The organism is Defluviitalea raffinosedens (assembly GCF_016908775.1).
Lineage (GTDB): Bacteria > Bacillota > Clostridia > Lachnospirales > Defluviitaleaceae > Defluviitalea > Defluviitalea raffinosedens.
Genome location: NZ_JAFBEP010000016.1, coordinates 1 through 57,671 on the forward strand (window position 1 = coordinate 1; position 57,671 = coordinate 57,671).

57 protein-coding genes and 1 riboswitch (1 of these 58 running past the window's edge) are annotated in these 57,671 nt (G+C 36.7%); of the genes, 49 read left to right on the forward strand and 8 right to left on the reverse strand.

What is annotated here, in order from left to right; all coding sequences use genetic code 11:
* Positions 1–126 precede the first annotated feature (126 nt).
* The 13 genes from JOD07_RS15480 (at position 127) to JOD07_RS10985 (ending at position 9,708) form a co-directional block, all read left to right on the forward strand.
* Positions 127–582, forward strand: a complete 456-nt coding sequence (locus JOD07_RS15480) for a class II aldolase/adducin family protein (RefSeq protein WP_416387174.1) — start codon at positions 127–129, stop codon at positions 580–582.
* 4 nt (positions 583–586) lie between these two features.
* Positions 587–2,083 carry an aldehyde dehydrogenase family protein gene (locus JOD07_RS10930; protein WP_158741230.1) on the forward strand — a complete coding sequence of 499 codons (1,497 nt, stop codon included), beginning with the start codon at positions 587–589 and terminating at the stop codon, positions 2,081–2,083.
* A gap of 15 nt (positions 2,084–2,098) precedes the next feature.
* Positions 2,099–2,407, forward strand: a complete 309-nt coding sequence (locus JOD07_RS10935; RefSeq protein ID WP_204613992.1) for a BMC domain-containing protein — start codon at positions 2,099–2,101, stop codon at positions 2,405–2,407.
* 15 nt (positions 2,408–2,422) lie between these two features.
* Positions 2,423–2,695, forward strand: a complete 273-nt coding sequence (locus tag JOD07_RS10940; protein ID WP_158741228.1) for a BMC domain-containing protein — start codon at positions 2,423–2,425, stop codon at positions 2,693–2,695.
* Positions 2,696–2,707: 12 nt separating this feature from the next.
* Positions 2,708–3,217, forward strand: coding sequence for a BMC domain-containing protein (locus JOD07_RS15865; RefSeq protein WP_330576584.1), 510 nt, complete (start codon positions 2,708–2,710; stop codon positions 3,215–3,217).
* On the forward strand, positions 3,189–3,464 hold the full coding sequence (locus JOD07_RS10950; protein ID WP_158741227.1) for a BMC domain-containing protein: 276 nt from the start codon (positions 3,189–3,191) through the stop codon (positions 3,462–3,464). The genes JOD07_RS15865 and JOD07_RS10950 overlap by 29 nt, the downstream gene beginning before the upstream one ends.
* Before the next feature lie 44 nt (positions 3,465–3,508).
* Positions 3,509–4,156 (forward strand): phosphate propanoyltransferase, encoded by a 648-nt coding sequence (pduL, locus tag JOD07_RS10955; protein WP_158741226.1) that lies wholly within the window; start codon positions 3,509–3,511, stop codon positions 4,154–4,156.
* Positions 4,157–4,173: 17 nt separating this feature from the next.
* The gene (locus JOD07_RS10960) at positions 4,174–4,434 is read left to right on the forward strand and encodes a EutN/CcmL family microcompartment protein (RefSeq protein WP_158741225.1); all 261 of its coding nucleotides are present in this window, start codon (positions 4,174–4,176) and stop codon (positions 4,432–4,434) included.
* 10 nt (positions 4,435–4,444) lie between these two features.
* Positions 4,445–5,599 (forward strand): ABC transporter substrate-binding protein, encoded by a 1,155-nt coding sequence (locus JOD07_RS10965; RefSeq protein WP_204613998.1) that lies wholly within the window; start codon positions 4,445–4,447, stop codon positions 5,597–5,599.
* Positions 5,596–6,927, forward strand: a complete 1,332-nt coding sequence (locus JOD07_RS10970) for a CoA-disulfide reductase (RefSeq protein ID WP_158741223.1) — start codon at positions 5,596–5,598, stop codon at positions 6,925–6,927. The genes JOD07_RS10965 and JOD07_RS10970 overlap by 4 nt, the downstream gene beginning before the upstream one ends.
* Before the next feature lie 62 nt (positions 6,928–6,989).
* Positions 6,990–7,811: a CoA transferase subunit A gene (locus JOD07_RS10975; protein ID WP_158741222.1), complete on the forward strand. Its 822-nt coding sequence runs from the start codon at positions 6,990–6,992 to the stop codon at positions 7,809–7,811.
* Positions 7,804–8,526, forward strand: a complete 723-nt coding sequence (locus tag JOD07_RS10980; protein ID WP_158741221.1) for a CoA-transferase subunit beta — start codon at positions 7,804–7,806, stop codon at positions 8,524–8,526. Before JOD07_RS10975 ends, JOD07_RS10980 begins: the two co-directional genes overlap by 8 nt.
* Before the next feature lie 15 nt (positions 8,527–8,541).
* Entirely contained in the window at positions 8,542–9,708 is a 1,167-nt protein-coding gene (locus JOD07_RS10985) for an iron-containing alcohol dehydrogenase (protein WP_180322467.1), read from the forward strand.
* A gap of 137 nt (positions 9,709–9,845) precedes the next feature.
* Here JOD07_RS10985 and JOD07_RS10990 read toward each other — a convergent pair whose 3' ends face one another.
* Positions 9,846–10,148, reverse strand: coding sequence for an AzlD domain-containing protein (locus tag JOD07_RS10990; RefSeq protein WP_180322466.1), 303 nt, complete (start codon positions 10,146–10,148; stop codon positions 9,846–9,848).
* A 2-nt stretch (positions 10,149–10,150) separates the two neighbouring features.
* On the reverse strand, positions 10,151–10,903 hold the full coding sequence (locus tag JOD07_RS10995) for an AzlC family ABC transporter permease (protein WP_158741220.1): 753 nt from the start codon (positions 10,901–10,903) through the stop codon (positions 10,151–10,153).
* 161 nt (positions 10,904–11,064) lie between these two features.
* Here JOD07_RS10995 and JOD07_RS11000 point away from each other — a divergent pair, with 161 nt between their 5' ends.
* From JOD07_RS11000 to nagB, 4 genes are all read left to right on the forward strand, one after another.
* On the forward strand, positions 11,065–11,799 hold the full coding sequence (locus JOD07_RS11000; RefSeq protein WP_158741219.1) for an ATP-binding protein: 735 nt from the start codon (positions 11,065–11,067) through the stop codon (positions 11,797–11,799).
* 230 nt (positions 11,800–12,029) lie between these two features.
* Positions 12,030–13,676 carry a glutamine--tRNA ligase/YqeY domain fusion protein gene (locus tag JOD07_RS11005; protein ID WP_158741218.1) on the forward strand — a complete coding sequence of 549 codons (1,647 nt, stop codon included), beginning with the start codon at positions 12,030–12,032 and terminating at the stop codon, positions 13,674–13,676.
* A 315-nt stretch (positions 13,677–13,991) separates the two neighbouring features.
* Entirely contained in the window at positions 13,992–15,134 is a 1,143-nt protein-coding gene (gene nagA, locus JOD07_RS11010; protein ID WP_158741217.1) for an N-acetylglucosamine-6-phosphate deacetylase, read from the forward strand.
* A gap of 10 nt (positions 15,135–15,144) precedes the next feature.
* The gene (gene nagB, locus JOD07_RS11015) at positions 15,145–15,882 is read left to right on the forward strand and encodes a glucosamine-6-phosphate deaminase (protein WP_204614024.1); all 738 of its coding nucleotides are present in this window, start codon (positions 15,145–15,147) and stop codon (positions 15,880–15,882) included.
* A 26-nt stretch (positions 15,883–15,908) separates the two neighbouring features.
* Here nagB and JOD07_RS11020 read toward each other — a convergent pair whose 3' ends face one another.
* Both JOD07_RS11020 and JOD07_RS11025 read right to left on the reverse strand, forming a co-directional pair.
* Positions 15,909–16,856: a magnesium transporter CorA family protein gene (locus JOD07_RS11020; protein WP_204614000.1), complete on the reverse strand. Its 948-nt coding sequence runs from the start codon at positions 16,854–16,856 to the stop codon at positions 15,909–15,911.
* Between the two features lie 105 nt (positions 16,857–16,961).
* Positions 16,962–17,480 carry an amidase domain-containing protein gene (locus tag JOD07_RS11025; RefSeq protein ID WP_204614001.1) on the reverse strand — a complete coding sequence of 173 codons (519 nt, stop codon included), beginning with the start codon at positions 17,478–17,480 and terminating at the stop codon, positions 16,962–16,964.
* Between the two features lie 231 nt (positions 17,481–17,711).
* On the opposite strand from JOD07_RS11025, the gene JOD07_RS11030 reads away from it, so the two are divergent.
* The 10 genes from JOD07_RS11030 (at position 17,712) to JOD07_RS11075 (ending at position 27,012) form a co-directional block, all read left to right on the forward strand.
* Complete coding sequence (locus JOD07_RS11030; protein ID WP_204614002.1) at positions 17,712–18,596, forward strand: hypothetical protein; 885 nt, start codon at positions 17,712–17,714, stop codon at positions 18,594–18,596.
* A 1-nt stretch (position 18,597) separates the two neighbouring features.
* A complete protein-coding gene (locus JOD07_RS11035) occupies positions 18,598–18,729 on the forward strand; it encodes a cyclic lactone autoinducer peptide (RefSeq protein ID WP_158741213.1) in 132 nt (43 codons plus the stop codon).
* Positions 18,730–18,784: 55 nt separating this feature from the next.
* Positions 18,785–19,192: a hypothetical protein gene (locus JOD07_RS11040; RefSeq protein WP_158741212.1), complete on the forward strand. Its 408-nt coding sequence runs from the start codon at positions 18,785–18,787 to the stop codon at positions 19,190–19,192.
* A 4-nt stretch (positions 19,193–19,196) separates the two neighbouring features.
* Complete coding sequence (locus JOD07_RS11045; protein ID WP_204614008.1) at positions 19,197–19,766, forward strand: accessory gene regulator B family protein; 570 nt, start codon at positions 19,197–19,199, stop codon at positions 19,764–19,766.
* A gap of 11 nt (positions 19,767–19,777) precedes the next feature.
* Positions 19,778–20,017: a hypothetical protein gene (locus JOD07_RS11050; RefSeq protein WP_158741210.1), complete on the forward strand. Its 240-nt coding sequence runs from the start codon at positions 19,778–19,780 to the stop codon at positions 20,015–20,017.
* 110 nt (positions 20,018–20,127) lie between these two features.
* Positions 20,128–21,642 carry an FAD-dependent oxidoreductase gene (locus JOD07_RS11055; protein WP_243429310.1) on the forward strand — a complete coding sequence of 505 codons (1,515 nt, stop codon included), beginning with the start codon at positions 20,128–20,130 and terminating at the stop codon, positions 21,640–21,642.
* 94 nt (positions 21,643–21,736) lie between these two features.
* Positions 21,737–22,759 carry an aspartate--ammonia ligase gene (asnA, locus tag JOD07_RS11060; protein WP_158741208.1) on the forward strand — a complete coding sequence of 341 codons (1,023 nt, stop codon included), beginning with the start codon at positions 21,737–21,739 and terminating at the stop codon, positions 22,757–22,759.
* A gap of 48 nt (positions 22,760–22,807) precedes the next feature.
* On the forward strand, positions 22,808–24,190 hold the full coding sequence (asnS, locus tag JOD07_RS11065; protein ID WP_408609351.1) for an asparagine--tRNA ligase: 1,383 nt from the start codon (positions 22,808–22,810) through the stop codon (positions 24,188–24,190).
* Positions 24,191–24,217: 27 nt separating this feature from the next.
* Positions 24,218–26,197, forward strand: a complete 1,980-nt coding sequence (gene tkt, locus JOD07_RS11070; protein ID WP_158741206.1) for a transketolase — start codon at positions 24,218–24,220, stop codon at positions 26,195–26,197.
* Positions 26,198–26,301: 104 nt separating this feature from the next.
* Positions 26,302–27,012, forward strand: coding sequence for an N-acetylmuramoyl-L-alanine amidase (locus JOD07_RS11075; protein WP_158741205.1), 711 nt, complete (start codon positions 26,302–26,304; stop codon positions 27,010–27,012).
* A gap of 89 nt (positions 27,013–27,101) precedes the next feature.
* Here JOD07_RS11075 and JOD07_RS15485 read toward each other — a convergent pair whose 3' ends face one another.
* From JOD07_RS15485 to JOD07_RS11095, 4 genes are all read right to left on the reverse strand, one after another.
* Entirely contained in the window at positions 27,102–28,427 is a 1,326-nt protein-coding gene (locus JOD07_RS15485) for a hypothetical protein (RefSeq protein ID WP_243144615.1), read from the reverse strand.
* A gap of 179 nt (positions 28,428–28,606) precedes the next feature.
* Positions 28,607–29,227: a TrkA C-terminal domain-containing protein gene (locus tag JOD07_RS11085; protein WP_158741204.1), complete on the reverse strand. Its 621-nt coding sequence runs from the start codon at positions 29,225–29,227 to the stop codon at positions 28,607–28,609.
* A gap of 710 nt (positions 29,228–29,937) precedes the next feature.
* The gene (locus JOD07_RS11090) at positions 29,938–32,007 is read right to left on the reverse strand and encodes a methyl-accepting chemotaxis protein (protein ID WP_158741203.1); all 2,070 of its coding nucleotides are present in this window, start codon (positions 32,005–32,007) and stop codon (positions 29,938–29,940) included.
* Between the two features lie 112 nt (positions 32,008–32,119).
* Entirely contained in the window at positions 32,120–33,334 is a 1,215-nt protein-coding gene (locus JOD07_RS11095; RefSeq protein WP_158741202.1) for an AraC family transcriptional regulator, read from the reverse strand.
* 197 nt (positions 33,335–33,531) lie between these two features.
* Between JOD07_RS11095 and JOD07_RS11100 the strand changes: the two genes are divergently transcribed.
* The 22 genes from JOD07_RS11100 to JOD07_RS11205 all read left to right on the forward strand — a co-directional run.
* Positions 33,532–34,797, forward strand: a complete 1,266-nt coding sequence (locus tag JOD07_RS11100) for an extracellular solute-binding protein (RefSeq protein ID WP_158741201.1) — start codon at positions 33,532–33,534, stop codon at positions 34,795–34,797.
* Between the two features lie 115 nt (positions 34,798–34,912).
* On the forward strand, positions 34,913–36,139 hold the full coding sequence (locus tag JOD07_RS11105; RefSeq protein ID WP_158741200.1) for a carbohydrate ABC transporter permease: 1,227 nt from the start codon (positions 34,913–34,915) through the stop codon (positions 36,137–36,139).
* Positions 36,140–36,150: 11 nt separating this feature from the next.
* Positions 36,151–37,050, forward strand: coding sequence for a carbohydrate ABC transporter permease (locus JOD07_RS11110; RefSeq protein ID WP_243429311.1), 900 nt, complete (start codon positions 36,151–36,153; stop codon positions 37,048–37,050).
* Positions 37,051–37,060: 10 nt separating this feature from the next.
* Positions 37,061–39,337, forward strand: a complete 2,277-nt coding sequence (locus tag JOD07_RS11115; RefSeq protein WP_158741199.1) for a glycoside hydrolase family 65 protein — start codon at positions 37,061–37,063, stop codon at positions 39,335–39,337.
* Between the two features lie 130 nt (positions 39,338–39,467).
* On the forward strand, positions 39,468–40,280 hold the full coding sequence (locus JOD07_RS11120) for a basic amino acid ABC transporter substrate-binding protein (protein ID WP_158741198.1): 813 nt from the start codon (positions 39,468–39,470) through the stop codon (positions 40,278–40,280).
* A gap of 142 nt (positions 40,281–40,422) precedes the next feature.
* Positions 40,423–41,130, forward strand: coding sequence for an amino acid ABC transporter permease (locus tag JOD07_RS11125; protein WP_180322465.1), 708 nt, complete (start codon positions 40,423–40,425; stop codon positions 41,128–41,130).
* Positions 41,123–41,845, forward strand: a complete 723-nt coding sequence (locus JOD07_RS11130) for an amino acid ABC transporter ATP-binding protein (protein WP_158741196.1) — start codon at positions 41,123–41,125, stop codon at positions 41,843–41,845. Before JOD07_RS11125 ends, JOD07_RS11130 begins: the two co-directional genes overlap by 8 nt.
* 161 nt (positions 41,846–42,006) lie before the next feature.
* Positions 42,007–42,540: a ribosome hibernation-promoting factor, HPF/YfiA family gene (gene hpf, locus JOD07_RS11135; RefSeq protein ID WP_158741195.1), complete on the forward strand. Its 534-nt coding sequence runs from the start codon at positions 42,007–42,009 to the stop codon at positions 42,538–42,540.
* Between the two features lie 148 nt (positions 42,541–42,688).
* Entirely contained in the window at positions 42,689–45,265 is a 2,577-nt protein-coding gene (gene secA / locus JOD07_RS11140) for a preprotein translocase subunit SecA (protein WP_158741194.1), read from the forward strand.
* A gap of 26 nt (positions 45,266–45,291) precedes the next feature.
* Positions 45,292–46,393, forward strand: a protein-coding gene (prfB, locus tag JOD07_RS11145) for a peptide chain release factor 2 (RefSeq protein WP_204614011.1) whose coding sequence is annotated in 2 segments (ribosomal slippage) — positions 45,292–45,366 and positions 45,368–46,393 — 1,101 coding nt in all. Because the reading frame shifts where the segments join, the coding sequence is not laid out codon by codon here.
* Between the two features lie 21 nt (positions 46,394–46,414).
* Positions 46,415–46,882: a chemotaxis protein CheW gene (locus JOD07_RS11150; RefSeq protein WP_158741192.1), complete on the forward strand. Its 468-nt coding sequence runs from the start codon at positions 46,415–46,417 to the stop codon at positions 46,880–46,882.
* Positions 46,883–47,026: 144 nt separating this feature from the next.
* Positions 47,027–47,470 (forward strand): ACT domain-containing protein, encoded by a 444-nt coding sequence (locus JOD07_RS11155; RefSeq protein ID WP_204614012.1) that lies wholly within the window; start codon positions 47,027–47,029, stop codon positions 47,468–47,470.
* 5 nt (positions 47,471–47,475) lie between these two features.
* Positions 47,476–48,714 carry a homoserine dehydrogenase gene (locus JOD07_RS11160; protein ID WP_158741190.1) on the forward strand — a complete coding sequence of 413 codons (1,239 nt, stop codon included), beginning with the start codon at positions 47,476–47,478 and terminating at the stop codon, positions 48,712–48,714.
* Positions 48,715–48,730: 16 nt separating this feature from the next.
* A complete protein-coding gene (locus tag JOD07_RS11165; RefSeq protein WP_158741189.1) occupies positions 48,731–49,942 on the forward strand; it encodes a cofactor-independent phosphoglycerate mutase in 1,212 nt (403 codons plus the stop codon).
* 12 nt (positions 49,943–49,954) lie between these two features.
* Positions 49,955–51,169, forward strand: coding sequence for an aspartate kinase (locus tag JOD07_RS11170; protein ID WP_204614014.1), 1,215 nt, complete (start codon positions 49,955–49,957; stop codon positions 51,167–51,169).
* Positions 51,170–51,490: 321 nt separating this feature from the next.
* Positions 51,491–53,635: a Tex family protein gene (locus tag JOD07_RS11175; protein ID WP_158741187.1), complete on the forward strand. Its 2,145-nt coding sequence runs from the start codon at positions 51,491–51,493 to the stop codon at positions 53,633–53,635.
* Between the two features lie 15 nt (positions 53,636–53,650).
* Positions 53,651–54,568: a GNAT family N-acetyltransferase gene (locus JOD07_RS11180; RefSeq protein ID WP_204614020.1), complete on the forward strand. Its 918-nt coding sequence runs from the start codon at positions 53,651–53,653 to the stop codon at positions 54,566–54,568.
* Between the two features lie 67 nt (positions 54,569–54,635).
* Positions 54,636–54,757, forward strand: a riboswitch (FMN riboswitch).
* 83 nt (positions 54,758–54,840) lie between these two features.
* Entirely contained in the window at positions 54,841–55,467 is a 627-nt protein-coding gene (locus JOD07_RS11185) for an ECF transporter S component (RefSeq protein WP_158741185.1), read from the forward strand.
* 112 nt (positions 55,468–55,579) lie between these two features.
* The gene (gene tsaE, locus JOD07_RS11190) at positions 55,580–56,008 is read left to right on the forward strand and encodes a tRNA (adenosine(37)-N6)-threonylcarbamoyltransferase complex ATPase subunit type 1 TsaE (protein WP_158741184.1); all 429 of its coding nucleotides are present in this window, start codon (positions 55,580–55,582) and stop codon (positions 56,006–56,008) included.
* Complete coding sequence (gene tsaB / locus JOD07_RS11195; protein WP_330576582.1) at positions 56,005–56,727, forward strand: tRNA (adenosine(37)-N6)-threonylcarbamoyltransferase complex dimerization subunit type 1 TsaB; 723 nt, start codon at positions 56,005–56,007, stop codon at positions 56,725–56,727. Before tsaE ends, tsaB begins: the two co-directional genes overlap by 4 nt.
* Positions 56,724–57,170: a ribosomal protein S18-alanine N-acetyltransferase gene (rimI, locus tag JOD07_RS11200; protein ID WP_158741183.1), complete on the forward strand. Its 447-nt coding sequence runs from the start codon at positions 56,724–56,726 to the stop codon at positions 57,168–57,170. The genes tsaB and rimI overlap by 4 nt, the downstream gene beginning before the upstream one ends.
* 131 nt (positions 57,171–57,301) lie before the next feature.
* Positions 57,302–57,671, forward strand: the 5' end (the start) of a protein-coding gene (locus JOD07_RS11205) for a Lon protease family protein (protein WP_204614021.1). 2,057 nt of this gene lie beyond the right edge of the window; only the first 370 of its 2,427 coding nucleotides appear in the window; it begins with the start codon at positions 57,302–57,304; the stop codon falls past the right edge of the window.

The following is a 57,671-nucleotide window of genomic DNA, read 5'->3' on the forward strand; positions in this document are numbered from 1 at the left end:
ATACTTTTGCCCTTTTGCCATTGTAGACACTTCCTTCCCTTTTTATATTTTAAGGTGTTCGGCTTTTTGTGTCTACACTAATATACTAACACCACTACACCGGGAAGTACAGGCGTACCAGATTCTATTGCACCTTATTGCAAAAGCCACAATGCAGTATTGCTTGCGAACCATGGTGCTTTATCATGGGGAAAAGATGTATTTGAAGCATATCATAGACTGGAGTCTTTAGAATATTATGCGACAGTACTGATGTATACAGGAAACATTATTGGGAAGGCAAATGAATTAAGCTGCAGTCAAGTAAGTGAGCTCATTTCCATAAGAGAAAAGCTGGGAATTAAAACAGGAGGAATTCCACCTTGCTCAACAATTGTAACGAATGACAAAGACGTAGTATCGTCTTCAAATACGGAAGATCTGAAAGTAAAGAGCAATTCAAAACCCAATTATCCTACATATATTGACTCCAATTCCGGCTGTGAAATTTCGATCAGGCCTAAACCACAATCCAAAGAAGAAGTTATGGAAGAGCTTATAAACAAGATCACTGCTAAGGTTTTAGAAAGTTTAAAGGGGTGACAACATGGAAATCCAACAAAAAGATATAGAACTTATTGTTCAGCAAGTTCTAAAAAATGTTTTAGCGCATCAACCGGTGCAGGAAGAACCGGAGATTAAAACTTATCAGCCGACAAAGACACCAGCAATGGTTTCATCTCCATCATCGCAAGTTTGGTCAAAAGGTGAATATGGTGTATTTGATCGAATAGAAGATGCTATAGATGCAGCTTATGAAGCACAAAAAATCTATATTAAAAACTTTCAATTAAAAGACAGAGAACGTCTTATTTCTAAAATAAGGGAAGTTGCCAAAGCCAATGTTGAAACCCTTGCAAAAATGACCAGAGAAGAAACCAATATAGGACGCTATGAGGATAAAGTGTTAAAAAACCTTCTTGTTATTGAAAAAACCCCAGGAACAGAGTGCCTAGAGACAAAGGCTGTTTCCGGAGATGACGGCTTAACAATCATAGAGCAGGCGCCTTTTGGTTTGATCGGAGCGATCACTCCTGTTACCAATCCAACAGAGACAATTATTAATAATGTTATTTCCATGATTGCAGGAGGGAATACGGTTGTCTTTAATGTGCACCCTTCAGCGAAAAAGAGTTGTGCTTTCTGCTTACAAATGATTAACAAGGCAATTGAAGAAGCAGGGGGCCCCAGTAATCTGGCAACGATGGTCAAAGAACCTACTATGGATACAGTCAAAGCTTTGTGTGAAAGTGAAAAAGTAAGATTGCTGGTAGGGACTGGGGGAACCCAGATGGTAAAAGCACTTCTTAAATCAGGGAAAAAAGTAATCGGGGCAGGAGCAGGAAATCCTCCGGTGATTGTAGATGCCACAGCGGATATTCAACATGCAGCTAAAGAGATTTACAAAGGTGCTTCTTTTGATAATAATTTGCTGTGTTTAGCTGAAAAAGAAGTATTTGTAGATGAAACAGTAGCTTCTGACTTAATCTATTACATGATCAAAGAAGGGGCATTCCTTTTGAATCATGAGCAATTACAAAAGATTATGGATCTGGTACTCACCCATGAAGACACACCAAAAGGAAGAGTATATCATGTCAACAAGAAGTGGGTGGGACAGGATGCAGGCAAAATGCTTGAAGCTATAGGGTTACAAGATAAGGCACATATAAGATTGCTGATCTGTGAGGTAGAGCATGACCATCCTTTTGTCATGCTGGAACAACTCATGCCTGTACTGCCTATTGTTAAATTTAAGACCCTGGATGAAGGTATAGAATATGCGTTATTGGCAGAGCACGGGAATAGACATACAGCGTCTATGTTTTCAAAGAATGTAGACAATCTTACAAAGTTTGCAAGAGCAGTTCAGACAACAATTTTTGTAAAGAATGCATGTACTCTTGCAGGAGTTGGCTTTGGAGGAGAAGGTCATACGACGATGACGATTGCAGGGCCAACCGGTGAGGGTATTACCAATGCAGTATCATTTACAAGACAAAGGAGATGTGTTCTGGCAGAAGGCGGCTTTAGAATCATATAGTAAGGAGGTATGTGTATGGCAATAGGTTTTTTAGAAGTAGCAGGGTATGCAGTTGCCTTATATGCGATGAATAAAGCGTGTAAAGCGGTCGATATCGAAATTCTGGGGATTGACACGATCAATTCAAAGGATTCCAGTGCCCATATACCTCTTACGGTTCAGGTAAAGTTTCAGGGAAGTATTTCTGATGTAAAGATTGCAGCAGAGGTAGCCAGAGAAGCTGCACTGCAATTTAATAACGAAAAAGAAGTGATTACCAGTGTTATAGAAAACCCTTATGAAGGGACGAAAAAACTGGCAAAAATTTCGAAGGTAAAATTTTAATAGGAGGTTGATCATATGTCAGCAATAGGATTAATTGAAACAAGAGGATTAACAGCATCTATTGAAGCAGCAGATGCTATGCTTAAGGCGGCGGGAGTTGAATTGGTAGGAACAGAAAAAATAGGTTCAGGATTGGTTACAGTTATAGTAAAAGGTGAAGTAGGTGCAGTTAAAGCTGCTGTAGAAGCAGGAGAAGCTGCGGCAGCAAGGCTTGGAGAACTAGTAGCAGTTCACGTAATTGCAAGACCACATGATGATGTTGCTAAAATTCTTCCAAATTTAAAGTAAGAGTTGAAGTCTATGGCTAAATATAATTTTAGTGCAATAGGGATAGTCGAGATCAGCTTTTATGTCAATGCACTTACTGTATTGGATGAAATGTTAAAAACTGCAGAAGTACATCTCATACATTGGGAAAAAAAACTTGGTGGAAGATTGGTAACCATAATCGTTGGAGGCGATACTTCTGCGGTTCAATCTGCTATTGATGTAGCAAAATCCATGGGGCAAGTGGTAGGAGAAAAAAATATTAAAGTAGCAATTACGATTCCAAGCCCTCATCCAGAAATAATTAAACTTATTTATAAAGAGAGAGAAAAAAGATACGGGGAAAATCAAGGTGAAATAAAACAAGAGGAAGAAGAACGACAAAATTGCTTACAAGAAAATAATGATAAAGCAATAGAGACAGAAGTAAGACAGAAAAGAATGGATCAAGAAAAAGAATCGAATGTTGAAACAATAGAAGAAAAACCCAAAAAGAGATCAAGGAGGAAAAAAGATGAAGGCAATAGGAATGATCGAAACTAGAGGATTTGTGGCGGCAATTGAAGCGGGAGATGCTATGTTAAAGGCAGCAGAAGTAAAATTAATTGGAACAGAAAAAATAGGTTCAGGCTTGGTAACTGTTATTGTTCAGGGAGATGTTGGAGCAGTTAAAGCTGCAACAGAAAGTGGTGCAGAAGCAGCGTCAAGACTTGGAGAAGTAGTGGCTGTTCATGTTATTCCAAGACCACATTCAGATGTTTCAAATATTTTATTACCTTCCGCAGAGTAGTAATTAAATAAAACTTAATTACCAAGATATCTGAGGTGCTCTAAATGGATCAGGAGAAATTAATAGAGTATATAACAGAGTTAGTAATAGAAGAAGTTAAAAAAATAAGCAGCAATGCCTATATTGTTCCGGTAGGAATATCAGCACGACATGTCCATTTATCACAGGAGCATTTAGAAATATTATTTGGGAAAGGATATCAACTTACTCATTATAAAGATTTAAGTCAACCTGGACAATTTGCAGCTCATGAAAAAGTAGAAGTGATCGGACCTAAAGGAAGTATTAAAAATGTACGAATCTTAGGTCCGATTCGTTCTAATACCCAGGTAGAAGTAGCTCTTTCAGATGCGAGAAAGTTAGGAATCAATGCCCCAGTACGAAGTTCCGGTGATATAAAAGGGACTCCCGGTGTTATTTTAAGGGGCCCTGCAGGACAAGTTGAAATTCCTTGTGGTGTCATTATAGCGGAAAGACATCTGCATATGTCAGAAGAAGAAGCCAGGCGATTTAACCTTAAAGATAAGGATATTGTAACTGCTGTCGTCGAAGGGTCTAAGGGCGGTAAAATGAGCAATATTGTGGTAAGAGTAAATAAGGATTACAGACTTGATTTACATATTGATACGGATGATGCCAATGCTTTTAATTTAACTCAGGGACAATATCTGAAATTAGAAAAATGTGAGTGATTTTTAGGGGTGAAACGATGATTATAGGCAAGGTAGTCGGGAATGTTTTTTCTACAAGAAAGTGCCAAAGCCTAGTAGGCTACAAGTTATTGGTAATCAAACCTCTGTTTGGGAATAAAGACGATTTCTTTGTTGCAGCAGATACCTTAGGTGCCGGAATTGGGGAGTGTGTTCTGGTAACCACGGACAATACCACCCAATATGCCTTAGACAGGCAGGCACCTATAGATGCAATTGTTGTGGGTATTATTGATGAAGAACCTCAACTGGAAGGGTAGGACGATCACTATGAATGAAAAAGTAAAGATAAAATTGAAGGTCCTGGCAGTCAATGATCCAGCAGTAGATGTATACATTGATAAAAATTACAAAGTGGTAGAAAATTATGACGATGATACAGTAGATATTCAATTTGACATTGTACCATGGGATAGTTACTTTCCCACAATGTTGAAGGTATTTAATGGTGAAACTTCTTATGACATTATTATGGTGGCTGGGCATCTTTGGCTTGCAGACTTTGTTACAAAGCAATATCTGGAGCCAATGGACTATGAGTTTGAAGATATACTTCCAGTCATTGCTCAGGAGATGCAGTATCAAGGGAAGACATATCTTTCACCCTCCTTTTGTGATGGACATGTAATTGTCTATAGAAAAAGTACTATAGAAAAAGTTTTAGGAAAACCATTAGATCCAGTAATTACAGTAGATCAATTTATAGAAGTAGCTAAGAAATTGAAAGAGAATGGAATAGATTCTCCGATTGCTCTTAAAGCCCATCAGTCAGAGATATTAACAGATGCTCTGCCTTATTTAAGAAGTACGGGATTAGATCTTTATGAAATAAAGGATAATAAGGTAGTTTGCAATATTAAAAAAATGGAAGAAGGGCTTAATAAATACTTAAGCTTAAAATCCTATGCACCTGATGATACTTATACTTTTGGCAACAACGAAATAAAAGAAGTTTTGGCCCATAATAAAGTAGCAATGGCAGTAACATGGTCAGGTCAATTAGGAGTAGTAACAAAGGAATGTGATGATTTAGAGGATTTAGGATTCTCTACTTTTGATACAGCATGGAATGTAACCTGGTCTTTTGCAATTACAAAGAACAGTCAGAATAAAGAAAAAGCTAAGGCATTTTTGGCTTATCTGCGTTCAAAAGAAGTAGATCGTTTAGTAGGGGCATATTGCGGGGCACCTGTAAGAAAAAATAGTTATATTGAAGGAATGAATAAATATCCCTGGTATAAAGTTCAGCTTGAAATGATAGAAAATCAAGCTACTCCACTTATAGATTTGCTTCAGGCAGGAGACAAGAACAATGTTTTGTATGAAGAAATTTATAATGTTTTTACCGGTCAAAAGGAAGTAAGAGAAGCACTTAAAGATGCGGAGTCAAGAATAGAAGCTGTCGATGAAAGGAGAACTTTATGAAAGTCATAATAATCGGTGGAGTTGCTGCTGGAATGTCTGCAGCTTCTAAAATAAAAAGGGTAGATAAAAACGCTGAAGTTATTGTTTATGAAAAGGGCGATTTTTTGTCCTATGGTGCATGTGGTCTACCTTATTATGTTGGTGGATTCAACGATGACTATACTAAGATGATCGCAAGAACAAAAGAGCAATTTGAAAGTATAGGAATTCATGCGCACACCAATCATGAAGTGATCAAGGTTGTGCCAGGAGAAAAAAAAGTTCTTGTAAGAAATCATATTACAGGCGATATTTTTATAGATACTTATGACAAGTTAATGATTGCCACAGGGGCGAAAGCGGTTAAACCACCGATTGAAGGAATTCATTTAAAGGGGGTTTATCAGCTTAAGACATTAGAAGATGGTATTTGGCTTAAGAAGGCAGCACAGGATGAAAGTATAAAGAAAGTAGTAATCGTTGGCGGAGGATATATAGGGATTGAAACTGCAGACGCATTTTTAAATCTTGGCAAAGAAGTAACGATTATCGAATTTGCCAATAGAATTCTGATGCCTTTTGATGAAGAAATAGTAAAGATTGCATTAGAAGAATTAATGCATCATGGAGTAAATATTAGAACGGGCGAAAAGGTTGTTGGATTAAAAGGAACAGATCGTGTCAGAACCGTCGTTACCGATCAAGGTGAGTATGAAGCAGATCTTGTAGTTTTATCCATAGGTGTTAGGCCGGCCACAGATTTTCTACGGGATACAGGAATTAATATGGCACCTAATGGGGCCATTATAGTGGACAGGGAAATGAGAACTTCCCTTCCTGATGTATGGGCTGCCGGGGACTGTGCTTTGGTTTATCATAAACAGTTCAAAGATAATGTATATTTACCGCTTGGTACAGTGGCCAATAAATGTGGTAGAATTGCTGGAGCAAATATTTTAGGCGCCCACCAGAAGTTTACAGGAGCCCTAGGCTCAACAGCAATTAAAGTATGCAATATCGAAATGGGAAGAACTGGATTTTCGGAAAATGACGCCAAAAAACTGGGAATGAATTATAAAACCGTCATTGTCAATGCCTATGACCATCCGGGCTACTATCCAGGACAAACACCGATTACAATCAAACTGATTTATGAGACAGGCACTAAAAAACTTTTGGGTGCTCAGGCTGCAGGGCAAAAAGGAGCAGTTTTACGTATCGACAGTTTTGCCATAGCGATTCATAATCAAATGACTACGGATGAATTAGGGATGCTGGACTTAGTCTATGCACCACCTTTTGCAGGGGTATGGGATCCTATCCACATTGCTTGTAATGCTGCAAAATAGTGTATTTTCACAGTTGTAAAGAGCATTTTGTCTTTTTACAAGTAAGAGGAAGAGGGATATAAATGAGCAAATTGATGACAATTAAAGATGCAGTAAATCTGATTAAAGACGGAGATATCTTGGGGATTGGCGGAAATGTCCTGCACAGAGCACCCATGGCATTAGTAAGAGAGATCATAAGAGCACAGAAGAAGCATCTTAAGATCGTTAAAACTGCAGGAGCCATGGATATAGATATGCTTTGTTTAGGAGAATGTGTTGACAGTGTAGATGCAGGCTTTGTGAGCTACGAAAGTGAGTTTGCTCTGGCAAACCATTACAGAAAAGCGGTTCAAAATGGAATCGTTAAGGCCAATGAACATGCCTGTTATACAGTCATTTCCGCTTTGAGGGCATCATCCTATGGGATCCCTTTTATGCCGGTAAGAGGCTTGGTTGCCGGAGATCTTATAGAAGTTAATGATTATTTTACAAGGATCAATAATCCTTTTGGGGATGAAAAAGTAACAGTAGTAAAAGCGATTACCCCAGATGTTGCAATCATTCATGCCCAGGAAGCAGATGAAGAAGGGAATGTAAGAATACTGGGACCGCAATTTGAGGATATATTGCTTGCCAAAGCATCTAAAAAAGTGATTGCATCGGTAGAAAGAATTGTGCCTGGTTCAAAGTTTGCCCAGCCAGGGGAAAATGCGGATATTCCATATTTCCTTGTGTCCGGGATTGTACATATCCCACAGGGAGCAAGTCCCTGTTCCTGTCATGGCTGTTATGATATAGACAGAAACTCTATAAAAGCGTTTAAAGACCTAACAGACAAATCTAAGCTGGCAGACTATCTATTTTCTTATGAAAGCAAAGACAGGGGGCATTACAATGGATAATATTCGTGCATGTGATATTATGGTTTGTGCCATGGCAAGAGAAATAAAAAATCATAACACAGTATTCCATGGAGTCTCTTCTCATATGCCTATGATTGCCATTCTTCTTGCTAAAGCCCTTCATGCTCCTCAGGCAGTACATCTTAATATTCCCGGCGGCGTAAATCCTGAAATGAAAGAATTGCAAAAGTATACCAGTGCAGGCAGTGCACTGATGACAAAGTCAAAAACATATCTTCCGTTGGCAGAGGTTTTTGATCTTTCCATGAGAGGTGGACTGGATATCGCATTTTTAAGTGGTATTCAGTTTGATAACAGAGGAAATGTCAATGCATCAGTGATAGGAGACTACAATAAACCTAAGGTGAGGATGCCAGGGGGAGCAGGTAGTGCTGTACTGATCCCAACTGCAAAAAGGGCCATCATCTGGAGAACGAAACATGACAGACGCACTTTTGTGGAAAAAGTGGATTTTGTGACAACGAGAGGGAATGTAGATAAGATCATCACACCTTTATGCATATTTAAAATGTACAAAGGAGAACTGATCCTGGAAAGTATTCATCCAACATCCAGTATAGAAGAAGTTGCGGAAAATACAGGTTTTCCGATCCGATATATAGAAATCAAAACCACACCTCTTCCAACTGAAGAAGAACTAAGGTTATTGAATATTATAGATCCCCAGGACTACAGAAACATTGAATTTGCATAAAAATGAGGTGGTTAGATGGGACAAGTGCATAGAGTAAATATGGTCAAAACGAATTTTTTTGGTTCAGGATCCATCAATCAGTTGCCGGAAGAAGTAAAAAAAAGAGGTTACAAAAGAGCGCTTCTTATAACTGATCAATTTTTATATGAAAATTCCATAGCACAACAGGTATGTGACAAATTAAAAGAGGTAAATATTCATAGTTATATTTTTTACAAAGTAGAGCCAAATCCAACAGTAGAGTTAGTAGATCAATGTTTAGCTGTCGCTAAGGAGGTTAATCCTGATTTTTTAATTGCCCTTGGAGGTGGCTCTCCCATTGATACTTGTAAAGCAGTCAGTATTTTATTCACCAATGGAGGAAATATCGTTGAATATGAAGGGGTTAATAAATCCCGTCAAAAGGGATTACCTATTGTAGCCATCAACACGACAGCGGGAACAGGCTCAGAAGTTACAAGTTTTTATGTGATTACAGATAAAAAAAGAAATTCAAAGATGGTTATGGTAGATACGAACTGTATGGTGGATATAGCAATAAATGATGCAGATTTTATGGTATCCATGCCAAAATCCTTAACAGCTGCAACAGGAATGGATGCTATGACCCATGCCATAGAAGCGGTGTTATCAAAAGAAGCAACCCCTTTCACAGATAAAGATGCCCTTTGGGCAATTACTACGATTTATAAATATTTGCCAAAAGCAGTTCAGGACGGCAGTAATTTGGAAGTCAGAGAAATGATGGCGTATGCAGCTTATACGGCAGGAATTGCTTTTTCTAATTCAGGTCTTGGAATGGTGCATGCAATGGCCCATTCTCTGGGCGGATTCTATAATCTTCCTCATGGAGTATGTAATGCAGTTTTACTGCCTTATGTGATGAAATTTAACGGCAAAGATCCAGGAGCCCAGGAGCCTTTTAGAAAAATAGCAAATGCTTTAGGTATAAAAGGCATGGATTGGGGAGGAGCCCAACGGGCAGTAAATGAAAGTATAAAAGAAATTCAGAAACTGAGCAGAACTGTGGGTATTCCTCAAAAATTAAGAGATCTCCAAAGAGTAGATCCAAAAGACTTCCCTGTTTTGGCAGAATTGGCTCTAAATGATACCTGTATGCCAAGCAACAGAATAACGCCTACGCTTGAGCAAGTCATAGAAGTATATAAGGAAGCATATTAAGTTCATAAGAGTTCCAACTTTATATAGAAAGTGATAAAAAACAAGTCGGTTAGGGGAGACCGACTTGTTTTTTATGTATTGTATATAAATAGGGAGGTAGTTGTAGCATTGTCAAATTAAATACTGATTATACATCCCTATATAAAAAATTCCAATAAATATACTAAAATGATTGAACTTACGGCTACTGTCATCAGCCCTTTTTCGAAATAAGCCAGAATAAGCGCAATAACAAGTCCGGCAGCTGCTGAATAGATATGGCTGGTGGAATACAGAATATCTGGAAAAGTCATAGCCCCCAATACAGCAAAAGGAACATAGAATAAAAACGAACGAATAAATTTTGACTGTAATTTTCTTTTAAATACTGCAATGGGTAAAACCCTTGGGATATACGTTACAATTGCCATAATGACCACGGCAGTAAAAGCATAGCTCATGACTAGACCTCCTCTTTTGGGAAGAATATGGCGCCGACGGTTGAAGCCACAATGGTTGCAGCGATGATTCTAAAACCATCGGATATTTGACTGATGTAAGGGATCCATTTAAGGCACGAACTGATTAAGATGCCAGTGAGTACAACCATAAGAGCCGCCCTTGATTTTTTAGCCGTGGGAACCACTAAAGCTATGAACATGGCATATAGCGCGACCCCCATGGCGCTTTGAAGCTGTTCCGGAAGAATGGAGCATGCTATGGCTCCAACAGCAGTACCTAAAACCCATCCTAAAAATGGTCCGACAATCAGCCCCGACATAAACGGAAAAGTAAGTTCTTTTTCTTCCAGCGAGGCGACAGCAAAGGTCTCATCTGTGATGCCAAAAGCAATTATGCATCTTTGCAGCAGGGACATGCAGGGGGTAATTCTTTGAGATAAAGACAGAGACATCAGCATATATCTGATGTTTATAATAAAGGTCGTTAAACCAATTTCAAATAAAGAAGCATTGGAAATAATTAAAGAAGTTCCTGCAAACTGTCCGGCGGAAGTCAGGTTTGATAAAGAAATAAAAATAGCCAGCCATACGGGGATACCTCCGTTAACAGCCATTAATCCAAAGGTAAAGGACACAGGAAAATATCCGAGGGCAATAGGAATACCCAGTTTGAATCCACGGGAAAAGTCATTGACCTGTTTGCTTTTATATTTTAAAGGCTGATCGATTTGACAGAACTGTTCTGCTGAATCCATTTCTTTACCTCTTTTCTTTAAGTTTCTAATGATTTATTATAGCTTATAAAACTCAATAGTCAATCACAGATTCATCCTAAAAAGTGTAACATTTATCACAGATTTTTATTTAATAACTGATATAATGTAATTATTAAAGAACTTAAAGAGGAGGTTTTGTAATGATTAGAAAGATTATAAGCATAGATGAAGAAAAATGTAATGGCTGCGGATTATGTGTCAATGCCTGCCATGAAGGGGCTATTGAATTGGTAGATGGCAAAGCAAAGCTGATTTCTGATGAATATTGTGACGGATTCGGAGATTGTCTGCCCCAATGTCCTACCAATGCCATTACAATTATTGAGAGAGAAAGTAAACCCTATGATGAAGAACTGGTAAAGCAAAAAATGGAGGAAAAGAAAGCTAAAGTTAGCCCTAACCCCATGCCTTGTGGTTGTCCGGGTACAATGGCCAAGACCATTGAAAGGAAACAACTTTCAGTTAACAAAAAAGTTGAAGTTAAAGATGAAGTTCAGGTTAAACCTCAATCTGAATTAATGCAATGGCCAGTGCAATTAAAGTTAATTAATCCGGATGCAGCTTATTTGGATCATCCTCATTTGCTCATTGCAGCAGACTGTACAGCTTATGCCTATGCGAATTTTCATCAGGACTTTATCAAAGACCATATTACAATGATTGGCTGTCCTAAATTGGATGACAACGAGTATTATACACAAAAACTTACAGAGATCTTTGGTAAGCATCAGCCTAAAAGCATTACAGTCGTAAGAATGGAAGTGCCTTGCTGCGGAGGAATTGTCGCTGCTGTCAAAAAGGCTATGCTGCAATCTGAAACTATAGTAAACTACAGAGAAATTATAATTACCACAAACGGCGAAATAAAAGAATAATAAGTTCTAAGATGAATACTTCCGGGACAGAACCTTTCATTTTTATGAAATGGTTTATCAGGGAGTATTTTTTATATCATATGAGTGATTAAGTATAGTAAAAAGTGGCATAATAATAATAAGTTCGTTGAAACTGCCTATAAATTATGTTAGTATGGAATACGATAAATAAATATTATATTAATGATAGAAGTAATATAATATAATGATTTTAAGGAGGGAAGGTATTTATGGAGATGGAATTTAGTAATTTTATTCATGATATTATTGAAAAAGACTTAGAAGAAGGAGTATACGACAGAGTACATACTCGTTTTCCCCCGGAACCTAATGGATACTTACATATAGGGCATGCAAAAGCTATTTGGCTTGACTTTAGTACTGCCGAAAAATACAACGGCCTCTGTAACTTAAGATTTGATGATACGAATCCTACCAAAGAAGATATCGAATATGTTGAGTCCATTAAAGAAGATGTAAGATGGTTAGGCTTTGACTGGGAAGACCGACTTTACTATGCTTCTTCTTATTTTGATCAATTGTATGAGTTTGCGATTCAACTGATTAAGCAAGGCGATGCCTATGTGGATGATTTAAGTGCCGATGAAATCAGAGAATACAGAGGAACTTTAACGGAACCTGGGAAAGAAAGCCCTTATAGAAACCGTTCCGTAGAAGAAAACCTGGATCTGTTTATCAGGATGAAAAATGGAGAATTCCCTGATGGTTCAAGAGTGCTTCGGGCTAAAATAGATATGAGTTCTCCGAATCTTAATATGAGAGATCCTGTGCTCTATCGCATTGCCCATGTTCCTCATCATACCACCGGAGATAAGTGGTGTATTTATCCGATGTATGACTATGCACATCCTATATCCGATGCTCTTGAAGGGATTACCCATTCAATCTGTACATTGGAATTTGAAGACCACAGACCTTTATACAATTGGGTTATAGAGAAGATAGGCTTTAAGAATCCTCCTAAGCAAATAGAATTTGCAAGGCTGGAAGTTTCCAATATGGTAACCAGTAAGAGAAAGCTTCGTCAACTGGTAGAAGAAAACTTTGTTGACGGCTGGGATGACCCAAGAATGCCCACTATATCAGGGTTAAGAAGAAGAGGATATACTCCTGAAGCCTTAAAAGATTTCTGCCTTAAAACTGGTGTTGCAAAGAGTAAAAGTATTGTTGACATTGCATTTTTGGAACATTGCATTCGCGAAGATTTAAAACTGAAAGAACCCAGAGTAATGGCAGTATTGAATCCGCTTAAGGTAGTCATTACCAATTATCCTGAAGGACAAATTGAAATGATAGACATAGAAAATAATCCTGAAAATCCTGAAATGGGCACGAGAAAAGTACCTTTTTCCCGCGTACTTTATATTGAAAGGGACGACTTCATGGAAGATCCTCCTAAAAAGTTCTTCCGCCTGTCTCCCGGAAAAGAAGTAAGACTTAAGGGTGCTTATTTTATTAAATGCGAAGAAGTTATTAAAGATGAAAAGACCGGAGAAATCATCGAGCTTCACTGTACGTATGACCCGGCAACAAAAAGCGGAAGTGGCTTTGATGGCAGAAAGGTAAAAGGAACTCTCCATTGGGTTTCAGCGGATCATGGAATCAATGCGGAAGTAAGATTGTATGATTACTTATATATAGAAGATGAAGCCGGAGGAGAACCAAAACTCAATCCCAATTCTCTTGAAATTTTAAGCAATTGTATTATTGAGCCTTCCATAGCAGATGCAAAACCCGGAGATAAGTTCCAATTCTTGAGACATGGCTATTTCTGTGTGGATACAAAGTACACGACAAAAGAAAAATTAGTATTCAACCGTATAGTGTCTTTAAGAAGTTCCTGGAAGAATAACTAAACAGTTTCCCGTGAGGAAGCTGTTTTTTTATTGTATAGGAAATCCTTAAGGATTTATACAATAAAAAGCCTTCCGGGAAGGATGAAACTTGCGCACATTGAATTTTGTCGCCTTTGCCGACCGTGCCAGGAGAGGTTTCTTGGGCGAAATTCTTTCTTGTATAAATTTAGGCAAAACATTTAGGGAATGATTTCTTGAAAAGATTTTTTATAAAATTATTCTCTTTGGAAAAGAATATATCATTGAAAAGTTTTCTTTTTAAAAGTATAATACTGGTATAGAACACTATACAAATTAGTGAAAGGAGAGGTCATGATGAAATGCTTGTATAACGGAAAGATTATTTTAAAAGACCAGGTTATCACAGGAAAAGCAATCATTTTTGATGAGCGTATTTATGATATTGTAGATGAAAATGAAGTAAGTATGATGGATAATCTGGAAAAAATAGATGTTAAGGGCAAATACATCTCCCCGGGATTTATTGATATACACATTCATGGATTTGATGGATATGATACGATGGATGCCAGTGAAGAAGCTCTTAAGGCTATAAGCAAGGGCATAACAAGAAATGGGGTAACATCCTTTTTACCCACTACAATGACAATGTCTAAAGAAAGAATCATCAGTGCCTTGGAAGCTATACGCCAATTCAAAGAAAAAGGAAATGACGGAGCGGAAATTATAGGGGTCAATGTGGAAGGACCTTTTATTAATAAAAAATTTAAAGGAGCTCAGGATGAACAGTATATCATCCCTGCGGACTTTGAAATCATTAAGGAATATAAAGATTTGATTTCATTAATTACAGTAGCACCGGAAACAGAAGGGGCATTGGAATTTATTAAAAAAGTTAAAAGGGAAACCAATATTGTTCTTTCCATGGGGCATACAGCAGCCACTTATGAGGAAGCTAAAGAAGGCATTATCAGTGGTATTAGCCACGTTACCCATTTGTTTAATGCTATGACCGGGTTGCATCATCGCAATCCAGGTGTAGTAGGAGCTGCTTTAACCCATGATGTTACCTGTGAAGTGATCGCAGATACGATCCATATCCATTCTGGGTTATTTTCTATGATTCTTAAGACAAAAGGTATGGACAAAGTTGTATTGGTTACTGACTGTATGTCTGCCGGAGGAAAAGAAGAGGGAGAATATGATCTGGGAGGACAAAAAGTTTTTGTTAAGGACAAACAAGCGAGACTTGCAGACGGGACTCTGGCCGGAAGTGTTCTCAATCTGAAAGATGCTGTATATAATGTGAATCAACATACAGATTTTACGATTCATCAGTTGGTTTCTCTCATCACTATTAATCCTGCAAAAATCCTTGGAGTGGACAAAAGAAAAGGCAGCCTTGAAATAGGGAAGGATGCAGATATAACAGTATTTGATGAAAATATGAATATTTCTTTGACAATCGGAAGGGGAAAAATTTTATATGAAATTTAATTTAGGTAATATACGCATTTATGTTGAAGCAAATTATGAAGCAATGAGCAAGAAGGCGGCTTATATTTTATCCAGCCAAATTCGACTTGAGCCTCAAAGTGTGATCGGGCTTGCTACTGGGGGAACTCCTGTGGGCATGTACAAAGAGTTGGTTCGAATGCATAAAGAGGAGGATTTAGATTTTTCTGAAATCACTACTTTTAATTTAGATGAGTATTACCCAATTGCTAAAGATAATCCTCAAAGCTATTACTATTACATGATGGAAAATCTGTTCAATCATGTGAATATTGACTTGAGCCGAGTGCATATCCCCAATGGAATGGCACAAGATGTTGCTAAAGAGTGTGAAAACTATGAAACCATGATTAGAAATGCCGGAAGGATTTCTCTTCAGGTATTAGGTATTGGCCCCAACGGCCATATCGGATTTAATGAACCCGATGCCCAATTAGAACCCTATACCCATTTGGTTGATTTAGATGAAAAAACGATTGAAGCAAATTCGAGATATTTTAATTCCAGGGAAGAAGTCCCAAAACAAGCGTTAAGTATGGGCGTTAAAACCATTATGAGCGCAAAGAAGCTTATGCTTTTGGCCAGTGGACAAAATAAAGCAGAAATCATTAAAGAATCTATTATGGGAGGCATTACACCGGAGATTCCGGCATCATTTTTACAGCTTCACCCAAATGTAACGATCATACTGGACAAAGAGGCAGCTTCTGAAATTCTGCCATTATTATAGAAGGAACGGTTTTAACCGTTCCTTATTTATAGCCATTTTTTTCTTTTAAAAATAACATAAAGAATAAGGGTCAGAAGAAACATGATGCCAAGACTTAAGGGATATCCATATTTCCAATTCAGTTCCGGCATGTATTCAAAGTTCATTCCATATATTCCTGTAATTAGGGTCAGGGGAGCAAAAAAAAGAGCAAGTATCGTCAATCGGGTAACAATGTCATTGGTTTGAGAAGTAAGAACAGATTCGTACAAATATAAGAGCTGGTCTCCCATCTCTTTCAGACTGGATAAATAGTCATAAAGCTTATTCATTCTGATATCAATATTTTTAAAATATTTCAGATGATTGGGATTGATAAAGCCGTTTTCATTGACCAGAAATTGATCCCCGATATATAAAAGAGGTCGTAGGTATTTTTTTAACTGATTAATTTGCATTCTAATTTTGTTGATCTCAACGAACTGCTTTTTGTCGACATTCTTTATGATATCTAGCTCCAATCGCTGAAGCTTATCCTCTAAATGTTCTAAGGATGAAAAAAAATGACTAAGAATACGATCGAATATCCAGAAATAGATTCTGTTCAGTTCGTTGGCCGGGTTCTCCATCATGTTGATTTTTTGAGTAATATATTTTTCGATTTCATCAATAATTGTGCTTTTTGGTTGACCAACCAGGATAATATAATTAGAACCAATGTATAAATTGATTTCTTCAAAGAAAGTTTTGTCATCCAGAAAGTAAAAATAGTTTAAGCTTATAAAATCATAGTTTTCAAAGCTGTCAAAACGTATATTTTCATCAAAGGTTAAACATTCTTCGATCGTATTGGAATCGAAATGAAATATGGGTTGAAGCATTTGTATTTCTTTTGTTAAGCATAGAATAAAATAACTGTTGTCCTCATTGTACCAAGAGAGACTATCGGAAACATCTTTGAGAATTTTATTTTGAGTCAGATGATAGATATTCATTCCTTTCCTTCTTTCAAAAGTATTTTTAAAGGTTAAAAGGAAATTAGTAATAGTTTGACCTGCCGGAAAGGAAATTATTAATGTAGAAACTTGGATTTAAAAAGTTTAATTTATTGATATAATGTGGTGAAAAATCGTTTCTTTAAAATTCTTCCTCCAGGGAATATTCACTGCTTCAAAGGTGTGTTGAGAGACAAGAGGCTCTTTGATCCCTCCTTTGGAGACAAAGCCTGTAATGATAGCTGAATGCTGAATGCGATTTTGATTGTTTCTGTACTGTATGATATCTCCTTCTTCCAGTAAATCCGCGATAGAAGCATTGAAAAAATCATCTCCTTTTATGGACACGGTTTTTGCTTTAATCCCAAAGCCCTTTTCCTGTGTCACAGTACGAATGTACCAGTATAAAGAAGCTGCTACTGCCCAGCAGATCGAGGACTTACCATTTTGATACCACCAGGGATGGGTGGGATGATAATGATTTTTAGCTCCTCCAGCCCGAAGGCATTGCGAAACAAAATTGGTACAGTCATTTCCCTGGTAGTAAACATACTCAGGATTTGGATGATTGCCGTATCTTATAGCGTATTCTACGGCTTTTTTGCGGTTATATGGCTCACTCATAAAAAACCTGCCTCCATTTCATATTGACTTATAAATTAAAATATTATACAATTTAAAGATTGTTTACATAATAGAATATGTTTTGGATATGAGAAAAATGGAAGTTCCAAAAAGGTAAGCGGCTTTTATGAAGACAATTGGAATATGATTATTGTATGGTTTAAGTTTTTATAGTAGTATAATAATGTGTCCTGTCGACAATTGGAACTGGTTTTCGTATTATGTAAAATTATGTTTAAAATGTATTTTCTGTGTGGTATAATTGAAAGGGGTAGGGTAATGGAGCAGATATCGTTATTCAAGTTGATAATAGTCGGAGTTCCTGAAACTACTTTAAATTTATTGATTGGGTTAGTCTTATGTAGAGATAATGTGAAGAAAGATTGGAAAAGTTTTATATTCAAAATGGTTGCAAGTATTATTGTAATCTTAATTACGATTTATTTTGCAAGACGGGAATTTAAAAATGTTACATTGCTCGCAGGAACCATTACATTAATATATGTAATTATATTTAAAATAATATGGGAGATGAATTTTCGGCAAAGTATTCTGTCAGGTTGCAGTACTATGTTTCTTTTATGTTGCTTAGAAACTATAACATTACCTTTATATAATAAATTTTTACAATCAATGAGGTTTGCTGATATTTTTGATGCGAGCATATTGTTTTCACCATTCTTAAGATTATTACATATCATTTTCTTTTTGATATTGACAAAGTGGAATTTGCGAAATAATGAAGTGATTAGTGGTAAATGGAGTAAGCAAAATAAGCATTCTAAAATAGCAATGATTATCATTATTCTATCGATATTATGGTGCATGATATCTATGCTCAATTATATAGATTTGAATTATAGAATAGCACTGTTTAAGGAAGATACATCTTTTTTAGTAGGAAATATGAAAATATTTTTTTGGATGACTGTATGGTTTTTTGTATTTTTATTGGTCCTTCTTTATTATATTTTTAATTTTTTAGATACTCAAAAAATGTTTGATATATCCTTAGAAGAAATCCTTAGCACTGCAGGGGAAGAGTTGTCTAAGGAGGAGATCAAAGGATATATTGAAATTCTTCAGCAAAAGTATAACGAGAAGGGGGGGAAATAAAATGAGAAGAAGATTATTGGTTATTTTAGGAACAATTGCGACCTGCATGGCTGCTTTCACCGCTACAGCTGGTGCGTGTTCAATTTTTCATGGTGAAACTCAGGTTCCAGAAGCACTCCAAAAAGATTTATAAGAACCAAGATAACGGGGAGATTTCCTTCCCGTTATTCTCATGAAGGGGTGATACAATGAATGTATTAATCGCTCATCGCGTTTACAATATGCAAAGAGACTTGATTATTGAAAAAACAGAAGAATTATTATCCAGGATCACCTGCAGCCCGGACAGTAAAGAGTATCTGAAAACATTGATCGTAGAATTGGTTTCCGGGAATTTTTATTCGATGAAAAGAAACCAGCAATGGTCGGTGTATCAAATTTTAAAAATTCGCATACGGCAAAACGAAAGAACCATATTAAACCATGCCACCAGGGCAATAGAAGATATCCAGCTGGATACGAAGACAAGAAATTGCTTAAACAGTTTAGGCATTAGTGGTGAAATCAAAGTAGCCAAGTTTTTAAAGGCAGCGGCTAAAGAAGTTCAAAAGCAAGTGGAACAAGAAAAGAAGCAAAAAGGAACCTGGATTGGGTGAAAAAATGAGTATAATAGATCAAACGGCTGAAAGACTTGCAAAACAAGTAAAAAAGGCTTCACCACATGTGGATGAACAGATTGTTCAGTATTATTATACCCGAGCATTTAATCGCCTTATTTTCTACGTGATTTGCATACCTTTAATTATTATACTTCGTTTAAACATTTTTTCTTTTATCACTGTTTTATTAAGTTATTCTCTTTTGCGCAGATGCTTTGGCGGAGCCCATTTGGAAAGCGATATCGGGTGCTTAATATTAAGCGTGGTGACGATGACTGGAGGAACCTGGATATCGAGCTATATTAAGCCTTCTCTTATTTTAATTATTGCAGTATACATATTTACTTTTATTGTGGTACAATGGACTGGCCTGATCGATTCACCGAAAAAGAGAATTGTTAAATTACGGGCTGCTTTTATAAGACAAGGCTATTTTACCATAGCATTTTTAACTCTTATTACTTTTATATTATATTATTTTGATGAAACCAGAATGATGACAGGTTCCATAATTGTAGGGATAATGATAGAATTGGCCAGTTTAATTATAGGGAAAATCAGATACAGATAGGATGCAGATATATGAATATTTATAAACTCATTGAAGAACATGAAGAGGAATTAAAAAGCAATCTTGAAAGCAGAATGTCCATTATGCTCAACAGGCCAATCACCATTTCAGAGGATCAGTGGTATAAGATTCTTCAGGGTACTTTGGAAGATATTGAGTATAATATTATTTTTTTTAATAAAAATATCGATAAAGAATACGTCTTTGAAACCATGAAATCTTTCGTTGAACTTCATGTATTAAGAACATAGAACCGGTGAAGTGAGTGTAAACTTAACCGGTTATTTTATTGCCTTTTTTACACATAAGGTATGGTTTTTTTACACAAAATAATAAGAAAATGCATGTAGGAGAAGATAACATGGTAAAAGAGAAATCAAATTCTTATTGGATTGCTTCAACTAAGGAGACAAATTATCCTAAGCTTTCAGAAGATTTATCTGTGGATGTTGCCATTATTGGCGGCGGAATGGTTGGTATAAGCTGTGCCTATTATTTAAAAAATGAAGGGTTTAAGGTTGCCGTTATAGAAGCCAAAAGAATCGCTGAAGGGGTTACAGGAAATACGACGGCCAAAATTACAGCTCAGCATCATCTGATCTACGATTCGCTCATTAGAAAATTTGGAGAAGAGATCGCACAGCAATATGCCAGTGCCAATATATGGGCCATAGAAGAGATTGCCAAAATCATTGAACAAAATAATATAGACTGTGATTTTATACGTCAGCCGGCTTACATTTATACTCAATCTGAGGACTATATAAAACAGATTGAAGATGAGGTTAAGGCTGCGCAAAAATTAGGAATCAAGGCTTCATTTGATACTAGTCTCTCTCTGCCTTTTCCCATTAAGGGAGCTGTTCGATTCGATCACCAGGCCCAATTTCATCCAAGGAAATACCTCCTTCCCCTGGCAGAGAAGATTCCGGGAGAGGGAAGTTTCATCTTCGAGAATACGAGAATGAAAAATATAGAAGGAGAAAATCCTTATACAGTCATTACCGATAGTGGAAAAATCACTGCAACGTATGTTATTATTGCATCTCATTTCCCTGTATACGATCATTTCGGCTTTTACTTTGCCAGAATGTATGAATCAAGAACCTATGCTTTAGCCATGAAGATCAAGGAGAAATTCCCCGGTGGTATGTATCTTTCTGCGGAAAGCCCCAGCCGCTCCCTTCGTTCACAGCCTTATGAAGATGGCGAATTGGTATTGCTTGTGGGAGAGGAACACAAAACCGGGCAGCATAAGGAAGCGGCAGAGCATTACAGGAAGCTTCAGGAATTTGCTCATGAACATTATAATGTAGAAACTATTTTATACCACTGGTCCACTCAAGATTGTATGCCAATTGACGATATTCCTTATATCGGACGTATTACATCAACAGCAGCCAATATGTATGTGGCTACAGGGTTCAAAAAATGGGGCATGACCCACAGCATAATAGGCGCAGCCCTTATAAGGGATCAAATTATGAACAGACAAAACCCGTGGGAAGAAGTATATGATCCCTCAAGGTTTACACCTTTGCAGTCCATAAAAAAATTCTTTGAAATCAATGCAGATGTGGCAAAGGAACTTATCTCAGGGAAATTAGAAATTCCTGAAGACACGCTGAGAGATTTAAAAGAGGAAGAAGGATCTGCCATCGAGATTGAAGGAAGAAGAATAGGTGCTTATAAAGATGATAAGGGTGAAATACATTTAGTAGACCCAACCTGCAGCCATATGGGGTGTGAATTGAAATGGAACGATGCTGAAAAGACATGGGACTGTCCTTGTCATGGTTCAAGATTCACCTACACCGGAGAAGTCATTGAAGGCCCGGCGGTGAATTCCCTGAAAAGAATAAAATTAGGAGAATAATGTAGAAATATATCTATTTTATTTTACTAAGAGGATGTCAGTATGATATAATGATAAAATTGGAATGGAAGAAAGAAATTAAGGGGGAACAAGAATGACCGATCAGCTTAAATCTCTGATAATACCGGAAGGATATTCTTCGGCATTATCTGTCAGAGAAACGGAAGCAGCGATTAAAAGGCTGAAAGATTATTTTGAAAATAAATTGGCGGAAGCATTAAATTTATCAAGAGTCTCTGCACCTTTATTTGTTAAAACCGAAACGGGATTAAATGATAATCTTAATGGTGTGGAGAGGCCGGTTTCCTTTGATGTTTACGGCATTGGAGGAAAAAGTGTTGAAATTGTTCATTCACTGGCAAAGTGGAAGAGAATGGCTCTAAAGCAATATGGCTTTTCTGTAGGTGAAGGATTGTATACTGATATGAATGCCATAAGAAGAGATGAAGAACTGGATAATTTACATTCTGTTTATGTGGACCAATGGGACTGGGAAAAAATTATAAGCAAAGAGCAAAGAAATCTTGAAACCTTGAAAGAAATTGTCAAAAAGATATATAATGTATTCAAAGATACAGAAAAGTATGTAGCTAACTTATATCCTGTGATCAAACCGATTCTACCGGAGGAAATTACCTTTATTACAACGCAGGAACTGGAAGACAGATTTCCTGATTTAACTCCTAAGGAAAGAGAAGATGCCATTGCAAAAGAAAAAGGGGCTGTTTTCATTATCGGTATCGGAGGAAAGCTCAAATCCGGGGGAAAGCACGATGGCCGTTCTCCCGACTATGATGACTGGTCTTTAAATGGAGACATCATCTTCTGGTATCCAGTATTGGAACGGGCATTTGAGCTTTCTTCCATGGGCATCAGAGTGGATGAAGAAACCCTTTTAAAGCAGCTTCAAATGGCAGGCTGTGAAGAGCGAAAAGAGCTGGAGTTCCATAAAAAGCTTCTTAATGGCGAATTACCTTACACAGTAGGAGGAGGAATTGGTCAGTCCAGGCTTTGCATGTTCTTTTTAAGAAAAGCCCATATAGGAGAAGTGCAGTCTTCCGTATGGTCGGATGAAATGATCGAATCCTGTGAGAAAGCTAATATTTATTTATTATAAGAAATTTTAAAGATGTACTAAAGAGAGGAGAAGAGAAAAGTGAAACATATCTTGGTAAAAGATTTATACAGAAAAACAGAAGAATATGCTGACAAGCAAGTTACTGTAGGAGGATGGATCAGAACAGTTCGTTCTTCCAAAACTTTTGGTTTTATAGAATTAAATGACGGATCATTTTTTAAAAACGTTCAAATTGTATTTGAAGACACCCTTGAAAATTATCAGGAGATTTCAAAACTCAATGTCGGCTCTGCAATTATAGTAGAAGGAACAATTGTTAAAACTCCGGAGGCAAAGCAGCCTTTTGAAATTAAAGCAAGTGCCATCACAGTAGAAGGGACATCCACTCCGGATTATCCACTTCAGAAGAAAAGACATTCTTTTGAGTTTTTAAGAACCATTGCGCATTTGCGTCCCAGAACCAATACTTTCTCAGCAGTATTCAGAGTAAGATCTTTGGCGGCATATGCTATTCATCAATTTTTCCAAGAAAGAGGATTTGTTTACGTACATACGCCCATTATCACAGGAAGCGATGCAGAAGGCGCGGGCGAGATGTTCCGAGTTTCCACACTGGATTTAAATAATCTTCCAAAGGATCAAGACGGAAAAGTAGATTTCAGCAAGGACTTTTTTGGAAGAGAAACCAATCTTACAGTAAGCGGACAGCTTTCCGTAGAGACTTATGCTATGGCATTCAGAAATGTATATACCTTTGGGCCAACTTTCCGGGCAGAAAACTCCAATACAGCAAGACATGCAGCAGAGTTTTGGATGATTGAGCCGGAAATGGCTTTTGCAGATTTAAACGATGACATGGAATTGGCAGAAGAGATGTTAAAATACATCATCCAATTCGTTATGGACAATGCGCCGGAAGAAATGGAATTCTTTAATAATTTTATCGATCAAACTTTGTTTGAAAGATTAGTAAACATAGTAAACTCTGACTTTGGACATATTACTTATACGGAAGCAATAGAATTACTTAAAAAGGTAAATCATCAGTTTGAATATCCGGTAGAGTGGGGAAGCGACCTTCAGACAGAACATGAAAGATATTTAACAGAAAAGATCTTTAACAAACCTGTTTTCGTTACAGATTATCCTAAAGACATTAAGGCATTTTATATGAGACAAAATGATGATGGAAAAACTGTTGCAGCTATGGACTTATTGGTACCAGGCGTAGGAGAAATCATTGGCGGAAGTCAAAGAGAAGAAAGATTAGATGTATTAGAGAACAGAATCAAAGAATTGAATATGAAAGAGGAAGACTATTGGTGGTATCTTGATACAAGAAGATATGGCGGAACGAAACATGCAGGCTTTGGTCTTGGATTTGAAAGAGCGATTATGTATATGACGGGAATGTCCAATATAAGAGACGTTATTTCTTTCCCCAGAACAGTAAAAAATGCAGAGTTTTAACATATCAATAATAAGGAGGATCATTCAATGAATCAGATTGAGCAGCTTAGTGTCAATACGATACGTGTTTTATCAGCAGAAGCGGTTCAGAAAGCAAATTCCGGGCACCCAGGATTGCCTTTGGGTGCAGCGCCAATGGCATATACCTTGTGGGCAAAGCAATTAAAGCATAATCCCCATAATCCAAACTGGGTGAACAGAGACAGATTTGTATTGTCAGCAGGCCATGGTTCCATGCTATTATATTCTTTACTGCATTTATTTGGATATGGATTAACGATTGATGATTTGATGAATTTCAGACAATTTGGAAGCAAAACTCCGGGACATCCTGAGTATGGTCATACAGTAGGGGTTGAGACGACCACTGGTCCTTTGGGACAGGGAATTGCTACTGCCGTTGGTATGGCCTTGGCAGAAAAGTATCTGGCTGCTCATTTTAATCGTCCCAATTACAATATCGTAGACCACTATACCTTTGTTCTGGCTGGAGACGGCTGTATGATGGAAGGTATTTCATCAGAAGCAGCGTCTTTAGCAGGAACATTAAAATTAGGAAAACTTATCGTATTATACGATTCCAATAATATTTCCATTGAAGGACAAACAGATATTGCCTTTACAGAAAATGTAGGAAAACGCTTTGAAGCCTTCCATTGGCAAGTTTTAACCGTTGAAGACGGAAATGACATCGATGCGATTAACAAAGCCATAGAAGAAGCTAAGAAAGAAACCGAACGACCAACTTTAATTGAGATCAAAACACAAATCGGTTATGGCGTTCCTGCAAAACAAGGAAAAGCTTCAGCCCATGGAGAACCCTTAGGAGCAGACAATATAACTGCAATGAAAGAATTCCTTGGATGGGATGCTGATGAAGAATTCCATGTTCCTTCAGCAGTAAGAAACCATATGAATGAAATCATAGAAAAAGGCAAAAAGGAAGAAGAAGCCTGGAACGAGTTATGGAATAGCTACAAAGAGGCTTATCCTGACTTGGCAAAAGAATGGGAAATATGGAATGATAAAAACTTGGCGGCTAGACTTATTGATGACAAAGAATTATGGAGTCTTGGCGGCAAAATGGCTACAAGACAGTCTTCTGGAAAAGTCATTAACTATTTGGCTAAGGTATTGCCTAATCTCATTGGGGGTTCTGCGGACCTTGCGCCTTCAAATAAAACTTATATGGATGGAAGAGGAGATTTTTCAGCAGAAAATCCAACAGGATCCAATCTTCATTTTGGTGTAAGAGAACATGCCATGGGTGCTATCCTTAATGGAATGAAACTTCATGGAGGCTTAATCGTATTTGGCGGAACCTTTTTTGTATTTAGTGATTACATGAAAGATTCCATGCGTTTATCAGCATTGATGAATCTTCCAGTCATCTATGTACTGACTCACGACAGCATTGGTGTTGGTGAAGACGGACCAACTCATCAGCCCATTGAACATCTGGCAGCTCTTAGAAGTATGCCAAACTTAAATGTATTCCGTCCTGCGGATGCTAAAGAAACCGTAGCCGGCTGGTACAGTGCATTGACTTCAGGCAAACCTACAGCATTGATCCTTACACGCCAGGATCTGCCTGACTTAGGTACTGACGGAAAAGACGCCCTAAGAGGTGCGTACATCTTAAAAGACAGTGAAAACCCAGACATCATCTTGATGGCAACAGGTTCGGAGGTACATTTGATTTCTGAAGCTGCAGATGTTTTAAAGACAAAAGGCATTCATGCAAGGGTCATTAGCATGCCTTCATGGGAAATTTTTGAGGAGCAAAGTGAAGAATATAAAGCAAAACTTCTTCCAAAGCATATCAGAAAACGCCTTGCTGTGGAAGCGGCTTCTTCTTTTGGATGGCATAAATATTTAGGACTGGACGGTAAAATGATCTCTATAGATACTTTTGGCGCTTCGGGTCCTGCAGATACTTTATTCAAACATTTTGGATTTACAGTAGAAAACATCGTTAAAACAGTAGAAGATATGATGAAAGAATAATATATCCTTAAAAATTTATAAGTTTTAATAGACAAGAGGGACAATTTGTCCCTCTTTTTAATATGTATATAATAAGAAATTTTTTAGAAGAAGGGAGGGGAGCCATGCAAATTCAAAAAGACTTGCTTACAATTAACGAATACAGCCGGCCGGGTACTAAGCTTAAGAAGGTACAGGGAATTGTGGTCCACTGGGTAGCCAATCCGAACACTTCAGCAAAGGCCAATCGTAATTTCTTCGAAAATCGAAAAAACGGAAAATCCGGATACGGTTCTGCCCATTATATTATTGACCTGGATGGTAGCATTATTATGGCAATTCCACCAGAAGAAGTTGCATATCACGTAGGAGCAGAATCCTATCGTTCAGAAGCCTTAAAACGGTTAGGAAGCTATCCTAACAGTACAACCTTGGGGATTGAATGTACCCATGTGGATTGGAACGGAAAAATGACAGATAAAACCTATGAAAGTCTCATTTTGTTTTGCGCAGAATTATGCAAGAAATATAATCTTGACCCCTTAGCAGACTTATACAGACATTATGATATTACGGGAAAGATATGTCACAAGTGGTTCGTGGATCATCCAGATAAATGGGAAAAATTCAAGCAAAAAGTAAAGGAGTGTATGGATGGGGCGGCAGAAAATAAAGAACAAGTTAAATTTAACCTGTTGGGGAAAGAACATTTGGTAGAAGGATTTATAAAGGACGGAAAAACCTATGTACCGGCAAGAGAGTTATTGGAAGCTTTAGGTTTTACAGTAGGATGGGAAGCAGAGACAAAGACAGTTAGTGTAAAGAAGAAAAATTAGAACAACACCTCTATACCTTGGTATAGAGGTATTGCTTTTTTATTGTATAGAAAATTCCTCCGGATTTTCTTAGAATAAAAAGTATTTAATTATCTTTGGTCTTCGACATTGGCATTACTGTTGCTAGCCTTTAAAGCACTTATAGGATCATAGTATGGTGAGTTCAAAGGTACGCTAGGCAGCAATGCTATATCGACGGCATTTTCTGGGATGCCCCATGAATTGCCAGAGAATACAAATGAAGCACCATCCACAACGAATCCTCGAGTATTATAGACGACATTATTTATAATATGCCCGCTTGTACCTGAATTTAAATAGGCAGGCTGACGAAGAGAATAAAATATATTATTTCGAACCAACAGATTTTGCATATTATTGGCTTGTGGTACAAACCCTCGGTTGGTTACCCACCCAGTAGATGGACCTGCTTGTGGAGGCCCCCAAATGGTATTATTAATAATTCTATGGTTCATCCCGCCAATTTGAATAAATTCAAAGGGATACGGATTGTTACTCGTGATATTCAGTCCATCGATGGTGATTCCATTTCCAGTCACCAAAAATAGTATGGTAGCAGCTTGCAATTCAATCAACGTGTTGGGGTATCCTTTTAGAGTAATTCCAGGTTTATTAACATTGATTGTAGTGGTAACCGGATAAGTTCCGCCTAAAATATGAACAGTACCTGTTGGCGCAACAGCTTGAATCCCTTCCTGAATGGTACCAAAAGGATTGGATTGAGAGCCATTTCCATCAACTGCTCCAGCTTGAACATATACTTCATATGGATTTGGGGTGTCAGCTCCTTGGGGCAAAATATGTGTAATAATTAGATGTGCTGAAACAGGACTATTTCCTCCGGCATCAGTAGTGATGGTTAAAGCATTTCCATTGCCGCTGGGATTTCGTATCGTGAGCACCGAATCAGCTTCTGTTGTCGTTATAAAAGCCATACCTACAATCTGTGACGTGCCTGTTTCTCGCCCCACCACCGTATAGGCCTGCTCTTGGTCGTTAAGGGTTATAACCAGTTGTCCTTCTTGGCTGACACTTACCTGGAAGAATACCTGATAAGTACCAATTTCAGCTAAATTAAATGTATTGGGGCCAATACGCGTAATGGTAGTTCCGCTAGTAGGTCCATCTTGAGGAAAGTTTACATCATCACCGGGAGCAATGGGATCAGGATTATCTGTGCCCATCAACGCATAAAAATCGGCATATGCGGATATGCCTCCGCCAGGTGGTCCTGGAGGACCTTGTAATCCTTCTGGTCCCCTTTGTCCCTGAGGTCCTGGCAAACCTCTTGGTCCTCTGGGGCCTCTAGGACCGGCAGGCCCCGGTGGACCTGAACAATTGGAACAGTATTTACGATAAAGTCTAGGATAACCATTATCAAAGTCACTGCTCATTGCTATAATACCTCCTTATAAAATGAAAAAGAGTATTTTGCTTGGGTGATCAAAACAGAATTTAGTAATGAGTAAGGGGAAAATAATAAGTAAAAACCGCTTATATAATAGATGTATGCTGTATAATAGGTTTTGTGAAAGAATAGGAAAAAAATAACTCCTTAGAGATTTCTAAGGAGTTATTTTAATAAGAATTGGCTTGTACGTTCATGAATATAGGGATCACCAACAATAAGAAGGATGTCCCCCTCTTGAAATTGGGCATAGGGGCCTGGAGAGATGATCAGGCGTTTTCCTCTTTTGATACCTACGATGGTTGCTCCTGTATTTTGCCAAAATTTTGTATCGTCAATATTTTTCCCGATTATATGAGAATTGGAAGGCAGAGCAATTTCTATGGGGGTAATCAGATTACTGTGCTTGAGTTTATCCGCGTATTCTACTATTGTATTGAGCATTTCCTGAATTTCTGATTCAATCCTTTTCTTTTGCTCTAAAAGATCACGGATGCGATTTTTCAGCTCACCAATACTTTCTTTCTGTTTAAAGCGTTCCATGAAATGATAAGCTTTTTCTTTGGATTTGACATAGATTCCGCTGCCCTGTGTAACAGTTACCACTTCCATGTCTTCCAGAAGTCTCATCGCGCGTCTTATGGTCTCAGGGGATACATTATATTCCCCGGCCAGAGTAGAACGCCCCCTTAATTTTTCACCTTCTAAAAATTCTCCTTTATAGATTCTACCTGCCATGTCTACAGCTATTTTCATATAGGTAGGAACCTCTAAACCGTTGCTCATTTTTTTCTTCACCTCATAGTATTTTCAAAATATACCTTTTAATTTAATGTCCTATCCCATTCTAGCATAGGATTATTTTTTTTGCATTATTGATTTTTTTACCAAAAATAAAGTAAATGTACAAATATTATTGGAAATATTTATACAATTATAAATATAGACGGCGAAATTTAACGATAAAAAATACTAATAATTAATAATCATATTCATTCATTAAAAGTTACATGACAACAATATACAGTACTTTACATAAAACAAAAAAGCAACAAGAGATTCACAAAATTATCCACAAGGCAATGCCCTGTATTATAAGATATTTTAGTTATGCACAAAACTATCCACATTATCCACAGGATTTATGTACACAAAACAAATGTTTTGTGGAAATACAAAAAGTTATCCACAAAATGAGAATGCCTGTTAAATTTTTATCTAAATCGTTTTAATTTTGCAGGATTCACATCTTTGGCACACAAAAGCAATTTGTTGATCGTTAGCAAACGATGATAACAAAGAGGTTTATTATTATAGAAAAGTCAATACTGAAAAGGCAGACCTTCTAAATAAGGGATTAAAGGATGGTCATTAGTTGATAAGGATATATGTTGTGTGGTTTATAAGCAAAAGGCAAACCTTTAAATGTAAGGCTTGCCTTTTTTGAAGTTTAGATTATGAAGAGATTATTCTTATGAATGACTGACACGTCAAAGCTATTTAAATTTAGAGTAAGTATGCTTTAAATCTTCTATACTTTTAAGGAGAGCATTAGCCATCTCAGTGATTTTATCGGAATGCTGGGTCTGCATTAAGGTTTCTGCACTTACTTCCTGGGCTATGCTGGCGGATTGCTCAATAACTTGAGAGATTTCAGAGATAGCCAATAAAAGTTTTTCCTTTTTAGACATGACTTCGTCAAGAAGAGAAGTTGTGTTATGTATTTCTTTATTGATGCTCTCCATTTTAGCAAAGATCTGATCAAAAGTTTTTGTGGTTTGGTTAACAATAGGAATTTGACTGCTAAATTTCTCCATGGATTTTTCGACTTCTCGCATGGCGTATTCTTTCTTTTCATGGATCGCATTAATCGTATTGGCTATAGTGTTAATGGCATTTTGAGTTTGATCAGAAAGATTTCTGACCTCCTCTGCAACGACTGCAAATCCCTTTCCATATTTGCCTGCTCTGGCGGCCTCTATGGCTGCATTAAGGGCCAGCAGATTTGTCTGGTCATTTACAGATTTGACTAAGTCTAAGATTTTGCTTATATTACTTGCTTCGTCTCCCAAAGATTTTACATAAGTGTAAATATTGTTTGCACTGTTTATTGTACTTTTCGTATTGTCAGTCAGGATTTCCAAGCTTTCCTTTGTATCTTGACTCATCTTCATAGTTGTCTGAGAAATATCTTGTATTTTATATATGGCAGTATTTACAGTATTAATATCATCGGATAAATCATTCAGCAAAAGTACACTGGATTGAGTCTGGATATTTTGCTCCTCAGCACCTTTAGCCACACTTTCTACAGCCAGGGCTATTTCTTTAGCGGACTGGGAAGTAGAAAATGCTACTTTTTGCAGCATACTGGCATTTTCTTCGACAATTTCCGTTACTTCATGGGAATTTTTAAGCAATTGTTTTAAAGAAGAAACCATATTTGTAAATCCATTTACCAATAGGGACATTTCATGGGTTGAAATTTTAACCTGTTCCATAAATTGATCCGCAATGTTCAAATGACCTAGCCCAACTTCTTCCATATATCGCGATATCTTGGAGATTGGCTTGGATAGCAATTGGGCGAAAACAATACTGACAAAAATGATTACTACTATAAATATTACTAATAAAATGGATATTTTTAAAAAAGAACGATTAAAATCTTTCATCAATATGGTAATGTCAGAATTAATAATAAGTAACCAACCATTGCTATATTTACTGTAGCTGATTAAATGATTCCCGTCATTAAAAGAGCTTGAAGAAGATGGGTTCATCTTAATATCTTCTATGTATTTAAGATAATTTGATTCAAAATTTTTATTGACCAGTTCAATATGATCGCATAAAGCAATTTCATTGTTTTGGTCTAAGATTAGTATAGGGATTTCAGGATCGATGCTGGCGTTTTGAATAATGGAATTAAAATAGTTTTCGTTAATTGCAAAGAATATAAAAAGATTATTATTTTTGATGGTATCATCCAGCCTTTTGGCAACATATATTTTTTTATTATGTTCATTTCCTAAGAAAATCCATTGTGGTTCGTAGCTTATATTATTTTTTAGTTTTTTATAAATATTGGAATTTAAAAATTCATCACTGTTAAAATAATCAGTTGCTGAAGGATCAGAATTGCCTGCAGAGTAAATTAGCCTGTCATTATTAATTGTATATAAACCGTTTATGACTTTATTTTTATTGAAAAGATTTAATAAAAGTGCATCTATGTCTACTTTTAAGTTGAGGAGCTTTCCTTTATCTAAGGTATCATAATTTCGGGTATATTGCTTGAAATCACGATCCAGGGTTATTTCGGAAATCACATGATCAACCAGGGACAATGATTCATTAATATTGACATTGAGTTGATTCACTATTTTTTGGGAGTAGAGTGAAACGATCCTTTCTACACACTTTGTAATACTGCTTTTAGTAATTCCCATGATGATCAGACAAGGAATGATGCCAATGGTTAATAATAGAGCGATGATTTGATAAGAAAGTTTTGACTGGCTTTTCTTGTCAGCTTTTTTGTGATCTTTCTTTTCTCCTGGCATATATGGTCCCCCCAATGATTAGATATATTTATTGTAAATTATATCTAATATGGACAAGTTTTTATTGAAGAATATTAATAATTATAACAATAATTTAAGAAATAAATATTGCTTAATTATTTGATTGCCTGTAAGCATTGGGGGACATTCCCATATATTTGTGAAACATTTTAATATAGTAGCTTTGATTGCAAAATTGATAAAATGCTGCGATGTCGGCAATGGATTCATTGCTGTATTTGAGAAAATAGGTAGATTCTTCAATCCGTTTTTTTATAATGTACTGAAAAAGACTGATGCCTACTTCCTTTTTAAATAAAGCACTCAGATAATTTGGATGAACATATACATGGTCAGCAATATCTTTAAGAGTAAGTTTATCAGACAGATGATTCACAATATATAACATTGTATTCTTAATAATGGGGGAGAATTTAAATGTTTTTGCTTCATTGACTTTTTCTATAAATGTTTCAACCATTCTATATTCCAGGTTATTCAGTTCGGACATAGAGTTTGTTTTTTCTATTTCCATAATAAATGCATCACTAAGATTAAATGCTTCATAGTCCGTTACACCTCCTGCTATGGCGGCTCTTGTAAAGATGGTGCAGGAGCCTATAAGGGAATTTTTTAAGGACCGTAGTGGATCATCGGACAGTTTGGCACGGTTTAAGGAATTGATTTCTGAAAGAATATGTCTGGCATTGGGTTTAATACCGTTTTTAATATGTTTAACAATGACTTGTTCTAAATAATATGGGGGATGTTCAAACATACTTAGTCTGTTTTTATAGGTAGTAACAAAGTAGTTTTCCGGAACGGATGTTTTTTCAGAGGTGTCAGTGGATGTATTCTGTTCCAGATGGATACTGGAATCATCGGGGAATAGATAGTTGAGAAGCTTATTGATATAAAAACGTTTGGTATGGTCTAAAATTTGTAGTTTAGAAAAATAATCCATCAGTTTATGCTTTAATTTAATAGAAAGAGTATTTTTCTTTATAAGTGTCGAAAGTTTAGCATCATACATTTCTTCATCTAAAAAGGGGCCTATTATAATCACATCCGTATCATTCAGCTCATAAACAATAAAACATTCGTAATAGTCATTTGTTATAAACTGACAGGTAAATGTCTGATTTCTACTAAAAATAATATTGGGAAATTCACATTCGTTTTTTAATAATGCATCCATCGATAAAGGTTTTTCGGGGAACTGTACAACGGGAGAATTATTACTGTATAAGCTTACAGGAACTTGAGTGAAATAGTATATAATTTCCAGCTTTTCCAGAGTAGTATTATGCTTATGGTTATATTCCATAAAAATCCCCCTTTATTTATCTAATATTATAGGAACATTACCCATTAATATTATAATACTTTTATTAATATAATGAAATACATTGTTTTGAAATTGGTATATGATAATAATAACCAATAGCTCACAGCTTTTGGCAAGCAGTGAAAGCATATGAATGGAATATTTGAAATCAAAGAAAAATTTAAGGGGGAATTACAATGAAAAAATGGTTAAGCATTCTTGTAGCGATGTTAATGGTTTTAAGTGCCGGCTGCTCAAAAGCTCCTGCAACTCAAGAAACACCTGCAGAAACACCTGCTGAGCAAAAAACTGAAACACCTGCAGCAGAAGTACCAGCAGAAAAGACAAAAATTAGCTTTGCTGTTCAGGCGGACAGTACTCCTGCTCTGGAGACTTTGGTAAGCACATTTAATGGCAGTCAAGATAAGTACATTGTTGAAATTGTTGAGTTTACTAATGACTCATCGCAAATGCACGATCAACTTATTACATCTTTATCCTCTGGATCCTCTGAATACGATGTAATGTCTCTTGACGTAGTTTGGGCGGGAGAATTTGCAGCAGCAGGCTATATTGAAGCATTAGATATGCTGATGGATGAAGCAGGACTCAAAATTGAAGATTTTAATGCTGGTTCCATGGCATCCGGAAGCTATCAAGGTAAACAATATACATTGCCTTATTTCCCTGACTTAGGACTTTTATTCTATCGTTCTGATATTGTAAGTCCTGAAGATGCAGCAAAACTTGAAAGCGGAGATTACACATATGATGATCTTTATGCAATGATGGAAAAATACAAAGGTCAAGGTGGAACAGAAACCACTTTTACATTCCAGGCTAAACAATATGAAGGTATTACATGTAATGCTACTGAATTTACAGGGGCTTTCAAAGATTTAAAAGCCGGTCTTGAAACAATGAAGAAGTTTACAGATTCTGATCTTACACCAACAGATATCTTAAACTATGATGAAGGTTCTACAGATGCAAACTTCAAAGAAGGTAAATCTGTATTTTCCAGAAACTGGCCATATCAATTCGGCGTGATTAAAGGAGAAGATTCCAAGATTAAACCGGATCAAATTGGAGTTGCTCCTCTGCCAAAGGGAAATGTTGTAGGTGGATGGTTATTATCCATTAACAAAAATTCAGATAACATTGAAGGTGCCTGGGAATTTGTGAAATTTGTTGCAGGACCTGAAGGTCAAAAAATTAATTCAACAAAAGGCGGATATTTACCGGGATATAATGCATTACTTACGGATGAAGAAGTAATCGCAGCCAATGAATTACTCCAATCTGAAGGATTCAAGAAAGCACTTACATCCACGATTGCAAGACCTGTCAGCGCAGAATACTCAAAATTATCCGATACAATTCAGGTGAATGTACACAAGTATTTATCAGGAAGCCAGGATATTGACACAACTGTGGCAGCTATTGAAGCAGCTTTAAAGTAATTAACTGATCATAAAGCAGTTGTATAATGGGTGAAAATGAAGATGGGAATAGGACTAAGTGTAGGACTATTCCCATCTTTGTAAAAAGTTAATTTGGTGTTGGGGGGGAAAGCAAGTGCAAAAGACACTCTCTTTCAGAGAATTTCTATTTATTCTTCCTATTCTGGTCATTATCTCTGTGTTTTCAATCTGGCCCATACTGGATACGCTAAAATATACAGTATTTGATTATCGTTTAAATGACCAGCAAAAGTCGCAGATGTTCTTGGGTGAGCGCTTTAATACGGATTTATTCAATGAAAATGCTAAGTATGTACGGTTTTATTTAAATAAGGATAAGGCTTTGGTTCAGGACAGTGTACAACAACAGGAATTTGAAAGAATTATTGCTTATACTGAAGAGATGATTGCAAAATACAAAAATCAAAAAGGGGTTATAGAATTATCCGGCAATGAAGCAAAAACAGTGCAGGATTATATAGCCAATGTTAAAGAGGATACAGTAAATCTTTATGAAGCCAATAAAACTGCAAACTTAGTCAATGGCGAGAACTTGCAAATGATCATTGCTGAATTGGATAAATCATTTATAGGTTCCAATTTTATCGGCCTTCAGTCTTATCGTCAGATCTTAACAGATCTCAGATTCTGGATAGCACTCAAAAATACATTGTTTTTCACAGTTGTATCGGTATTTATTGAATTTGTATTGGGCCTCGCCCTTGCTATGATTATGAACAAAGCAATGAAAGGAATAGGATTAGTAAGAACGATCTCATTGATTCCCTGGGCAATACCTACGGCAGTATCAGCGCTTATGTGGAGTTATATGTATGACGGGGGAAGCGGAATAATTGCCAAACTGGCATCTGTAATAGGTTTAGTGGAGAGCCCGGAACATCTTCTCTTAACTGGTGTCGGAGCGATGGCATCAGCCATTGCCTCAGACGTATGGAAAACAACGCCCTATATGGCATTACTGCTTTTGGGAGGACTTCAAACCATTGATAAGGGATTGTATGAGAGCTCTCAGATTGATGGAGCAGGCAGGATAAGAACCTTTACATCCATCACATTGCCCTTGCTTAAGCCATCCATATTGGTAGCGCTTCTGTTTAGAACTTTGGATGCCTTTAGGGTATATGACTTAATTGCTGTTTTAACTGGTGGAGGACCGGGAGGCTCTACTGAGACATTATCCATTTATGCGTATAAAGTAATGTTCGGACAAACGAATTTTGGATACGGTTCTGTAATTGTTTTAATGATGTTCTTCTGTGTTGCAGCAATAGCAATACTGTTCGTTAAGGTACTAGGCGCAGATATTATGTCTAGCAAATAGGGGGTGGGATCATGAGTAAAATTTTAACGGCTAATAAAGCACAAATGATCAATAAAGCAGAAACTATGAATGCAAAGGCGCAAAGAACGGAAAGAATCTGGAGAATTTCCATTACAGCAATCATTGCATTTTTTATGTGTATTATTGTGTTTCCATTCTTTTGGATATTGATTACTTCTGTTAAGCCTACCAGCCAGATCTTTGGGGACGGAGCCTATGCTATTTATGCAGGACAATTGGTATTGGATCATTATATAACTGTTATTTTTGAAAAGGGAATCCTTCACTCTATATGGAACAGTTTTGTTGTAGCGTCCGTTACAACATTATATGTTGTATGTATAGCAGTCCTGGCGGCATATGCTATTTCCAGATTTAACTTTAAGGGAAAAAGTTTTCTCTTAGGACTTATTCTTGCAATCTCCATGTTCCCACAGATGATTGTGGTAGGCCCTATATACAATTTATTTACACAGCTTCATCTGACCAACAGCTATTTTGTTGTATTGCCATATTCCACCATTACATTGCCTTCTGCAGTCTGGATTATGGTAACCCACTTTAATCAAATCCCTTTAGCGATTGAAGAATCTGCTAAGATTGACGGTGCAACCCCTTTTGAAACCTTGACAAAAGTTATTTTCCCGCTGGCGGCACCTGGGGTATTTACAACAGGGATTATTACTTTCATTGCTGCATGGAATGAGTACCTTTTAACAGTAACACTTAATACGGATAAGAATTATCATACTGTTCCAGTAGCGGTTTCATTCTTAAGAAGTCAGTTTCAAATATTATGGGGGCAAGTATCAGCAGCAACTATTGTTGTAACGATCCCTACCCTCATTATTGTGCTTTTATTCCAAAAGCAAATTGTATCCGGTTTAATTTCGGGAGCTGTAAAGGAGTAGTGAATTTTACATGACAGAAAATTTAAAGTGGCAGATTACAAGCGATTCTTTAGATGCTTCACAACTTTTAGTAGACGAAACACTATTTCATGTTGCCAATGGTTATATAGGAGTCAGAGGAAATTTTGAAGAGGGATACCCCAATCACTATAATACCATCCGAGGTGCATACATTAATGGTGTTTATGATATATCTGAAGTAAAGCATGGTGAAAAACTCCATGGATTTATAGACAGCAAGCAAAAAATTATTAATATCACAGATGTGCAAGGTATAAAATTGTATATTGCGGGGGAAAAGTTTTCTTTATTTGATGGAAAGGTACTGAATTTTAAAAGAATTTTAGATATGAGGGAAGGTATTTATAAACGTCAGATTCTGTGGGAATCTCCCAAGGGTCATATTATTGAGATCAATATTCAAAGAATGGCCAGTTTTATAAAACCTGAATTGTTTGTTATAGATTATACGGTTCGATCGATTAATTATGAGGGGGAAATTGTATTCGTTTCGACTCAAAAAGGAGATGTATTCAATTACTTTGATCCTACAGATCCGAGAGTAGCAGGAGAATTGGAGAAGCATCTTACAGTAGAAACGATAGATATACAAAAAGATATTGGTATAATCACTTCAATAACCAATAAGTCGCATATTAGGGTAACCAGTGCCGTTAAGCACGTAGTTTCTTCGCAACATGAACTGGAAAGAATTCAGGATGATAAGTCCTCTACAACTAAAATCAGGCTTTATATTAAGGCAGGCCAGGCTCAAAGACTGGTTAAATATTGCATTTTTACTGATTCTGTGAGATTTTCAGACTGTCACCAGGCAGCCATCGATAAAATGGAAGAAGTTCTAGAAACTCCTATTGAGCAGTTATATCAATTACAGAAAGTTTATTTAAGTGCGTTCTGGGATAAAGCAGATGTGGTTGTAAATGGGGATGACAGGCTGCAGCAGGGTATTCACTTCAGCCTTTTTGAATTGCTGCAGTCAGTTGGGAAAGATCAATATAGTAATATTGCGGCAAAAGGCTTATCTGGAGAAGGTTATGAAGGACACTATTTTTGGGATACGGAAATTTACATGTTGCCATTTTTTTTGCTAACAGACAAAGCTTTGGCTGAAAACTTATTAAACTATCGATATGAGAAACTGGAGGCGGCAAGGGAAAATGCCAGGATTTTGGGACATAAGAAAGGGGCTTTGTATCCCTGGAGAACTATATCGGGCAGTGAATGTTCTGCCTATTTTCCTTCCGGTACAGCGCAATACCATATCAATGCAGATATAGCATACATGTTTGTACAATATTATTTTGTAACTGGGGACCTTGACTTTGTGGAAAGCAAAGGGGCTGAAGTACTGTTTGAAACGGCAAGATTGTGGATGGACACAGGACATTACGTAGAAGATTCCTTTAGGATAGATGCTGTTACAGGGCCGGATGAATATACTTGTATAGTCAATAATAATTACTATACAAATTGTATGGCCAAATACAATTTAAAATGGGCGGTTAAATTTTACGAACTCCTTAAAGAAAATAATCGAATTGAGCATTTGGCCCAAAAGCTTGGGATCACAGAAGAAGAAGTGAATGAATGGCAGCAAGCCGCTGAAAAAATGTATCTGCCTTATGATGAAAAATTAGATATTAATCCTCAGGACGATTCATTTTTATCCAAAGCCATATGGGATTTTGAAAACACTCCCAAAGATCAATATCCTTTATTGTTGCATTATCATCCCCTCTATATTTACAGGTATCAGGTATGTAAGCAGGCGGATACGGTATTGGCCCATTTCCTGCTGGAAGATGAGCAAAAATTAAGTACAATTAAAAAATCTTATGAATACTATGAAAAGATTACAACCCATGATTCTTCATTATCCACTTGTATTTTTAGTATTGTTGCCGCTAAATTAGGAGAGATCAGGAAAGCCTACGATTATTTTATGCAGACCACACGACTGGATCTGGACAATATTCATCATAATACCAAAGACGGCATTCATACAGCGAATATGGGCGGCACATATATGGGCATGGTTTACGGTTTTGCAGGACTTAGAATAAAAGAAAGTGGTATTTTCTTTAATCCGGTAATACCTGAACAGTGGAAAAGCTATGAGTTTAAGATTTGCTATCAAGGCAGAATGATAAAAATACATGTAAATCAAGAGCAAAGTCATTATACCCTTCTTGAAGGAAAAGAACTTAAGATTCATGTTTATGATCAAGAATATATTTTAAATGACGATATAATCATTAAAATTTAATAAATATTAATTTTCAAAATCCGTGTGAAAATTCTATACACGGATTTTTTATATAAAAATTAAAAGAATCAGTTGACTATTTATTCAGTCAGATGTATAATTATACAAAAACATAAAGGGGAGAGCATTCATGAAGAAATTAGTGTGTTTAATGATATCAATAATGATGTTTGTTGGGTTAGTCGGATGTGGCCAATCACAGAGTGATACACAGTCAAATGATCAAAATATTCAACAGGGGCAAAGTCAGGATCCAGCACAAGATCAGGCAAACGCTGGAGAGAAAAAAGTAATCGTTATGGGAACCAATGCAGAATTTCCTCCTTTCGAATATCGAGAAGGGGATAAAGTAGTAGGATTTGACGTTGAAATTGCAAAAAAAGTGGCAGAAAAATTAGACGCTGAATTAAAGATAGAAGATATGCTTTTCGACGGATTAATTCCTGCGCTTGAAGCTGGAAAGATTGATTTTATCGCTGCGGGAATGAGTGTAACGGAAGAAAGAAAGAAAAATGTTGATTTCTCCAATGGTTATTATGAAGCAAGCCAGGTTATTATTGTTACTGCAGATAACGAAACCATCAAAGGGCCTGAAGATTTAAAGAATAAGAAAATTGGTGTTCAGTTAGGAACTACAGGAGATATGGAAGCACAAAATATCGAAGGTGCAGAAGTAGTTCAATTCAATGCCGGATTCGCTGCCATTATGGATTTGCAAAATGGCAAAGTAGATGCAGTAATACTGGATTCTGAGCCAGCTAAAAATTTTGCATCTCAAAATAATCAAATTAAAATTCTTGATGTAGAGTTAACTAAAGAAGAATATGCAATTGCTGTGAAAAAAGGAAATACAGAGCTTGTAAATGCAATTAATGCTGTGCTTGAAGAACTGAAAACCAGTGAATATGATAGATTAGTTCAAAAATATTTTACAGCTGAATAAAATAATGGTAAAATATTATTGATAAAAAAGGTTAGCAGTCTATGCTGCTAACCTTTTTCTGTGATAAAATAAAGACTGATGGCCCATATGAAGATCATGATGTATGATTAATGGAATAAAGAGAGATGAGAGAGGTGAAAAGATGTCAATAGCTGAGATTTTTTTGGGAAACGACAGGTATAAGTATATTTTAGAAGGTTTAAGATTTTCCTTGCTGGTAACTGCATTTGCAGCGGTGATTGGTATATTGATTGGAATTATCGTTGCATTATTTCGCATTTCTGAAATTAAGCCCTTCAAATTTTTAAAGGGAACCAAATTTGAGAAATGGGCAGATTTCAATCCTATTTCTTTTATTGCAATGCTTTATATTGATATAATCAGAGGAACTCCTGCAGTTGTGCAGCTTATGATTATGCACACAGTTATTTTCGGAAAAGTTTCTGCGCCTAAATTACTTGTAGCAGGTTTGGCGTTCGGAATCAACAGCGGTGCATATGTTGCTGAAATAATAAGGGCAGGAATTATGGGGCTTGATAAAGGCCAAATGGAAGCAGCACGATCTCTTGGTATGGGCTATGGAATGTCAATGTATTACATTATTATTCCTCAGGCAATCAAAAATATACTGCCAACCTTAGTAAGTGAATTTATCATTTTATTAAAAGAAACTTCTATTGTAGGTTTTATTGGAGGAATGGACTTGCTTCGTTCTGCCAATGTCATTACCAGTCAGACTTACAGAGGATTTGAACCATTGATGGCTGTTGCACTTATATACCTTGCTTTAACAGGTATATTTACTAAACTTATGCGCATAGTAGAAAGGAGGATGAGACGCAGTGATTGAGATTATTGATTTATATAAAAGTTTTGGGAAATTAGAAGTATTAAAAGGAATAAATGAACATATTGAAAAGGGAGAAGTAGTTGTTGTCATAGGACCCAGTGGTTCAGGGAAATCTACATTCCTAAGATGTATTAATTTGATGGAGCAGCCTACAAAAGGGCAGATATTATTTGAAGGTGTAGATATTACATCCCCGAAGACCAATATCAATCTCATCCGTCAGAAAGTTGGCATGGTTTTTCAGCATTTTAATTTATTTCCCCATATGAATGTTATGGAGAATTTAACTTTGGCTCCCATCAAATTAAAAGGATATACCAAAGAGCAGGCAGAAAGTATTGCGTATAATCTGCTGGATAAAGTAGGGCTTAAAGATAAGGCTATGGAGTATCCCAATAAATTATCCGGAGGACAAAAGCAAAGAATAGCTATTGCAAGATCCCTGGCCATGAGTCCTGATGTGATGCTCTTTGACGAACCTACATCGGCATTGGATCCGGAGATGGTTAAAGAAGTGTTGGAAGTTATTAAAGAATTGGCTAATGAAGGCATGACTATGGTGATCGTAACTCATGAAATGGGCTTTGCAAAAGAAGTAGGCACGAGACTTTTATTCATGGATGAAGGAAGAATCATTGAGCAAGGAGATCCCAAAGAGGTATTTGCCAATCCACAGGAAGAAAGAACCAAGATCTTCTTGAGTAAAGTGCTATAATTTGGATAATTTTACATTGTATTATGGATGGCTTAATGAATACAATATTTTTATTAAGAAATTTATTTATCAAAAAGGATTTTGGGGCAATTTGTAGAATATATAAGTATACAAAAAGATAAAACCTTTTTGGGAAAGTAAATCAGAAGGAGTTGATCCCTATGCGTTATATCATCAGCGGAACAAATATTGAAATTACCAATGCACTCCAGGAAAAAATAATGGATAAATTAAGCAAATTAGAAAAGTTTTTCGTTGCTGAAACAGAAGCGCAAGTGACATTAAGCGTTGAAAAATTAAGACATATCATAGAAGTTACGATTCCTTTCCAGGGAACGATTTTAAGAGCTGAAGTAGATGAAAAAGATATGTATGCTGCCATTGATGAAGTTGTAGATGTATTAGAAAGACAACTTCTGAAATTCAAAGGCAGATTAAGAGATAGACACAGAAACAATAGTCCTTTTAAAGAAGAGTTTATTAAGGACATCGATCAGGCCAATGATGAAGAATCCATCGTAATAGAAAAAACCAAACGCTTTGCAATTAAACCTATGAGTGTAGAAGAAGCGGCAATGCAGATGGATTTATTGGGACATAGCTTTTTCGTTTTCCGAAATGCAGAAACTGAAGAAGTGAATGTTGTTTATAAACGTAAAAATGGTACTTACGGATTAATTGAACCGGAATTTTAATAAATGCCCTCACGTATTTCGTGAGGGTTTTCCTTATAGAGTCATTTGCTTTCATGTAAATATTGCAGTATTGTAAATGAGGATAATGTTTGATATACTAATTTGGGAAAAGTACGACTAATAGAGTAATCATAAAGAAGGTGAACTAGTGAAAGGTTTATTGGAAAAGATCTTTGGAACGCATAGCGAACGGGAATTAAAAAGAATAGAAGGATTGGTTAATGAGATTGAAGCCTTGGGACCCCAAATGGAAAGTTTGTCCGATGCAGAATTAAGAGCTAAAACAGATGAATTTAAGAAAAGACTGGAAGAAGGACAAACATTGGATGATATTCTCCCTGAAGCCTATGCAGTTGTAAGAGAAGCCGCATACAGAGTTCTTGGTATGCGCCATTTTAGAGTGCAATTAATTGGTGGAATTATTCTTCACCAGGGAAGAATAGCAGAAATGAAGACAGGGGAAGGAAAAACTTTGGTTGCTACCCTTCCTGCCTATTTAAATGCTTTGGAAGGTAAAGGCGTTCATGTTGTAACTGTTAACGATTATCTGGCAAAACGTGACGCTGAATGGATGGGAAAAGTCCATGAATTCTTAGGTTTATCCGTAGGTGTAATTTTACACGATATGGATGCCGAAGAAAGAAGAAGGGCCTATAATTGTGATATTACCTATGCAACGAATAATGAATTGGGCTTTGATTATTTAAGAGACAATATGGTACTTTATAAAGAAGAAATGGTACAGAGAGACCTTCATTATGCAATCATCGACGAAGTGGACTCTGTATTGATTGATGAAGCAAGAACGCCTCTCATCATATCAGGAAGCAGTTCTAAATCTACCCATTTGTATAAAGCAGCAGATGTCTTTGTACGTCGTCTCCAAAAGGGAAGAGTGCTTACAGACGAATCTGCATTAAACAATTTAATGCGCCAGGAAATACAGGAAGAAGGGGACTTTGTTGTTGATGAGAAGGCTAAGACCGTTACATTAACAGAAGAAGGGGTAAAGAAGGCAGAGCAGTATTTTGGACTGGCTAATCTGGCAGACCCTGAAAATATGGAAATTCAGCACCATATTAATATCGCCCTTAAAGCGCATCATATTATGCATCTAGATAAGGATTATGTAATTAAAGATGGCGAAATCGTTATCGTTGATGAATTCACAGGGAGAATGATGCCCGGAAGAAGATATTCAGACGGATTGCATCAAGCCATTGAAGCTAAGGAAAATGTACAAGTGCAAAGAGAAAGTAAAACCTTGGCGACCATTACTTTCCAGAACTTTTTCAATAAATATCATAAAAAATGTGGAATGACTGGTACTGCTTTAACAGAAGAAAACGAATTCCGTGAAATATATGGTATGGACGTAATCGTTATTCCTACCAATAAGCCGGTGATTCGTATTGACCATCCGGATGTGGTATACAAAACTCAAAAAGCTAAATTTAATGCCGTTGTCAATGAAATAGAAGAATCTTATAAAAAAGGACAGCCGGTACTGGTAGGTACCATTACCATTGACACCTCAGAAATGCTTAGCCAAATGTTAAAGAAAAGAGGCATAAAGCATCAGGTATTAAACGCAAAATATCATGAAAAAGAAGCTGAAATTGTAGCATTAGCCGGACAAAAAGGTGCCGTTACCATTGCAACCAACATGGCAGGTCGTGGTACGGACATTAAACTGGGTGAAGGCGTAAAAGAATTAGGTGGTTTAAAGATTATAGGTACGGAAAGGCATGAATCAAGACGTATCGATAATCAGTTAAGAGGTCGTTCAGGCCGTCAGGGAGACCCGGGAGAATCTCGATTCTATATTTCTTTGGAAGACGATTTGATGAGATTATTTGGCTCTGACAGGATTTCAAAACTTGTTGAGACCATGGGAATGCCTGAGGATGAACCTATCGAGCATAAGATGCTTACAAAAGCCATAGAAAGTGCTCAAAAGAAAGTAGAAGGCAATAACTTCTCCATCCGTAAGCATTTGCTGGAATATGACAGAGTTATGAATGATCAAAGAGAAATCATATACAGTGAACGCCGCAAGGTATTGGAAGGAGATAACTTAAGAGATAACATTATAAAAATGGTTAAGGAAATCATTGAATCTTCTGTAGATATGTACACAGGAGAAAGTCCTCATGCAGATGACTGGGATATAGTTGGATTAAGAGAACATCTCACTAAAATCATGCCTATACAGGGCATAGAAATAACCAAAGAAGAAAGAGAAGATATTACTAAGGAAGCTCTAAAGGAAAAGATTATAGACAAGGCCCTTAAATTATATGAACAGAAGGAACAAGAAATCGGAGAAGAACAGATGCGTGAAATAGAACGGGTTATTCTTCTTCGGGTAATTGACCAAAAATGGATGGATCACATTGACAATATGGATCAGATGCGCCAGGGAATCGGACTTCGTGCATATGGCCAAAGAGATCCTCTGGTGGAATATCAGTTTGCCGGATACGATATGTTCGAAGAAATGAGTGCAAATATTCAGGAAGATACTGTTCGTGCTCTGTATCATGTAAAAATTGCTTATAAACCTGAAAGAGAAAGAGTTGCAGAACCAACTTCCACAAACAGAGGAGAAGAGTCCAGTGTAAAAACCCCTTATAAGAGGAAGGAAGAAAAAGTTGGAAGAAACGATCCTTGTCCTTGTGGAAGCGGTAAAAAGTACAAACACTGTTGCGGTAGAAATGCATAGTACAGTGAAATAAGGAGTTGATCAAGTTGTTAGAGCTGGAACAATTAAAATTAGAACTTCAACCCTATGAGGAAAAATTAGAGGAAATGGGGGCTTCACTTTGACATTGCCGGTGCCAAAGAGAAGCTAAAAACTTTAGAAGAGCGTTCCGCAGATCCGAATTTTTGGAGTGATATGGAGGAAGCTCAAAAAGTATTACAAGAAATAAAATCATTAAAAATCAAAATTCAAAAATATAATGAATTATACCAGGAATACGAAGATATAGTAACTCTGGTTGAAATGGGATTGGAAGAACAGGAAGAAAGCCTGATTCCTGAAGCTAAACAGGGGACTAAAGAATTTATCAGCCACTATGAATACATGAGGATTGCTACTTTGCTTGATGGCGAGTATGATAAGAATAATGCGATCCTTACCCTCCATTCAGGAGCGGGAGGAACAGAAGCCTGTGACTGGGTATCCATGCTCCTTAGAATGTACGTAAGATGGGCAGAGGATAAAGAATACAAGGTAGAGACTTTGGATTATTTAGCTGGAGATGAAGCCGGGATCAAATCCGTGACCATCAAAATCAGCGGAGAAAATGCCTATGGGTACCTAAAGTCTGAAAAAGGTGTTCATCGCCTGGTTAGAATTTCTCCTTTTGATGCTTCGGGAAGAAGACATACTTCTTTTGCTTCCTGCGATGTTATTCCTGAGCTGGATGATGATGTGGATATAGAAGTCAATCCTGAAGACCTTAGAATTGATACCTACAGGTCTACTGGAGCAGGTGGACAGCATGTAAATACTACTGACTCTGCTGTAAGAATTACCCATATACCTACGAATATTGTAGTTCAATGCCAAAATGAACGTTCGCAACATAAGAATAAAGAAATGGCCCTAAAAATGTTAAAAGCAAAATTGTATGAAAAAAAGATGGAAGAACAGATGGAAAAGCTTCAAGGTATTAGAGGCGAAGTGAAAGAAATCGGCTGGGGAAGCCAGATCAGATCCTATGTTTTTCATCCGTATAATATGGTAAAAGATCATCGCACCAATGAGGAAACAGGAAATGTTTCTGCAGTGATGGATGGTGAGATAGATCGGTTTATCAATGCATATTTAAAATGGATCCATTAATATTTGGGGGGAGGAAAAGCAATGGCAACCAAACAAGAAGTAATTTTTAAATTAGGTGGAGAAGAATATGGCTTGGACATTATGAAAGTGTATGGCATTGAAAAGTATCAGCAGATTACAAAAGTACCCAACACGCCGGAGTACATTGAAGGGATCATTAATCTAAGAGGAGAAGTGCATCCTATTTACAACTTAAGAAAGAAATTTAAAATGCCTGAAAAACCCATAGATGATGATACCAAAATGATCATCGTCAATTCTAATGACATGATGGTTGGTTTTATTGTAGATGCAGTATCTGAAATCAGACACATAGAAGAAAGCGATATAAAGCCGGCACCCAAACTTATTTCAGGTATTGACAGACGTTATATTATTGGTGTGGGTAAAGTAGGAGAAAGAATGATTATTTTATTAGATGTTGACTTAATATTAGAAGATGAAGAAAAGAGAGAAATTAGTCAAGTAATAGAAGAAAACAATGCTTAAGCAAAATTTTACAAAAAATACGGGAAAATCCCGTATTTTTTTATATCCATTTTTTATAGCAATTTGCTTGCACTTTTTCTGAAAGTATGATATATTCCTTGTTACAAGAACAAATGTCTATTATACAAATACAAGGAGATATTTATGAAAGAGAAATCTGGATATTATATAGTAAAACAGGATGTACTTCCTGAAGTATTTATTAAAGTCGTGGAAGCTAAGAGACTCCTGGAATCAGAAAAAGTACAAACGGTGCAGGAAGCTGTAGAACTCGTGGGAATCAGCAGGAGTTCTTTTTATAAATATAAAGATTCTGTATTTCCCTTTTTTGAGAATTCCAGAGGAAGAACGATTACGATTTCTATTCAGCTGGAAGATCAGGCGGGGTTATTATCTCATGTATTGAACGTTATTGCATCTGTCGGTGCAAATATATTAACCATTCATCAAACGATACCAGTGAATAAAATTGCCAATGTAACGATTACAATGGAAACCAATCCTATGAAGGATGATATTAAAGAGCTTATGGATCAACTAGAATCCATTGAAGGGGTTTTAAATGTTAAAATAATAGCTAGGGAGTGAAGAGTATGATCAATATTGCCATACTGGGTTACGGAACGGTAGGATCCGGTGTTGTGGAAGTTATTAAAACGAATCAGAGTAGTATTGATAAAAGAGCAGGAAAACATATCAACATTAAACATGTGCTGGATTTAAGAAAATTTCCTGGAGATCCTGTAGAAGAAATTTTAACAGATAACGTAGAAGACATCTTAAATGATGATGAAGTTAAAATTATAGTGGAAGTTATGGGTGGCGTTGAACCTGCTTATACCTATGTAAAAAGAGCGTTACTTAGCGGAAAAAGTGTTGTAACTTCCAATAAAGAATTAGTAGCGAAGCATGGGGCAGAACTTTTACAAATTGCCAAGGAAAAAAATATCAACTTCCTGTTTGAAGCCAGTGTAGGCGGAGGAATTCCTATTATCCGACCTTTAAATCAATCCCTGACAGCCGATGAAATTTATGAAATTACAGGTATTTTGAATGGAACAACCAATTATATTCTTTCTAAAATGGCTGATGAAGGCAGAAGTTTTGAAGATGTATTAAAAGAAGCCCAGGATAAAGGATATGCAGAAAGAGATCCGAGAGCAGATGTAGAAGGATATGATGCTTGCAGAAAAATTGCTATTTTATCTTCTCTGGCTTTTGGCATGCAAGTAGATTATGAGGACATATATACGGAAGGTATTACAAAAATCACAAAGAAAGATATGGAGTATGCAGAAAAACTCGGATGTTCTATTAAACTTCTCGCTACAAGTAAAAAGATTGATCATCGTATATTTGCCAGGGTTTCACCGGTCATGATTGATAAAGAGCATCCGCTTGCAACCGTAAATGGAGTGTTTAATGCGATATTTATCAAAGGAAATGTAATCGGAGATGTTATGTTTTATGGAAAAGGCGCAGGGAAACTTCCTACGGCCAGCGCTGTTGTAGCGGATATTGTAGATGCAGTCAAACATTTAAATCGTAATATTGTGTCCTTCTGGAGCACCGAAAAAATGAGCTTAATGGATTTAAAAGATGTAACTACTCAATATTTTGTAAAGATCCACTATGAAAATTTTGAAAAAGCAAGAAAAGAAGTAGAAAACTTATTTGGTCCAATAGACATCATCCAATTGGATAAAAAAGACCAGGAATTTGCATTTATTACACCAGAAGAAAGTGAAGGTACGCTTCAAGAAAAAATATTTACACTGAAAGAAAAGGATGATATAACAGAAGTGGGCAGCTTAATCAGAATCGAAAGATAAAAATAGGGGCGATATGATGAAATATGTTATAATTCTTGGGGATGGCATGGCAGACGAACCAATCAAGGAACTCAATAACCAGACTCCCCTGCAATATGCCAATAAACCTACGATGGATGCTTTGGCTAAGTTGGGCGAAATTGGGAGAGTTCACACAATTCCGAAGGGAATGGCTCCCGGAAGCGATACTGCGAATCTGGCTGTATTAGGATATGATCCCAGCCTTTATTATACAGGTAGATCTCCGTTAGAAGCGGTAAGTATGGGTGTGGAACTTTTAGACAGCGATATAACCTTTCGATGTAACCTGGTAACGCTCTCTGATGAAGGAGAATATAAAGACAAGGTTATTCTGGACCATAGTGCTGATGAAATTTCAACGGAAGAAGCCAGGGAATTAATAAAAGCTGTAAATGAGCACTTTAGATCAAAAGCTATAGAATTTCATCCAGGAATAAGCTACAGGCATTTAATGGTGTGGCATGAAGGCCCGGACGATTTTGATTTAACACCTCCCCATGATATACTGGGAAAGAGTATTAAGGATTATCTTCCTAAGGGTTCACAAAGTGGCACTATTTTAAATATGATGAAAGAGAGCTATGATTTTTTAAGTGTTCATCCTATCAATATTCAAAGAGTTAAAAAGGGTTTAAGACCTGCGAACTCTATTTGGATTTGGGGAGAAGGAAGAAGACCCAGGCTCCCTCTTTTTGAGGAAAAATACGGTCTAAAAGGCTCTGTAATTTCTGCTGTGGATTTAATTAAAGGTATTGGAATATGTGCAGGGCTAAAATCTGTAGATGTAGAAGGAGCTACCGGAAATATTCATACAAATTTTGAAGGGAAAGCTATGGCAGCGATCAATGAACTAAAGAATGGTCAGGATTTTGTGTACGTTCATGTAGAAGCACCGGATGAATGTGGACATAGGAACGAATTAGAGAATAAAGTGAAATCTATAGAACTTTTGGATGAAAAGGTTGTAAAAGTAATTGTAGAAGAGCTCAATTTACTGGGAGAAGACTATTCTATCATGATTTTGCCGGATCATCCTACACCCCTTAGGCTTAGAACTCATACAGATGACCCCGTACCGTATTTAATATACCGTAAAAATAAAGAAGTACTCAATCTGGAACAAAAATATGATGAAATATTCGCAACGAGCAGCAAGAATTGCTTTCCTATTGGGCATGAATTAATTGAATATTTCTTTAAAAAATGAGGAGGGACGAACTTGTTAATTGTACAAAAATTTGGAGGAAGCTCCGTAGCCAATGTAGAAAGAGTATTTAATGTTGCAAAACGAATTATTGAAACCTACAAGCAAGGAAATGATGTTGTCGTTGTTTTGTCAGCTCAAGGGGATACCACTGATGAACTGATTGCGAAAGCCCATGAGATTGATTTGCATCCTTCCAGAAGAGAAATGGATATGCTTATATCTACGGGTGAGCAAATATCTGTTGCACTTATGGCAATGGCAATTCAGAAATTGGGATATCCTGCTGTTTCTTTAAATGCTTTTCAGGTAGGTATGTATACAAATACTACCCATAGCAACGCAAGATTAAAGAAAATTCACACAGAGAGGATAGAGGCGGAATTAGACAGAAAAAATATTGTATTGGTTACAGGTTTTCAAGGCATTAATAAATTTGACGATATTACTACCCTTGGAAGAAGTGGATCGGATACCACTGCGGTTGCTTTAGCTGCTGCATTGAAAGCTGATAAATGTGAAATTTATACAGATGTTGACGGCGTATATACTGCTGACCCGAGAGTTGTTAAGGACGCAAGAAAATTAAAAGAAATTTCATATGATGAAATGCTGGAACTGGCTTCTTTAGGAGCAAAGGTTCTTCACAACCGTTCTGTTGAAATTGCTAAAAAATATAATGTAGAACTCGTTGTAAGGTCCAGTTTAAACAATGCAGAAGGTACAGTTGTTAAGGAGGTTTGTAATATGGAAAAAATGTTAGTAAGCGGTGTAGCAGGCGATAAGAATGTAGCCAGAATCTCGGTAATTGGCGTTGAAGATACTCCAGGGAAGGCCTTTGAATTATTCTCATTATTAGCAAAACATAAAATCAGTGTGGATATTATTCTGCAATCTATTGGTCGAGACGGAACGAAAGACATCTCCTTTACAGTAGCCAGAGACGATTTACATGATGCCCTCAAACTTATTAAAGAAAACCAAGAAAGATTAACGGCAAAAGATGTGGTATACAGTGATAAAATAGCAAAAGTATCCATTGTTGGAGCTGGAATGGCAACCAATCCTGGAGTAGCAGCAATGATGTTTGAAGCGATGTATAATGCAGGAATTAATATCCATATGATTTCTACATCTGAAGTAAAAATTTCTGTACTGATTGATGAAAAATATACAGAAGATGCGATGAATGCAATCCACGAGCAATTCAGACTGGCAATTGAAAGATAGGCTATAACACACAGCGGCTCCATGAACGCAATAAGCGTCCATGGAGCCGTTTTTATATCCAGCGGCCATTGACCGCTTATTTTATGAAATAAGAAAGTTGATTTTATTTGTCAGGACTCAAACTTTCTTATTTCATAAGTGTAACCTAGCCGCTGTTTGAAGGGATCAAATACTGGATTCAATATTATAATATGTATAGTACAAACGAGTGTTACAATATATGGAAAAAAGTAATGATAATTCTTTGTAAATATTGTTCAGACTAAGTAAATCGTTTATAATAATAATAAAGTAAAATACAAAATCGAAATGGTGAGAAACATGGACATTCTAAAAAAATTGCAGGAAGAATTTGAGTTAAAACCTTTTCAAGTTGAAAATACGGTTAAACTCATTGATGAAGGAAATACAATTCCATTTATTGCGAGATATCGAAAAGAAGCCACAGGCTCTTTAAATGATGTAACGCTCCGTAATTTTTATGAAAGGTTAACTTATCTTCGAAATCTGGCCGATAAAAAGGAGCAGGTTGTAAGAAGCATTGAAGAACAGGGAAAATTAACGGAAGAACTGGTTAAGCAGATTGAAAAAGCTGAAACTTTAACGGAATTAGAAGATATATATAGACCTTTTAGACCTAAGAGAAGGACGAGGGCGACCATTGCAAAGGAAAAAGGTTTAGAACCCTTTGCACAAATTTTATGGGATCAAGATTCCAATTTTAGCCCGGAGGAAATTGCTAGAGACTATATTAATCCTGAAAAAGAAGTATATACCATAGAAGATGCCCTGCAGGGGGCAATGGATATTTTGGCAGAATGGATTTCTGATGATGCCAGTTATCGCAAATATATTCGCCAGGAAACCTTTAGTAAAGGGTTATTGGTTACTAAAGCAAAAGACGAAGAATTAGAGTCTGTATATGAAATGTATTATGATTATAGTGAAGCAATAAAAAGCATTCCCGGCCATAGAATATTAGCCATCAACAGGGGAGAAAAAGAAAAAATCCTATCTGTCAAAATAGAAGCACCTGTTGAGCGGATAGGAGCTTACTTAGAAAAGCAAGTGATTAAGAATGATAAAAGTCCATTTTTGGATCTCATAAAAACTGTGATTGAAGATAGCTATAAAAGATTGATTGCTCCTGCTATAGAACGAGAGATCAGAAATGAATTAACAGAAAAAGCTGAAACAGGTGCCTTAGCTGTTTTTAAAAGTAATCTTTCTCAGCTTTTGATGCAGCCCCCTATTAAGAATAAAGTAGTTATGGGATGGGACCCTGCATTCCGCACAGGATGTAAAATTGCCGTTGTAGATGAAACAGGGAAAGTACTGGATACGACGGTAGTCTATCCGACTCCTCCGCAAAATAAAGTAGAAGAGGCAAAGAAAATATTAAAAGAGCTGATCAAAAAGTATAATGTGGATATTATTGCCATTGGAAACGGAACCGCCTCCAGGGAATCCGAAATGTTTGTTTCGGAACTGATTAAAGAGTTGGATCAGGAGGTGCATTATATTATCGTTAATGAGGCAGGGGCCTCTGTATATTCTGCTTCTCCTTTAGGTTCGGAAGAATTTCCTGAGTTTGATGTGGGCTTAAGAAGTGCGGCATCCATTGCCAGAAGACTTCAGGATCCTTTAGCAGAACTGGTTAAGATTGATCCAAAGTCTATTGGAGTGGGCCAATATCAGCATGATATGAACCAAAAAAGATTGGAAGAAGTCCTTGGTGGGGTTGTAGAAGATTGCGTAAACCGAGTTGGGGTAGATTTAAATACAGCTTCAGTATCCTTGCTTCAATATGTAGCAGGAATAAAAAATACCGTAGCAAAGAATATTGTAGAATATAGAGAAACCAATGGTAAATTTACAGCAAGGCAACAGCTCTTAAAAGTAAAGCAGTTAGGACCTAAAGTATTTGAGCAGTGTGCCGGATTTTTACGAATTCCCGAATCAGACAATGTATTGGACAGAACAGGGGTTCATCCGGAATCTTATAAAGTTGCAAAAGACTTGCTAAGATATCTGGGATACACAGAAAATGATATTTTGGAATTAAAAATAAAGAATATCAGAGCTCAGATCGAGGATATAAATATATTAGCCGGGGAATTGGAAGTAGGCGTGCCTACCCTTGAAGACATCATTAAAGAGTTGGAAAAGCCAGGGAGAGATCCAAGAGAAGATATGCCAAAGCCAATCCTTAGAAGCGATGTTCTTGAGCTTAATGATTTAAAGCCGGGCATGGTTTTAATGGGAACTGTACGCAACATTACAGATTTTGGAGCCTTTGTAGATATAGGCGTTCATCAGGACGGACTTGTTCATATCTCAGAAATGACAGAGAAGTTTATCAAGCATCCTTTGGAAGTAGTCAGTGTGGGAGATATTATTAAGGTATCTGTATTAAGTGTTGACATAAATAAGAAAAGAATAGCATTAACGATGAAAGGGATCTAAGGAAGGAGAAATAAAATGGAAGTTAGGTCGTTTAATGATGACTATCACGAGGTCGGCCAATTAGTATTAAATGCGCAGGTAAATAAGGAGACATATTTTTTCTATCCGGTTTATAAGACGGTAGAGGAAATGAAAAAAGATTGGGAGGGGAAAGAGCTTATCCTGATGGTTGCTGAAGAAGACAACCAGATCATAGGTTTTGGAGGCTTAGATTTAGTCCGAAAAGAAGGCAATCCCAATGCAGATTTGTATGGGATCCTTGTAAATCCGCTTTATCGAAGTCAAGGTGTGGGCAGTGCGCTAATGGAAGCTTTAATCCGTAAAGCGAAAGAAGTAGGTATTCGATCCATCTACGCTCAAATTGAGACCGATAATGAAGAAGGAATAGATTTTTTGATTAAGCATGGATTCGAGTATAAAAGAAGCTTCTTCAGAATGGAAATGAATGAGCCGATTTTTCAGGAAGTAAACTGTCCTGAAGGTATTGAAATCAGAAGATCAAAAGCAATAAAGGATAAAGCCCAGTTCTTGGAAACCTATGAAGAAATTTTTGGCAATCCCAAAGATGGAGAAAAGCAACTTGCAATTTTATCCGATCCGAATCATAGTCATGAGATTTTTCTGATGTACAGGGTGAGTAGAAGCACTGGAAAAGAAAAATTAATTGGATTTTGCGGCGTGGAAAGTATAGAAGAAGATGGTAAAATGAACCGTCGTATTGATACCTTGGGCGTTATTGATAAGTATGGAAGACGAGGAATGGGTAAAGTACTTTATATGACGGTATTAAATTACTATTGGTCTTTGCCTGATACGAGAAAGATTAGCATTACGCTAAAAAGCTCATCGGAAAATGTTAAAAAGTTTTATTTAAGTTGCGGCATGGAAGAAACGCAAAGTACAGAGACCTACAAATATGAACTAGAAGATTAAAATTTTATCATGTATGAAAGTTGACACATATAGAATCATATAGTATAATGAGTTCAAATTTAATAAGAAGATTCTTCAGGGCAGGGTGAAATTCCCGACCGGCGGTGATAGTCCGCGAGTGCGTTATGTACGCATTGATTTGGTGAAATTCCAAAACCGACAGTACAGTCTGGATGGGAGAAGAATGGCGTTATTACGCATTTCCAAGCAGTCCGAAGAATCCTCTGGCTGCTTTTTTTATTGCAGCCCATAAAATTTAAGGAGGAATGGAAATGGAAAGTATTCAAAGAGTAGCAGATCAAAAGAAAAGAGTGTTTGAAACAAGTAATTTAGTAAAGATGGGATTGTTATCCGCACTGGCATTTATCCTTATGAGACTTGACTTCCCTATACCTGGTTTTCCACCTTTTTTAAAAATGGATGTCAGTGATATCCCATCTGTTATAGGTGCGTTATCCATAGGGCCGGCGGCAGGAGTCATTGTTCAGTTGACCAAAGCATTTCTTTATATGGTATCAGGAAGCGATACAGGTTTTGTAGGGCCTTTAGCCAATTTTATTGTAGGAGCAGCCTATGTTCTGCCCCTTGGGCTTGTATATAAATATAAATCAAATTTAAAAGGTTTTATCATAGGATGTTTTGCAGGTACCATTACAATGGCAGCAATTGGAGGACTGATAAATTATTTTGTTATGATACCTTTTTATGCGATGATCTTTGGAATGAGCGTGGATGTAATCGTTTCTATGGGAACCAAAATTAATGCAGGCATCAATGATTTAAAGACTTTGGTTCTTTATTCTATAGTGCCTTTTAATCTTCTAAAAGCCAGCGGTATTTCTATTCTAAGCTATGGTGTGTATAAAGCACTATATCCCCTTTTTCACAGAAGTAAATAGTATAGAAGATGATAGAACGGTCATCCGTTCTTTTTTCTTGCATATTTTTATAAAAAATAATACAATTAAACATAATATATTAAGATAGTATAATATTGAAAGGAAAGAAATAATGGTTTATGAAAGCTATTCTGAAGAAGAAACCAAGCAATTAGGTATTAAGCTGGGCAGTTCATGTAAAAAGGGAGACATTTACTGTCTGATAGGAGACTTAGGAGTCGGGAAAACTGCTTTTGCCAAAGGGTTAGCAGAAGGGTTAAACATCTATGAACCCATTACAAGTCCTACCTTTACAGTTGTGAATGAATATGAAGGAAGAATTCCTTTGTATCATTTTGATGTATACAGAATTACCGATATAGATGAAATGGATGAAATAGGATATGAAGAATACTTCTTTGGTGACGGTGTATGCTTAATCGAATGGGCAGATATAATTGAAGACCTAATCCCGGATTCTGCTGTTTGGATTCATATAAAAAAAGATTTAAGCAAAGGTGAAAATTATAGAGCAATTACTATTTCGAATAAAAAGGAATGATTGAATTGAAAATATTAGCATTGGATTCATCAGGCAATGTCGCCTCTGTAGCTATTATAGAAGATGATCAATTATTAATAGAGCTTACAATGAACTACAAAAAAACTCATTCTCAAACCCTTTTGCCGATGATCGATTCCATTTGCAAAATGGTGAATCTGGATTTAGAATCCCTGGATTATATTGCTGCAGCCAGCGGGCCTGGTTCTTTTACAGGGCTTAGGATAGGGGTTGCTACTGCAAAGGGGTTAGCATATGCCCTTAATAAACCGATTATAGGAGTTCCGACCCTTGATGGGCTGGCATATAATATTACATATACCGACTATTTAATTTGTCCGATTATGGATGCAAGAAGGAATCAAGTGTATACAGCTTTTTATTTATGGGAAAAAGGCTTGTTAAAAAGACAGTCGGATTACTTAGCCATTGAAATTGATGAATGTGTAAAAAGAGCTAAGGAATATAATAAACCCCTTGTTTTTTTAGGAGATGGGGTACCGGTATACAAGGATAAGATAAAAGAAGCAATAGGTGATGGGGAATATTATTTTGCACCACAATCCTGCAATATGCAGAAGGCATCGTCCATTGGAAGTCTTGGAATGATTCTGGCTAAAGAAGGAAAAGCTCAGGATTCTATGGAGTTTGTGCCTTTTTATCTGCGAAAATCCCAGGCAGAAAGAGAATATGAAGAGAAGGCAAGAGGAAACCTATGATCAAAATTATTTCAATGAAAGAAGAACACATTCCCCAAATTTATGAAATTGAAAAAAGCTGTTTTACAATTCCCTGGTCTAAGGACGCCTTTGAAAAAGAATTGAAGGAAAATCCTTTGGCCTATTATATTGTGGCAGAATCCAAAGGCAATATATTAGGATATGCGGGAATGTGGAAGATCGCCGATGAAGGTCATATTACGAATATAGCAGTGCATCCTGATTTTCAGCATCAGGGCGTGGGAACCCTGTTAATGCAGGGCATTATTGAAGAGGCGCAAAGAAATCATTTCATAGGACTTACTCTGGAAGTGAGAGAAAGCAACATTAAGGCACAAAATTTATATAAAAAATTTGGTTTCGTCAATGAAGGAATCAGAAAAGGGTATTATCAGGATACAGGAGAAAATGCGGTGATCATGTGGAAATATTTTAAAGAATAGAACGTCTTCTAATTTTAGAAGGCGTTTTATTATAGGGAAGAAAATTGTCATACTACTAAAAACATTTTGATTTAAGAGAGGAAATCAATGCCCTTTATTGAATATAATAATATAGAGAAAGGAGTGGAAATATGAAGAAATTTCACGAATTATCCTATAGAGATTTGAAGAAGTTCATCGACCCCTCAGATTTTGATTTTAGAACCACCGACGAACTAGAGCCGATGGAAGGAATTATTGGTCAGGAAAGAGCGGTAAAAGCAATGGAATTCGGACTAAATATCAAAATGAGGGGCTATAATATTTATATGTCAGGCCCAACCGGCTCTGGTAAAACCACTTATGCAACATCCTGTGTCAGAGAAATTGCTAAGAATGAACCTGTTCCTTATGATTGGTGTTATGTATATAATTTTGCTAAACCAAGCAATCCTTTAGCACTTCGTTTTCCCCCTGGATTAGGAAAAGAATTTAGAGATGATATGGATGAGCTTATAGAGT

Excerpts from the sequence above, each read along its gene's own strand:
- JOD07_RS10930 (WP_158741230.1), top strand. The coding sequence starts at position 587 with ATGGAAATCCAACAAAAAGATATAGAACTTATTGTTCAGCAAGTTCTA.
- JOD07_RS10935 (WP_204613992.1), top strand. The coding sequence starts at position 2,099 with ATGGCAATAGGTTTTTTAGAAGTAGCAGGGTATGCAGTTGCCTTATAT.
- JOD07_RS10940 (WP_158741228.1), top strand. The coding sequence starts at position 2,423 with ATGTCAGCAATAGGATTAATTGAAACAAGAGGATTAACAGCATCTATT.
- JOD07_RS15865 (WP_330576584.1), top strand. The coding sequence starts at position 2,708 with ATGGCTAAATATAATTTTAGTGCAATAGGGATAGTCGAGATCAGCTTT.
- JOD07_RS10950 (WP_158741227.1), top strand. The coding sequence starts at position 3,189 with ATGAAGGCAATAGGAATGATCGAAACTAGAGGATTTGTGGCGGCAATT.
- pduL (WP_158741226.1), top strand. The coding sequence starts at position 3,509 with ATGGATCAGGAGAAATTAATAGAGTATATAACAGAGTTAGTAATAGAA.
- JOD07_RS10960 (WP_158741225.1), top strand. The coding sequence starts at position 4,174 with ATGATTATAGGCAAGGTAGTCGGGAATGTTTTTTCTACAAGAAAGTGC.
- JOD07_RS10965 (WP_204613998.1), top strand. The coding sequence starts at position 4,445 with ATGAATGAAAAAGTAAAGATAAAATTGAAGGTCCTGGCAGTCAATGAT.
- JOD07_RS10970 (WP_158741223.1), top strand. The coding sequence starts at position 5,596 with ATGAAAGTCATAATAATCGGTGGAGTTGCTGCTGGAATGTCTGCAGCT.
- JOD07_RS10975 (WP_158741222.1), top strand. The coding sequence starts at position 6,990 with ATGAGCAAATTGATGACAATTAAAGATGCAGTAAATCTGATTAAAGAC.
- JOD07_RS10980 (WP_158741221.1), top strand. The coding sequence starts at position 7,804 with ATGGATAATATTCGTGCATGTGATATTATGGTTTGTGCCATGGCAAGA.
- JOD07_RS10985 (WP_180322467.1), top strand. The coding sequence starts at position 8,542 with ATGGGACAAGTGCATAGAGTAAATATGGTCAAAACGAATTTTTTTGGT.
- JOD07_RS10990 (WP_180322466.1), bottom strand. The coding sequence starts at position 10,148 with ATGAGCTATGCTTTTACTGCCGTGGTCATTATGGCAATTGTAACGTAT.
- JOD07_RS10995 (WP_158741220.1), bottom strand. The coding sequence starts at position 10,903 with ATGGATTCAGCAGAACAGTTCTGTCAAATCGATCAGCCTTTAAAATAT.
- JOD07_RS11000 (WP_158741219.1), top strand. The coding sequence starts at position 11,065 with ATGATTAGAAAGATTATAAGCATAGATGAAGAAAAATGTAATGGCTGC.
- JOD07_RS11005 (WP_158741218.1), top strand. The coding sequence starts at position 12,030 with ATGGAGATGGAATTTAGTAATTTTATTCATGATATTATTGAAAAAGAC.
- nagA (WP_158741217.1), top strand. The coding sequence starts at position 13,992 with ATGAAATGCTTGTATAACGGAAAGATTATTTTAAAAGACCAGGTTATC.
- JOD07_RS11020 (WP_204614000.1), bottom strand. The coding sequence starts at position 16,856 with ATGAATATCTATCATCTGACTCAAAATAAAATTCTCAAAGATGTTTCC.
- JOD07_RS11025 (WP_204614001.1), bottom strand. The coding sequence starts at position 17,480 with ATGAGTGAGCCATATAACCGCAAAAAAGCCGTAGAATACGCTATAAGA.
- JOD07_RS11030 (WP_204614002.1), top strand. The coding sequence starts at position 17,712 with ATGTTTAAAATGTATTTTCTGTGTGGTATAATTGAAAGGGGTAGGGTA.
- JOD07_RS11035 (WP_158741213.1), top strand. The coding sequence starts at position 18,598 with ATGAGAAGAAGATTATTGGTTATTTTAGGAACAATTGCGACCTGCATG.
- JOD07_RS11040 (WP_158741212.1), top strand. The coding sequence starts at position 18,785 with ATGAATGTATTAATCGCTCATCGCGTTTACAATATGCAAAGAGACTTG.
- JOD07_RS11045 (WP_204614008.1), top strand. The coding sequence starts at position 19,197 with ATGAGTATAATAGATCAAACGGCTGAAAGACTTGCAAAACAAGTAAAA.
- JOD07_RS11050 (WP_158741210.1), top strand. The coding sequence starts at position 19,778 with ATGAATATTTATAAACTCATTGAAGAACATGAAGAGGAATTAAAAAGC.
- JOD07_RS11055 (WP_243429310.1), top strand. The coding sequence starts at position 20,128 with ATGGTAAAAGAGAAATCAAATTCTTATTGGATTGCTTCAACTAAGGAG.
- asnA (WP_158741208.1), top strand. The coding sequence starts at position 21,737 with ATGACCGATCAGCTTAAATCTCTGATAATACCGGAAGGATATTCTTCG.
- tkt (WP_158741206.1), top strand. The coding sequence starts at position 24,218 with ATGAATCAGATTGAGCAGCTTAGTGTCAATACGATACGTGTTTTATCA.
- JOD07_RS11075 (WP_158741205.1), top strand. The coding sequence starts at position 26,302 with ATGCAAATTCAAAAAGACTTGCTTACAATTAACGAATACAGCCGGCCG.
- JOD07_RS15485 (WP_243144615.1), bottom strand. The coding sequence starts at position 28,427 with ATGAGCAGTGACTTTGATAATGGTTATCCTAGACTTTATCGTAAATAC.
- JOD07_RS11085 (WP_158741204.1), bottom strand. The coding sequence starts at position 29,227 with ATGAGCAACGGTTTAGAGGTTCCTACCTATATGAAAATAGCTGTAGAC.
- JOD07_RS11090 (WP_158741203.1), bottom strand. The coding sequence starts at position 32,007 with ATGCCAGGAGAAAAGAAAGATCACAAAAAAGCTGACAAGAAAAGCCAG.
- JOD07_RS11095 (WP_158741202.1), bottom strand. The coding sequence starts at position 33,334 with ATGGAATATAACCATAAGCATAATACTACTCTGGAAAAGCTGGAAATT.
- JOD07_RS11100 (WP_158741201.1), top strand. The coding sequence starts at position 33,532 with ATGAAAAAATGGTTAAGCATTCTTGTAGCGATGTTAATGGTTTTAAGT.
- JOD07_RS11110 (WP_243429311.1), top strand. The coding sequence starts at position 36,151 with ATGAGTAAAATTTTAACGGCTAATAAAGCACAAATGATCAATAAAGCA.
- JOD07_RS11115 (WP_158741199.1), top strand. The coding sequence starts at position 37,061 with ATGACAGAAAATTTAAAGTGGCAGATTACAAGCGATTCTTTAGATGCT.
- JOD07_RS11120 (WP_158741198.1), top strand. The coding sequence starts at position 39,468 with ATGAAGAAATTAGTGTGTTTAATGATATCAATAATGATGTTTGTTGGG.
- JOD07_RS11125 (WP_180322465.1), top strand. The coding sequence starts at position 40,423 with ATGTCAATAGCTGAGATTTTTTTGGGAAACGACAGGTATAAGTATATT.
- hpf (WP_158741195.1), top strand. The coding sequence starts at position 42,007 with ATGCGTTATATCATCAGCGGAACAAATATTGAAATTACCAATGCACTC.
- JOD07_RS11150 (WP_158741192.1), top strand. The coding sequence starts at position 46,415 with ATGGCAACCAAACAAGAAGTAATTTTTAAATTAGGTGGAGAAGAATAT.
- JOD07_RS11155 (WP_204614012.1), top strand. The coding sequence starts at position 47,027 with ATGAAAGAGAAATCTGGATATTATATAGTAAAACAGGATGTACTTCCT.
- JOD07_RS11160 (WP_158741190.1), top strand. The coding sequence starts at position 47,476 with ATGATCAATATTGCCATACTGGGTTACGGAACGGTAGGATCCGGTGTT.
- JOD07_RS11165 (WP_158741189.1), top strand. The coding sequence starts at position 48,731 with ATGAAATATGTTATAATTCTTGGGGATGGCATGGCAGACGAACCAATC.
- JOD07_RS11175 (WP_158741187.1), top strand. The coding sequence starts at position 51,491 with ATGGACATTCTAAAAAAATTGCAGGAAGAATTTGAGTTAAAACCTTTT.
- JOD07_RS11180 (WP_204614020.1), top strand. The coding sequence starts at position 53,651 with ATGGAAGTTAGGTCGTTTAATGATGACTATCACGAGGTCGGCCAATTA.
- JOD07_RS11185 (WP_158741185.1), top strand. The coding sequence starts at position 54,841 with ATGGAAAGTATTCAAAGAGTAGCAGATCAAAAGAAAAGAGTGTTTGAA.
- tsaE (WP_158741184.1), top strand. The coding sequence starts at position 55,580 with ATGGTTTATGAAAGCTATTCTGAAGAAGAAACCAAGCAATTAGGTATT.
- tsaB (WP_330576582.1), top strand. The coding sequence starts at position 56,005 with ATGATTGAATTGAAAATATTAGCATTGGATTCATCAGGCAATGTCGCC.
- rimI (WP_158741183.1), top strand. The coding sequence starts at position 56,724 with ATGATCAAAATTATTTCAATGAAAGAAGAACACATTCCCCAAATTTAT.